Here is a 56,868-nt window from a genome sequence, read left to right as displayed (position 1 = left end):
GCGGCGACGGGGCTGCGAGAACGAGGCGACGTCGCGCCGATCGGGGCTGGGTCGCTGGCGCTCGTGTTCCGCCCGTCCGCGGTCGGCCATCGTGCCCCCAGTCGTCGAGGAGCCCTCCAGCTCGGTCGCTTCTCGGCTCTGGGACGAGGCCGATCGAGTTGCGTCGTCGCGACTCGTCGACGCAGAAGGGAGGGCGGCCCTGGCGACGGCTCGCCGGCTGGCGCGGATCGACGCGTCGGGGCTCAGAGAGGCCGTCCGCGCGCTGGAAGGACTCCACGACCAGCTCGACGTGATCGAGGTCACCGAAGGCCTCGTCCGGGAGGCCGGAGGTCTGGCCGAGCAGCTCGGCCTCCGTGGCTACGACGCCGTGCACCGGGCCTCGGTGAGGCTCGTCGCCGACGCCGAGACGGTCCTGGCGACAGGAACCCAACGCCTTCTCGTCGCTGCTCGGGCACGAGGACTCGCTACGGCCGATCTGACCGGGTGAGCCGGCGAGCCCCCCTCCCGCCGTCCTGCTTCTCGTCGTCTTCGTCTTCTTCTCTTCTTCCACGGCAACCTGATCGCTGGCGAGCCGGGCCGGCGAGGACGAGCCGGGATCGAGACGATGATCTCGCCGGTGGCCCGGGCGCGGGCCGCGGGAATGCTGTTCGACCTCGGTGCAGATCCGCGCCTGGTGCTCGGCGCGCACGCACCTCGGCGAGTCCGCCGGTGCTTCCGGTCGCGTCCTCGAGCGCACCGAGACCGCGCCCCGCCAGCGCGAGATCTCGAGGGCCCTCGACATCGCCGGGCCACCGCTCGTGCACGAGATCGACACCGCCTCGAAGCCCCGCAGACGGTCCAAGCGGCCCGCCTGGGCACTCCGCATCTCCGACGCTCGTCACGTCGCGCCTGGTCGACGCCCAGGTCACGCCACCTGCCCAGGAACGGTCGAACTCGGGTGCAGTGCGGCCGGGTCGATGCCCTCGGCGGCCAGCTGGGCGAGCAGGTCGTCGGCGTCGGGGTTCGGGTCGAGTCGGGGCACGGGGGTGTGGCGGCGGCCGACGCCCGCGCTCGGCGCGAGGCAGCCGGGCGCACGCCACGCCTGGCGGCGCGCCTCGGCCACCGCCGGGCCATCGGTGGCGCCTCCCTCGGCCCGGTCCGCCCCGGCCGCCGCTCTGGACCGAGAGCCGCCTCGGCGTGGGCGAGGGGGGAGTTGAACCCCCACGTCCTTGCGGACACAGGAACCTGAATCCTGCGCGTCTGCCTATTCCGCCACTCGCCCGGCGCAGGCCGACACGTTAGCCCACGTCGGGTGCCCTGCCCTTCGCCCAGGTAGTGTGGATACACCATGGGACTCCAGCAGTTCGAGCAGCGGCTCGAGCGACTGGTCGAGGGGGCCTTCGCGAAGGCTTTCCGGGGCGAGCTGCAGCCCGTCGAGCTCGGTCGGCGCCTCACACGCGAGATGGACCTGCTCCGGGCCGTCTCGATCAGGGGTCTCATCGCGCCGAACGTGTTCCGGATCGAGCTGTCACGGGAGGACTACGAGCGCTTCGGCGGCTTCGTCGACGTACTCGAGCGGGAGCTCGCCGATGCCGCCCGCGACCACGCCCGCTCCGAGGGCTACCTCTTCCTCGGCCAGGTCTCGGTGGAGATCACACCCAGCGACGAGGTCGCCAAGAGCACCTTCGTGATCAGCGGCGAGGTCGTCGAGACCGAGGACGACACCGTGGGCTGGATGGTCCTGCCCGATGGCCGCCGCGTCGCCGTGACCGGCGAACCGCTGCTCATCGGGCGCCTCCCCGAGTGCGGGGTCGCCCTCGCCGACCCGAACGTCTCCCGGCGCCACGCCCAGGTCCAGCGCGAGGGGGACGCGGTCGTCCTGACAGATCTCGGCTCGACGAACGGGACACGGGTCAACGGAGCGCCGACGCGCCGCCACCGCCTGGCGGACGGGGACGTCATCACGGTCGGGGTGACGAGCCTGCGCTTCGAGGCGAACTAGCTGGCCGCCTTGCCATGTCTCACGGCCTGCTCGAGATCCTGCGCTACTTCTTCCTCGCCCTGGTCTGGCTCTTCTTCATCTACGCGGCACGCATGGTGGTCGTCGAGGTCCGGCGCGGACGCGACCAGGCCCCGGCCGAGTCGCTCCCCGGTCGCGACCGCCCGCGCGCCGAGCGCCACGGGGGCCTCAAGCTTCGCGTCGTGCAGCCCCGCAGGTGGCGTGGCCGCACCTTCGAGCTCGACGGGGAGGTCACCCTCGGCCGCTCGCCCGGCTGCGTCGTCGCCCTCGAGGAGGACACCTTCGTCTCGGCGGTGCACGCGCGCGTCTACGCCGCCGACGGCGAGTGCTACATCGAGGACCTCGGGTCGACGAACGGCACCTTCCACAACGGCGAGCCGGTGCACGGCCCGACGCCACTGCGACGGGGCGACCGGGTGACGGTGGGCCGGACCGTGCTCGAGGTCACCCGATGACGCCGGGGCCCCCGTGACCACGCTCGTCGCAGCCTGGGAGAGCGACGTCGGGCGGGTCCGCTCGACGAACCAGGACTGCGCCCTGGTCGACGGCAACCTCCTCGCCGTGGCCGACGGCATGGGCGGCCACGCCGCCGGGGAGGTCGCTGCCCGGGTCGCCGTCGACGCCCTGCGCGCCGCCTTCGACGGCCGACGCGGCCTCGCCGGACTCGTCGCGGCGACCGAGCAGGCGAACCGCGAGATCCTCGAACGGAGCGCGGCGGTAGCGAACCTGCGGGGGATGGGCACGACGCTCACGGCGGCGGCGATCGTCCCGAGCCCGCACGGCGACCGGATCGCCGTCGTCAACGTGGGCGACTCACGCGCGTACCTGTTCGAGCACGGCAGGCTGAGGCGCCTGACCGAGGACCACAGCGTCGTCGAGGAGATGCTGCGCCAGGGCGAGCTCACCCCTGCCCAGGCGGCGGCGCACCCGCACCGCCACATCCTCACCCGAGCGCTCGGTATCGATCCCGACGTCGAGGTCGACTCCTGGCTCGTCGACGCGAGGCCTCCGTCCCGTCTCCTGCTGTGCAGCGACGGCCTCACGAACGAGTGCAGCGAGGACGAGATCGCCCAGGTCCTGGCGACGACGCGTGACCCCGCGGCGACGGCCCACGAGCTCGTCCGCCGGGCCCTCGAGCACGGCGGCAGCGACAACGTGACGGTCGTCGTCGCCGACGTCGTCGCGGACGGCGGCCCGGGCCGTGACCCCGCGAGGACCGCCACCCGACGGCCGCCCGCGGCGGGTGCGAGCGCCCCCGAGCTGCCCGGCTCGCCGGCCGGGGTGGGCCCGACCGGCCCCGTGCCGGAGCTGCGCGGCGCCCGGCGGGCCGGTGGCCGCCGCAGGAGCGCGGGCGAGCGACTGGTCACCGCCCGCGTCGTGCTCTTCCTCCTCCTCCTGGCCGGGGTGCTCGGCGGCGCGGCCGGCTTCGTCGTCTGGTTCGACCGCGCGACCTACTTCGTCGGACTGCGGGGGGACCGCGTCGCCATCTTCGAGGGCCGCCCGGGCGGCCTCCTGTGGATGCGCCCGACCGTCGTCGAGGAGACGTCGCTCACGGCCGCGCAGGTGTTCCCGCCGACGCTGCCGCTGCTGCGCGCGGGCATCCTCGAGTCCTCCTTCGGCACGGCCCGCCAGGTCGTCGCCAACCTCGCCGCCCGCCGCTTCCTCGCGCCGGCGCCGGGATCGGCGACGGCCACGCCCGCGTCGGCGGCGCCGACGAGCGCCGGGGGCAGCACCGTGGGGAGGACCCGGTAGTGGACCGGCGCATCAAGCTCCTCGCCGCCGTCTTGGTGGCCTGCTTCGGGCTCCTCTTCCTCCAGCTCAACAACCTCCAGGTGCGCCAGGCGAGCGCGCTGCGCTCCTCGCCGTACGCGCCGAGGGAGCCCGGCAACAGCGACCCGTTCACCCAGCCGCGCGGCGACATCCTGAGCGCGGACGGCGTCGTTCTCGCCTACTCGACGCCGACGAAGGACGGCTACGGGGAGCTGCGCCGATACCCCGAGGGGCCCCTCTTCGCCGACATCACCGGCCGCTACGACGTCGTCGACTCGGCCGCCACCGGCCTCGAGGCCTACTACGACCGCTACCTCCGCCCGCACCCGAGCCCGTCGGGCAGCCTGAGCCAGCTGCTCACCGAGCACGTCGGGACGGACTCCATCATCCTCACGGTCTCGTCGACGCTGCAGCACGTCGCCGAGCAGGCCCTCGCCCCCTACCCCCAGGGCGCCGTCGTGGCGATCGACCCGCGCACCGGCGCCATCCTCGCCCTCTACGGCAAGCCGACCTACGACCCGAACCGCTTCGCCTCGCACGACCCGAAGGCGGTCCACCGCTACTACGAGTCGCTGAACCCGACGAGCGGGACCTCGCCGCTCATCGACTTCCCCGTCGCCCAGACGATCGCGCCCGGCTCGACCTTCAAGGTCGTGACGACCTCGGCGCTGTTCGACCACGCGCGCCGGTACCTCACGCAGGTCTTCCCCCAGCAGTCCGCGCTCAGCCTCCCGGAGACGAACCTGCAGCTGCACAACTACGCCGGCGAGGTCTGCGGCGGGGATCTGGCAGAGGTCCTGGCGGTCTCCTGCGACACGGCCTACGCGCGCCTCGGGCTCGAGATCGGGGCCGAGAACCTCGCACGCGAGGCGCAGGCCTTCGGCTTCAACCAGGTCCCGCCGATCGACCTGCCGGCGGGGGAGGTCGCCCCCTCCTACTTCCCGCCCGCCTCGAGCTTCGCCCAGAACCTGCCGGGCGTCGCCTACTCGGCCATCGGCCAGGAGAACGTGCGCGAGACCGCCCTCGAGGACGCGCTCGTCGTGGCAGCGATCGGCGACGGCGGGGTGATCATGGCCCCGCACCTGCTCTCGAAGGTGATCGACGACCAGGGCCACGTCGTCGCCAGCTACCACCCCCACCCGTGGCGGCGGGCCACCTCGGCGGCGACGGCCGACGCGGTGCGCCGCCTGATGCTCGGCGTGACCGCTCCGGGGGGCACGGCGGCGGGGGTCTTCCCGCCGGGCCTCGCCGTCGCGGCGAAGACCGGCACCGCCGAGACCGGCTCCTACGGGTGCTCGTCCACCTGGCTCGTCGCCACGGCGCCTGCCGGCGCCGGGGAGACGCCGCGGGTCGCGGTCGCCGCCGTCGTCCCCTCGACCGCCGGGATCGGCTGCAGCGAGACCGGCGCGCAGGTCGCCGGTCCGATCGTCGCCAAGGTGCTCACCGCGGCGCTGGCGCTGCCGTGAGCGGGCCCGCCGGCGGCAACGGCCCGACGGGCCCGGCGCGCACGAATAGGCTCGGGCGCACATGACCTCGCCCCCCCTCCCCCTCTACGGCAGCCGCTACGCGCTGGGAGAGCAGATCGCGCGGGGGGGCACCGCCCAGGTCTTCGCGGCTCGCGACCAGCTGCTCGACCGGCCGGTCGCGGTGAAGGTCCTCTTCCCGGAGCTGTCCTCGGACCACTCCTTCGTCGAGCGCTTCCGCCGCGAGGCGCAGGCGGCGGCGAACTTGTCGCACCAGAACATCGTCCCCGTCTTCGACTGGGGCGAGGCGGACTCCACCTACTACATCGTGATGGAGCTCGTCGACGGCGAGCCGCTGTCGTCCATCATCCGCTCCCAGGGGCCCCTCGACCCCGTCCAGGCCGCCTCCATCGCGTCGGACATCGCCCGCGCCCTCGCCTACGCCCACCGCCACGGCGTCGTCCACCGCGACGTCAAGCCGGGCAACGTCCTCATCACCGCGGACGGCCAGGTCAAGGTGACCGACTTCGGGATCGCCCGGGCGATGGGCTCGGACGAGCAGGTCACCCAGACCGGCCTCGTCATGGGCACGGCCACGTACTTCTCCCCCGAGCAGGCCCAGGGCCTCGAGGTGGACGGCCGCAGCGACGTCTACTCCCTCGGCGTCGTCCTCTACGAGATGGTCACCGGCCGACCGCCCTTCACCGGCGAGAACCCCGTCGCCATCGCCTACCAGCACGTGCGCGAGGAGCCGCCCGCGCCCCGCTCGCTCAACCCGGCCGTCCCCGTCGCCCTCGACGCCATCATCCGCCAGGCGATGGCGAAGCTCCCCGCCGAGCGCTACCGCTCCGCCGACGAGCTGCGCGCCGACCTCGATCGCTTCGTGCGCGGCCAGACGGTGCTCGCCGCCCCTCCCGACGCGCCCGCCACGGTTGCGATCCCCCGCCAGGTGCCGGCGGCGAGGGGCACCGTCGACCGGTACGACACCGATCGCGGCCGCTCGACGACGCCGTGGTGGGTCGCGGCGGGTGCCGCCCTCACGCTCGCGATCGCCGCCGTCGTCTACTTCGGCGGGCGCTCGCTCGGCTGGTTCGGCGCCGCGGCCTACGTGCGGGTGCCCCACGTCGTCGGGATGGCGCGCGCCAGCGCCGAGGCGACGCTGCGCGCCAGCGGCTTGCGCTACCGGGTCGACGTCGTCGCCGGCAGCGCCACGGACGCCGGTCGGGTCCTGCGCCAGCGGCCCGACGCCCCCGCGACCGCGCGGCAGGGCTCGCAGGTGCTCCTCGAGGTCGCCGGGCCGGCGCCGGTGCGCCCGCTGCCCCCCCTCGTCGGCCTCACCGTCGCCCAGGCCGAGGTCCAGCTGCGCGCCGCCGGCTTCACGGCGGCCCCGAAGGTCGTCTACGTCCCCGCGACGAGCGCCGACCAGCGCCAGCTGACCGTGATCAGCCAGAGCCCGGCGAGCGGCTCGACGGCACGGGTCGACACGGTCATCACCCTCGACGTCGTGAAGGGCACGAAGCTCGTCACCGTGCCGAACCTCACCGGCGACAGCCCGGCGCAGGCCGGCGCCGCGCTCGCGACCGCCGGGCTGAACGTTGCCGCGCAGCTGAACCCGGTCTTCTCCCCGACCGTCCCCGCCGGCGAGGTCGTGAGCACGAGCCCGCCGGCCGGGGCGTCGGTCGCCTCGGGGACGACGGTGACCCTCAACGTGTCGAACGCCGTCACCGTCCCCAACGTCGTCTCCCTCAGCCTCCAGGAGGCGGAGTCGCAGCTCTCGGCGGCGGGCCTCAACTACCGGGTGGCCGAGGTCCCGGCGCCCGCCACCGACCAGGTCGGCCTCGTCACGAACCAGTCGCCGCTGCCGGGCAAGGTCGTCCGCCCCCTCGCCACGGTGACGATCTTCGTCGGGGTCGCGAGCTCGACCGGCACGAGCCCGGGCACCGGCAGCACCGGCCCGCCCCCGCCGGGTAACAGCGGCGGCGCCCCCGGCCAGGGCTGAGCGCGGCCGGTCAGGCCGCTCGCCGGAGGAAGTTCTCGAGCAGGTGGCGCCCGCCGGTGGTGAGGATCGACTCGGGGTGGAACTGGACCCCCTCGACCGGTAGCTCCCGGTGGCGCAGCGCCATCACCGTGCCGTCGTCCGCGCGCGCCGTCACCTCGAGGCAGGGCGGCAGGCTGCGCTCGTCGACGACGAGCGAGTGGTAGCGGGTGGCCTCGAACGGGCTCGGCAGGCCTTCCAGGACGCCGGCGCCGTCGTGGTGGATGCGGGAGGTCTTGCCGTGCATCAGCGTCGGCGCGGCGACGACCGTGCCGCCGAAGACCTCGCCGATGCACTGGTGGCCGAGGCAGACGCCGAGCACGGGCAGGCCGGCGCCGCCGAGCGCGGCGATCGCCGCCTTCGAGATCCCCGCCTCGGCGGGCCGCCCCGGCCCGGGCGACACGAGGAGGGCGTTCGGCGCGAGGGCGGCGATGCCGGCCACGTCGAGGGCGTCGTTGCGCACGACCACCGGGACCGCCCCGAGCTCCCCGAGGTACTGGACGAGGTTGTAGACGAAGCTGTCGTAGTTGTCGACGACGACGACGCGCGGGCCCATCCCGGCCCCACGCTACCGGCCGGGCAGGCGAGCCGAGCCCGCAGGGCGCCGGTAATGTGCAGCCGTGGCCCAGCCGACCAGACCGCGGCGCGAGGGCCGACCCCGGCCGGGGCGCGCCGCGGGCGGGCGACGCCGGCCGGCCGCTGGCCGCTACACGCCGCCGACGCCGATCCGGGTGCGGCGAAGCCCCCGCTGGTACCCGTGGTTCCTGCTCGCGCTCCTCGCGCTCGGGGTCCTCGTCGTCATCTTGAACTACATCGAGGCGCTGCCGGCGAGCCCGACGAACTGGTACACGCTCGGGGGACTCCTCGCCGTGCTCGCCGCGGCCCTCCTCGCCACCCGCTACCGCTAGGCCCCCGACCTCCTCCGGGACTTGCACCCGGGAGGACAATGTGGACGACGCGGCGCGCACGAAGGAGGCGCGATGTACACGAAGGCGAACCTGTTCGGACACCCCATCCACCCGATGCTCGTGGCCTTCCCGGTCGCGAGCTACGTCGGGACGCTCGTCGGCTTCGCCGTCTACGCGGCGAACGGCCACCAGTTCTGGCTCAACCTCGCGATCGGCCTCGCCGTCGTCGGGGTCTGCTCGGCGGTGCTCGCCGCCCTCTTCGGCGCCGTCGACCTCGCACTCGGCGTGGCGCGCGGCTCGGCGGCACGCGCGACCGGGATCGCGCACGCCTCGGTGAACGTCGCCGCCCTCGGCCTGTTCCTCGCCGTGGTCGCCTCCTACGAGAGCCACTGGAACGGCCCGGCGACGAGCGCCACGCTCGGCCTCGCGCTGTCCGCCGCCGGCGCCGCGCTCACCGTGGCAGCGGGGGCGCTGGGCTGGCGCCTCGTCCAGACCTTCCACGTCGGCGTGCGCCTCACCCCCTCCCAGGCGCGCGACGACGCCGCCGTCCAGTCGACGGGGCGGATCCTCCACCTCAGGCGCCGCTCGGCCTGAGCGCCGCCTCAGGCGCTCGTGGCCGCCTCCTCGAAGCGGGCGGCCACCGAGCGCGCGAGGGCGCTCGCCACCTCGTCGAGCCCGAGGTCGGCGAGCGCGCCGAGCACGAGCCGCTCCCCGCCCGCCCGTCCGACGACGGCCGCCGGCACGCCGTGCGCCGCGGCGCGGGCGAGCACCTCGTCCGGGCGCGCCGCCGCGACGAGCGCCCGCCCCGGCGACTCGCCGAACAGGGCACGGTGGTCGCCGACCTCGACCGTGCAGCCGACGCCGGCTCGGGCCGCGCACTCGGCGAGGGCGACCCCGAGCCCCCCGTCGGCCAGGTGGTGCGCCCCGGTGACGAGCTCGGGGCCGCCGCGGGCCTGGGCGCCCACGAGCTCGCGCACGAGGCCGCACAGCCGGGCGTGGGCGCCGAGGTCGAGGGCCGGGAGCGACCCGCCCCGGTGGCCGCGCAGCGTGCGGGCCCAGCGCGAGCCGGCGAGGCTCGGCGTCCCCGCGCCGAGCACGACGAGGGCGTCACCCGCGCGCCAGCCGATGCCGACCGGCCGCCTCGCGAGCCCCTCGAGGAGGCCGACCACCGTGACGACGGGGGTGGGGACGATGTCGACGCCGCCCGCCTCGTTGTACAGGGAGACGTTGCCGCCGACGACCGGCAGCGAGAGCGCGAGGCAGGCCTCGCGCAGGCCCTCGACCACCTCGACGAGCTGCCACATCACCTCCGGGTGCTCGGGGTTGCCGAGGTTCAGGCAGTCGACGAGGGCGCGCGGCTCCCCGCCGGCGAGCGAGACGTTGAGGGCGGACTCGGCGACCGTCGCCGCGGTGCCGAGGCGGGGGTCGACGTCGCACCAGCCGGGGTTCGCGTCGGTGCTGAGGGCGAGGCCTCGGCCCGTGGCGGCGACGCCGGGCGCCGCGAGGCGCAGGACGGTCGCGTGCGCCTCGCCGGGGCCGAGCACGGTGTTCAAGAACAGCTGGTGGTCGTACTGGCGGTAGACGAAGGAGGGGTCGACCAGGAGGGCGAGCAGGTCGGCCCCCGTGTCGTCGGGCGCCGACAGGAGCGCCGGGTCCGCCGCCCGGCGCTCGGCCAGGTCCGCCGGCGGGGCGGCGGGGCGGTCGTAGCGGGGGGCGCCGTCCGCGAGCGAGCGCGCCGGAACCTCGGCCACGACCGGGCCACCGGCGCCCGACCGGACGCGCAGCCGACCCACGCCGTCGGGGTCCGGCGCGGTCACCCGACCGACCACGCGGGCCTCCACCTCCCACCGGCGGCAGACCTCCTCGAGCGCTCCGAGCGAGCCGGGCGCCACGATGGCGAGCATCCGCTCCTGGCTCTCGCTCGTCAGCACCTCGGCCGGTGCCATCGGCGCCTCCCGCAGGGCCACGGCCGAGACGTCGAGGTCCATGCCGAGCCCGGCGCGCGCCGCCGTCTCGCTCGCCGCGCAGGCGAGGCCCGCCCCGCCGAGGTCCTGGATCCCCACGACGAGGCCGGCGTCGATGAGCTCGAGGCACGCCTCGATGAGCCGCTTCTCCTCGTAGGGGTCCCCCACCTGCACGCTCGGGCGCTTCGAGGCCTCGCCGGCGGCGGCGACGCCGAAGCCGGACGAGGCGAGCAGGCTGACGCCGCCGATGCCGTCGCGCCCCGTCCTGCTGCCGAGCAGCACCGCGAGGTTGCCGACGCCGGACGCCCGGCCGAGCACGAGGCGGTCGGCGGGTACGAGGCCGAGGCAGAAGACGTTGACGAGCGGGTTGCGCGCGTAGCTCGGGTCGAAGGTCAGCTGCCCCCCGACCGTGGGGACGCCGACGGCGTTCCCGTAGCCGGCGATACCGCGCACGACGCCGTCGCAGATATAGCGGCTGTGCGGGTCCTCCAGCGGCCCGAAGAACAGCGCGTCCATGAGCGCAATGGGGCGCGCCCCCACCGCGAAGATGTCCCGCAGGATCCCCCCGACTCCCGTCGCCGCTCCCTGGTAGGGCTCGACGAATGACGGGTGGTTGTGGCTCTCGATGCGCAGCGCGACCGCGAGGCCACCGCCGACGTCGATGACGCCCGCGTTCTCGCCGGGACCGACGAGGACGTGGCGCGCCTCGGTGGGCAGGCGAGCGAGGTGGCGACGAGAGGACTTGTACGAGCAGTGCTCGCTCCACATGACCGCGTACATGGCGAGCTCCGCCTCGCTCGGGGAGCGCCCGAGCACCTCGACGATCGCCTCGAGCTCGTCGTCGGTGAGGCCGAGCGCCCGGTGCGCCGGCTGGCCGCCGCCTGGACCCTCACTCATTGGACGTCTTCCCCCACCTGCCACGTCTGCAAATCGCCACCTGCCACGCCCCTCATTTCCGTTTTGCAACGCGGCCCGACATGCGTCATAGTGGTCGCATGCCACCCACCAGGAAGCGCACCTCGATGACGTCCGAGCACAAGGCGGCGCTCGCCGCCGGTCGTGCCCAGGGCCTCGCCGTGCGCCGCTACCTCGAGGCGCTCGAGCGCACCCGCCCTCGGCGGGGCCGGCGCCCGAGCACCGAGCAGCTCGAGCGCCAGCTCGAGGAGATCGAGGCGCGCCTGCACGAGGCCGACCCGCTCCAGCGCCTCCACCTCATCCAGCAGCGCAAGACCCTGAAGGCGCGCCTCACCGAGAGCGGGGACTCGGAGGACATCTCGGCGCTCGAGGCCGCCTTCGTCGAGGCCGCCGCCGCCTACGGGGCGCGCAAGGGCATCGACTACTCGACCTGGCGCGAGGCGGGGGTGCCGGCCGAGGTGCTGCGCCGGGCGGGGATCCACCGCAGCGCCTAGCGGGCGGCCGAGGCCGACGGCTGCCCGAGCCGGCGGGGCGACGGCGCGCACGCGCCGAGGAAGGCGCCGAGGAGCACGAGCCCGTCCTCGGAGCCGAGCAGCGCCGAGCTCGCTCGCTCGGGGTGCGGCATGCACCCGACGACGTTGCCCGCCTCGTTCGCCACGCCGGCGATCGAGGCAGTCGACCCGTTCGGGTTCTTCACGTAGCGCAGCACGACCTGCCCGTTCGCCTCGAGGCGGGCGAGGGTCGCCGCGTCGCAGGTGTAGTTGCCCTCGTAGTGGTTGATGGGCAGACGAAGGCGCGTCCCGACCGGGACGCCGGCGGTGAGCACCGACGCCTGCGAGGCGACCTCGCAGGTCACCGTGTCGCAGATGAAGCGCAGGCCGGCGTTGCGCCGGAGCGCGCCCGGCAGCAGACCGGCCTCGGTGAGCACCTGGAAGCCGTTGCAGATCCCGAGCACCGGTCCGCCCTCCGCGGCGAAGCGGGCGATCGCCCCCGTCACCGGCGAGAAGCGGGCGATCGCGCCGGGTCGCAGGTAGTCGCCGTGGGCGAAGCCGCCGGGGAGGACGACGGCGTCGAGGCCACGGAGGTCGTCGCTCGCGTGCCACACGAGGCGGGCGCTCGCGCCGAGGAGCTCGAGCGCCGCGGCGACGTCGTGCTCGCAGTTGGAGCCGGGGAAGGTGACCACGCCGACGGTCGCGCTCATGGCGCCGGCGCGATGGTGATCGAGGCGCGCTCGATGACCGGGTTGGCGAGCAGGCGCGCGCACATCTCCTCGACCTCGCGCCGCGCACCCTCCTCGTCGCTGGCCTCGAGCGCGAAGCGCACCAGCTTGCCGACCCGCACGTTGCGCACGCCGGCGAAGCCGAGGGCGGGCAGCGCCCGCTCGATCGTCTGGCCCTCGGGGTCGGCGATGCCCTCCAGCCCCCGGACCTCGACGGCGACCTCGAAGTTCACGGCGCGCAGGGCGCGACGCCCCACCAGTCGGCGAAGCGGCGCTCGGAGATCTTCTCGTAGGCGGCGACGTAGCGGTCGCGCGTCGCGGCGACGACCTCGGCGGGCAGCGGCGGCGGCGGCGACTCCTTGTCCCAGCCGGTCGACTCCGCCCAGTCCCGCACCGGCTGCTTGTCGAACGAGGGCGGTGCCGACCCCGGCGACCACGCGTCCGCCGGCCAGAAGCGCGAGGAGTCGGGCGTCAGGATCTCGTCGCAGATGGCGAGCTCCCCGTCGATGAGACCGAGCTCGAACTTCGTGTCGGCGATGACGATCCCCCGCTCGAGGGCGCGCCGCGCCCCCGCCGCGTAGGCGCGCAGCGAGATCTCCCGGGCGCGCGCCGCGAGCCGCGCGCCGACGAGCTCCACCGCCTCCTCGAAGGAGATGTTGACGTCGTGGCCCTCGGTCGCCTTCGTCGAGGGCGTGAAGACCGGCTCGGGGAGCCGGTCGGACTCCCGCAGGCCCGCGGGCAGCGGCGTGCCGTGCATCGTCTGGGTGGCGCGGTACTCCTTCCAGGCCGAGCCGGCGAGGTAGCCGCGCACGATGCACTCGATCGGGAGCATCTCGGCCCGGCGCACGAGCATCGCCCGTCCCGCGACGTCGCCGATGTCGGCCGCCTCGGGCGGGAACGCGCCCGGGTCGGTCGTGATGAGGTGGGTCGGGGCGATCCCGGCGAGCTCCTCGCTCCAGAAGGCGGTCATCGCCGTGAGCACCCGCCCCTTGTCGGGGATGGGCTCGGCGAAGACGCGGTCGAACGCCGAGATGCGGTCGGAGGCCACCATGAGCAGCCTCCCGTCCCCGACGTCGTAGATGTCACGGACCTTGCCAGAGTACGCGGGCGCGATGGCCATCACTCGACCCCCTCCAGTGCGTCGATGGTGCGGTGGACGTGCCGGAGCGCCCGCTCGAGGTCGAACGCCTCGTCGAGCGTCGCGGCGAGGCCGCGCCCGGCGAGGAGCTCGGCGACCTCGGGGTCCTCCTCGAGCACGGCGCGAAAGGGCCGGCGCGACTCGGCGGCGAGGCGGGCGTCGCGCTGCACGATGCGGTAGGCGGCGTCGCGGCTCGCGCCGCAGGCCACGAGCGCGAGGAGCACCGGCTGGGAGAAGACGAGGCCGAGCGAGCCGACGAGCAGGTTCTCGCGCATGCGCCCGGCGTTGACGACCAGGCCGGCGACGAGCCGCTCCATGCGCCGCAGGCCGTAGTAGCAGGCGAGGCTCGCGTCGGGCAGCACGATGCGCTCGACCGAGCTGTGGGAGATGTCGCGCTCGTGCCAGAGCGCGACGTCCTCGAGGCCGGCGACGAGGTAGCCGCGCAGCACGCGCGAGAGCCCGACGATGCGCTCGGCCGTGATCGGGTTGCGCTTGTGCGGCATCGCGGAGGAGCCCTTCTGGCCCGCCCCGAAGGGCTCCTCGGTCTCGGCCACCTCGCTGCGCTGGAGGTGGCGCAGCTCGGTCGCGAGCGCCTCGAGGGTCGTGCCGGTCGAGGCGAGGGCGTAGAGGTACTCGGCGTGGCGGTCCCGGGCGATCACCTGGGTGGCCGGCACCGGCTCGAGCCCGAGCGCCTCGCAGACGTAGGCCTCGACCGCCGGGTCGACGTTCGAGTACGTCCCCACCGCTCCCGACAGCTTGCCCACCGCCACCGCCCGGCGCGCGCGCCGGAGGCGCTCGCGGTCGCGCGCCACCTGCAGGCAGAAGAGGGCGAGCTTCGCGCCGAAGGTCGTCGGCTCGGCGTGCATGCCGTGGGTGCGCCCGACCATGGCCACGTCCGCGAGCTCGACGGCCCGGCGCTTCAGCGTCGCGACGAGCGCGCTCGAGGCCTCGAGGAGCAGGTCGCTCGCGGCGACGAGCGTGGCGGACAGGGCCGTGTCGACGACGTCGGCCGAGGTGAGGCCGTAGTGGACCCAGGCGCCGGCCGGCAGGCCGATGGCCTCCTGGACGACGTCGACGAAGGCGGCGACGTCGTGGTCGGTGACCTGCTCGCGCTCGGCGACGCGCCGCACGAACGCGGCGTCGACGACCGGGGCGCGACGACGCACCTCGGCCGCGTCGGCCGCTGGGACGACGCCGAGCTTCGCCCACGCCTCGACGGCGAGCACCTCGACCTCGAGCCAGCGCGCGAGGCGCGCCTCGTCGCCGAAGAGGGCGGCCATCTCCGGCAGCGCGTAGCGGCCGATCACCGTGACGCCGCCTCGCTCGGTGCGTCGGCCCCGATGTCGCGCCGGAAGGTCGCGCCGGCGAGGCGGATCCGGCCCACCGCCTCGTAGGCCGCGGCGCGCGCCGCGGCGAGGCTCGGGCGCACGGCCGTCACGGCGAGCACGCGCCCCCCGCCGGCGCGCAGCGTGCCGTCGGCGGCGCGCCTCGTCCCCGCGTGGAAGACGGTCACGCCCTCGACCGTAGCGGCTTCGTCGAGGCCGGTGACGGCCCCGCCGAGGCGCGGGGCGAGCGGGTAGCCGGGCGAGGCGACGACGACGCACACGGCGGCGTCGTCGGCGACCTCGCAGGCGTCCGGGAGGCGCCCGGTGGCCGCGCGGTGCAGGAGGCCGGCGACGTCCCCGCGAAGCCGGGGGAGGACCACCTCGGCCTCCGGGTCGCCGAAGCGGACGTTGTACTCGATGAGCACCGGCCCGGCCGCGGTCAGCATGCACCCCGCGTAGAGGACACCCCGGTAGTCGATCCGGCGCCGCCCGAGCTCGGCGAGCGTCGGCTCGACGATGCGAGCCATGACCTCGCCGACGACCTCGGCGTTCGCGTCGGGCACCGGCGAGTACGCCCCCATCCCGCCGGTGTTCGGGCCGGCGTCCCCGTCGAGCGCCCGCTTGAAGTCGCGCGCCGGCGGCAGCGGCAGGGCACGCCGACCGTCGCAGAGCACGAGGAGGGAGAGCTCCGGCCCCTCGAGGCCCTCCTCGACGACGATGCGTCGCCCGGCGTCGCCGAAGGCCGCGCCCGAGAGCTTCGCCCGGGCGTCGGCGCGCGCCTCGGCGAGGTCGGCCGTGACGAGGACGCCCTTGCCCGCGGCGAGGCCGTCCGTCTTCACGACGTAGGGACCCGGCAGCGACGCGAGGAAGGCCTCGGCCTCGTCGAGGCGATCGAACACCCCGAAGCGGGCCGTCGGCACCCCGGCTGCGGCAGCGAGCCGCTTCATGAAGGCCTTCGAGCCCTCGAGGGCGGCCCCGGCCGCCCCGGGGCCGACCACCGCCGCCCCCCGTGCCCGAAGGCGGTCCGCCAGGCCGGCGACGAGCGGCGCCTCGGGGCCCACGACGAAGAGGTCGGCGTCGACCTCCTCGGGCGGGGCCGGCGTCGACACGAGGCGGTGCCCCTCGGCGGAGACACCGTCGATCCCGGGGTTGCCCGGGGTGGCGACGACGTCGGCGCTGCGCGCCAGCACGTGCGCGAGGGCGTGCTCGCGCGCTCCGGAGCCGACGACGCAGACGCGCATCGCGCGCCGCTCACGCGGCGAAGGCGACGTACTGCTCCCGGGCCGGGCCGACGCCGACGAGCGTGACCGGCACGCCCGCGTGCTCGGCGATGACCGCCACGTAGTCGCGCGCCGCCCGCGGCAGGTCGGCGGCCGACGTCGCCCCCGACAGGTCCTCCTGCCAGCCGGGCAGCTCCTCGTAGACGGGGGTGACGCGGTGCAGGAGCGACTGGTGGTAGGGGACGCGCTCGAGCCGGCGCCCGTCGGCCTCGTAGCCGACGCAGACCTTGAGCCTCGGCAGGGCCGAGAGGACGTCGAGCTTCGTGAGGGCGATCTCCGTGACGGAGTTGAGCCGCACCGCCTGGCGCAGCATGACGAGGTCGAGCCACCCGGGCCGGCGGCGCCGGCCCGTGTTCGTCCCGTACTCCTGGCCGCGCTCGACGAGGAGGTCCGCGAGCTCACCGTCGACCTCGGTCGGGAAGGGTCCCGCGCCGACGCGCGTCACGTAGGCCTTGGCGATGCCAACGACCCGGTTGACGTCGAGGGGGCCGATGCCCGAGCCGACGCAGGCCCCACCGGCGGTCGGGTTCGACGACGTGACGTACGGGTAGGTGCCGTGGTCGAGGTCGAGGAAGGTCGCCTGGGCCCCCTCGAGCATGACGTTCTCGCCGGCCTCGAGCGCCTCGTGGACGAGGCTCACCGTGTCGCCGATCATCGGCGCGAGCCGCGGCGCCAGCTCGTCGAGGTAGCGGTGCGCGATCTCCTCGAAGTCGAGCGAGAGCCGGTTGTACACCTTGGCGAGCACGGCGTTCTTCTCGCGCAGCGCGACCTCCAGCTTCTGGCGGAAGATCTTCTCGTCGAGCAGGTCCTGGACCCTGATCCCGACGCGCGCCGCCTTGTCGGCGTAGGCGGGGCCGATGCCGCGCCTCGTCGTCCCGAGCTTCGAGCGGCCGAGCGAGCGCTCCGCGGCCCGGTCGATCTCGTAGTGGTAGGGCATAATGAGGTGCGCGTTCCCCGAGACGACGAGGCGGCTCGTGTCGATGCCGCGGGCCTCGAGGGCGTCGCACTCGGCGACGAGCACGGCGGGGTCGACGACGACGCCGTTGCCGATCACCGGGATCGTGTGCGGGTAGAGCACCCCGCTCGGGACGAGCTGGAGGGCGAAGGTCTCGCCGTCCACGACGATCGTGTGGCCCGCGTTGTGCCCGCCCTGGTAGCGGACGACGAGCCGCATCTCCTTGGCGAGCAGGTCGGTGAGCTTCCCCTTGCCCTCGTCGCCCCACTGGGTTCCGACCACCACGGTCGCGGGCACGCAGCACCTCCGGATCGACCGGTCGGAGTGTAGCCGGGGGCCTGTCGGGCCGAGACGGGCGCTCAGCTCAGCACGAAGGCGCCGTTCTCCACGCCGACGTGCACCGTCGCGCCCTCCGGGTAGCGGCCCTCGAGCAGCGCGAGGGCGAGCGGGTCGCCGAGCTCGCGCTGGATGACGCGCCGCAGCGGGCGGGCGCCGAAGACCGGGTCGTAGCCGCGCTGCGCGAGCAGCTCGCGCGCCTCGGGCGAGACGTCGAGCTCGAGCCGCCGCTCGGCGACGCGCTCGGCGAGGCGCTGGAGCTGGATGTCGACGATCGCCGCGAGGTCCTCGCGCCCGAGCGGACGGAAGCGCACGATCTCGTCGATGCGGTTGACGAACTCCGGCTTGAAGTGGTCGAGCGGGTCGCCGGCGAGGTTCGAGGTCATGATGAGCACGACGTTCGTGAAGTCCACCGTCCGGCCCTGGCCGTCGGTGAGGCGGCCGTCGTCGAGCACCTGGAGCAGCACGTTGTAGACGTCCGGGTGCGCCTTCTCGATCTCGTCGAGGAGCACCACCGCGTACGGCCGGCGCCGCACCGCCTCCGTGAGCTGGCCGCCCTCCTCGTAGCCGACGTAGCCGGGCGGGGCGCCGACGAGGCGCGCCACGGTGTGGCGCTCCTGGTACTCGCCCATGTCGATGCGGACCATCGCCCGCTCGTCGTCGAAGAGGAAGGCCGCGAGCGAGCGCGCGAGCTCGGTCTTGCCGACTCCCGTCGGGCCGAGGAAGAGGAAGGAGCCGATCGGCCGGTGCGGGTCGGCGAGGCCGGCCCGGCTGCGCCGGATGGCGTTCGCCACGACGCGCACCGCCTCGTCCTGGCCGACGACGCGCCGGCGCAGGGCGTCCTCCATGTGGACGAGCTTCTGCACCTCGCTCTCGAGCAGGTTCGTCACCGGCACGCCGGTCCAGCGCGAGACGACCTCGGCGATGTCCTCGGCGTCGACCTCCTCCTTCAGCATCTTCTGGTGCGACTGCAGCTCGGCGAGGCGGTCGGTCGCCTCGGCGATCCGGCGCTCGAGCGCGGGCAGCTCGCCGTAGCGAATCTCCGCCGCGGCCTGGAGGTTGCCGTCGCGCTCGTGGCGCTCCGCGTCCGAGCGCAGCGACTCGAGACGCCCCTTCAGCTCGCGAATCGTCGTGATCGCCTCGCGCTCGGCCTGCCAGTGGGCGGTCATCGCGGACTCCTGCTCGCGCAGGTTCGCGAGCTCTTCGTCGAGCTTGGCGAGGCGCTCGCGCGACGCCGGGTCGCTCTCCTTGGCGAGGGCGACCCGCTCGATCTCGAGCTGGCGGATGCGCCGGGTCACGACGTCGATCTCGGTCGGCATCGAGTCGATCTCGATGCGCAGGCGGCTCGCCGCCTCGTCGACGAGGTCGATCGCCTTGTCGGGCAGGAAGCGGCCGCTCACGTAGCGGTCGGAGAGCACCGCCGCGGCGACGAGCGCGGAGTCCTGGATGCGGACCCCGTGGTGGACCTCGTAGCGCTCCTTCAGGCCGCGCAGGATGGCGATCGTGTCCGCGACCGAGGGCGGCCCGACGTAGATCGGCTGGAAGCGCCGCTCGAGCGCGGCGTCCTTCTCGATGTGCTTGCGGTACTCGTCGAGCGTCGTCGCGCCGATCATCCGCAGCTCGCCGCGCGCCAGCATCGGCTTGATCATGTTGCCGGCATCCATCGCCCCCTCGGCGGCCCCGGCCCCGACGATCGTGTGGAGCTCATCGATGAAGGTGACGACCTCGCCCTCGGACTCGGTGATCTCGCGCAGGACGGCGCGCAGGCGCTCCTCGAACTCGCCCCGGTACTTGGCGCCCGCCACCATCCCCGCGAGGTCGAGGGCGATCACCCGCTTGCGCCGCAGGCTGTCGGGGACGTCCCCCTCGACGATGCGGTTGGCGAGGCCCTCGACGATCGCCGTCTTGCCGACGCCCGGTTCGCCGATCAGCACCGGGTTGTTCTTCGTGCGGCGCGACAGCACCTGGATGACCCGGCGGATCTCCTCGTCGCGCCCGATGACCGGGTCGAGCTTGCCCTGGCGGGCGAGCTCGGTGAGGTCCCGCCCGTACTTCTCGAGCGCCTGGTAGCTCTCCTCGGGGTTCGGCGAGGTGACGCGCTGGGCCCCGCGCACGGACCGGAGCGCGGCGAGGAGCCGCTCGCGGTCGACCCCGAGCTCGCCCGCCAGGGCGAGCAGCACGTGCTCGACCGAGAGGTACTCGTCCCCCATCTCCTTCTGGAAGCGCTGCCCCTCCTCGAGCGCCTCCACGAGCCGGCGCGAGAGCTGCGGGCCCTGGCCCCCGTAGGCGCGAGGCAGCTTCGCCACCTCCTCGCTCAGGCGGTTGCGCAGCGCGAGCGGCGCGACCCCGAGCCGGTCGAGGATCGGGACGGCGATGCCGCCCTCCTGGCCGAGCGCGGCGAGGAGGAAGTGCGCCGGGGTCACCTCCGCGTTCCGGCCGGCCTCGGCGAGGCGGGTGGCCTCCTGGAGGGCCTCCTGCGTCTTCAGCGTGAAGCGGCTCGCGTCAAGCGCCATCTCGTCTCCTCGCTACGAGCGTCCTCGGTTCGCGCCGATCGCCGTCGAGCCCGGCGGCACCCGGCCGCCGAGGCGCGCCGGCAGCCGCTCGGCGCGCAGCGGCACGAGGTCCCTGCGGTACTGGCGGTGGGCTGCCTCGACCGCGGCGCGCGCCTCGCGCCGGGCGGCCTCGAGCTCGCGCCGCAGGCGGGCCACCTCCGCCTCGAGGGCGAGGACCCGGCGCACCCCCTCGAGGCTCACGCGCTCGGCCGTCAGCTCCTGGATCCTGCGCAGCCTGGCGATGTCGGCATCGGAGTAGCGCCTGCTGCCCCCGCCGGTGCGCGCCGGGTCGAGCAGCCCCTTGCGCTCGTAGGTGCGCAGCGTCTGGGGGTGCACGCCGGCGAGCTCGGCGGCCACCGAGATCACGTAGAGCGCCCGGCGCGCCTCGCCGCTCACTGGTCCACCCCGAGGTGCGCCCGCGGCGAGGTCGACGTCGCGCGCGCGAGCGCCTCGAGCGCCTTGCGCTGGGCCTCGTTCAGCTCGGTCGGCACGACGACCTCGACGGTGACGAGGAGGTCGCCCGGGGGGCCGCCCTTTGTCAGGCCCCGGCCCCGCACCCGGAAGGTCTTGCCCGTCCTCGTGCCCGGGGGCAGCTTCAGGCGCACCGGGCCGTCGAGGGAGGGCACCGTGATCGTGGCCCCGAGCGCGGCCTCCGGGAAGGTCACCGGGACGTTGAGCGTGAGGTCGCGGCCGCGCCGCCCGAACAGCGGGTGGGGCGCGACGTGGACGACGACGTAGAGGTCGCCGGGCGGGCCGCCGGCACGCCCGGGCTGGCCGCGCCCTTTCACCCGGATCCGCTGCCCGTCGCTCACCCCCGGGGGGATCCGCACCTTGACGCGACGCTCGCGCCGCTCCACCCCCGTGCCGAAGCACGTCGGGCAGGGGTCGACCACCTTCGTGCCCCGCCCGCCGCACTCCGGGCAGGGCGAGGACAGCGAGAAGAACCCCTGGTTGTCGTTCACGACGCCGCTCCCGCCGCAGCGCGGGCAGACGACCGGCGCCGTGCCCGGGCGCGAGCCCGAGCCGCCGCACGTCGAGCACACGGCCCCGCTCGTGACGTTCACCGTCGTCACCACGCCCTCGACCGCCTCGTCGAAGGAGAGGTGGAGCTGCGCCTCGAGGTCGGCGCCCCGCTGGGGCGCGGCGCCGGACCTCCGGCGCGACATCCCCCCGCCGCCACGGAACAGCCCCCCGAAGAGGTCGCTCAGGTCGTCGATGCGGAAGTTGAAGCCCCCGGCGCCGCCGAAGCCACCGCCGGCGCCGAGGCGGCGCACCTCGTCGTACTCCTTGCGGCGCTCGGGGTCGCCGAGCACGTCGTAGGCCGCGGTGATCTCCTTGAAGCGCTCCTCGGAGCCGGGGTTGGCGTCCGGGTGGTACTGCTTCGCGAGCTTGCGGTAGGCGCGGGTGATCTCCTTGTCCGTCGCGTCGGGCGAGACGCCGAGCACGGCGTAGTAGTCGGTCTCGAACCACTCCCGCTGGGGCGCCATCGACCGCCTTCCTCAGCCTCGCACCTTCACCATCGCGGGGCGCAGCACGCGGCCCTTCAGCGCGTAGCCGGGGCGCAGCACCTCCACGACGACCGCCCCCGGGCCGCCCTCGCCGTCTGCCCCGCCCTCGTGCGCCACGGCGTCGTGGACGTGCGGGTCGAAGGCCACCGAGGCGGCGTCGATCCGCTCGAGCCCCTCCTTGGCGAGGATGTCCCAGAAGAGCGACTCGACCTGCTCGAGCGACTCGATGGCGACCCGGCCGCTCTCGTCCTCCCTCGCGTGGGCGATCGCGAGCCCGAGCGCGTCGAGGGCGGGGAGCAGCCGCTCGAGCAGCTGCTCGGCGGCGCGCTCGAGGAGCGCCGTCTGCTGGCGGATCGTCCGCTTGCGGTAGTTGTCGAACTCCGCCTGCAGCCGGCGCAGGGTGTCGAGGTACTCGTCGCGCTCCGCGGCGAGCTGCGCGAGGTCCGCCGGCTCGGGCGACGGCGGCGGCGCGCCGTCGACGGCGCCCGCCTCGGGCGCGACGGCTTCCACCGGTGCCTCGCGGACCCCGTTCTCGGGCTGGCCCGCCTGGCGGTCCCCGTTCTCGGGCGCCTCGGACCCGGGCGCGGCCTCGCCCTGGGGCGCGAGGTCCGCCGCCCGCGCGTCGAGGCCCTCCGGGTTCGCCTCGCCGCTACTCATGCCCCTGCCGCGCCGGGCTCGTCGACGATCTCGGCGTCGACGACCTCCTCGTCGCTCGCCTGCTGGCCCTGCGCGGCGCTCGTCGAGGCCGCGGACGAGGCAGCCGACGCCTGCTCGTACAGCCGCTGGGCGAAGGCCTGCGAGGCGCGCACGAGCTCGTCGGTGGCCGTCCGGATCGCGCCGACGTCGCTGCCCGACACCGCCTCCTTCAGCCTGCGCAGCGCCGACTCCACCTTGTCCTTCTCGTCGCCGCTGAACTTGTCGCCCTCGTCGCGCAGCAGCTTCTCGGTCCGGTAGATGAGGGTGTCGGCGTTGTTGCGCGTCTCGGCCTCCTCGCGCCGGCGGCGGTCCTCCTCGGCGTGCTGCTCCGCGTCGCGGATCATGCGCTCGATGTCCTCGCGCGGGAGGGAGGACTGCCCGGTGATCGTCATCGACTGCTCCTTGCCCGTCGCCCGGTCCTTGGCGGAGACGTGCACGATGCCGTTCGCGTCGATGTCGAAGGTGACTTCGATCTGGGGCACGCCCTGGGGGGCGGGCGGCAGGTCCACGAGCTGGAACTTGCCGAGCGTCTTGTTGTAGGCGGCCATCTCGCGCTCGCCCTGGAGGACGTGGATCTCGACGGAGGGCTGGTTGTCCTCGGCCGTCGTGAACACCTCGGAGCGCTTCGTCGGGATCGTCGTGTTCCGCTCGATGAGGCGGTGCATGATCCCGCCCTTCGTCTCGATGCCGAGGCTGAGCGGCGTCACGTCGAGCAGCAGGACGTCCTTCACCTCGCCCTTCAGGACGCCCGCCTGGATGGCGGCGCCGACCGCGACGACCTCGTCGGGGTTGACGCCCTTGTGCGGCTCCTTGCCGGTCAGGCTCTGGACGAGCTCCTGGATGGCCGGCATCCGGGTCGACCCGCCGACGAGGATGACGTGGTCGATCCGGTCCTTGGTGAGCGAGGCGTCCTTGATCGCCTGCTCGAACGGCCCGCGGCAGGCGTCGACGAGGTCAGCCGTGAGCTCCTGGAACTTCGAGCGCGTCAGCTTCATGTCGAGGTGCTTGGGGCCCTCGGCCGTGGCCGTGATGAACGGCAGGTTGATCGACGTCTCCTGGACGCTCGACAGCTCGATCTTCGCCTTCTCCGCGGCCTCCTTCAGGCGCTGCATCGCCATCTTGTCGTTCGAGAGGTCGACGCCCTCGGTGTCCTTGAACGACTTCACGAGCCAGTCGATGATCCGCTGGTCCCAGTCGTCGCCGCCGAGGTGGGTGTTGCCGGAGGTCGCCTTCACCTCGAAGACGCCCTCGCCGATCTCGAGGATCGACACGTCGAAGGTGCCGCCGCCGAGGTCGAAGACGAGGACCGTCTGGTCCGCGCCCTCCTTGTCGAGGCCGTAGGCGAGCGCCGCGGCGGTCGGCTCGTTGATGATCCGCAGCACCTCGAGCCCCGCGATGGTGCCGGCCTCCTTCGTCGCGGTGCGCTGCGCGTCGTCGAAGTAGGCGGGCACCGTGATGACCGCCTGGGTGACCGTGTCCCCCAGGTACGCCTCGGCGTCGCGCTTCAGCTTCTGCAAGATGCGCGCCGAGATCTCCTGCGCCGTGTAGGCCTTGCCGTCGATGTCGATCTTCCAGTTCGTGCCCATGTGGCGCTTCACCGAGCGGATCGTGCGCTCCGGGTTCGTGATCGCCTGCCGCTTGGCGACCTCGCCGACGAGCACCTCGCCCGTCTTCGAGAAGGCCACGACGGAGGGTGTCGTGCGGCTCCCCTCCGCGTTCGGGATGACCGTGGGCTCGCCGCCCTCGAGGGTGGAGACGACGGAGTTCGTCGTCCCGAGGTCGATGCCGACCGCCTTAGGCATGCCGCTGCCTCCGATCCTTCGTACCCGCGCCCTCGACAACCTCGCGTCCGGCGCGCTCCGTTCCTGACAGCAGTCAGTGTAACGAAGTTGAGCGTCTCCGTGTCAACCTTGTGGCGCGCCCCGCCAGAACGGAGGGTGCCCGTCAGGAGAAGCGGGTGGGGTGGACGCGCATGCCCTCGACGACGACGAGGTGGTGCCAGTGCTGCCCGGCGATGCGCGCCAGGGCCGCGAGCTGCCGGCGCTCGCGGTCCCGGTAGGGGCGGCCGCTGCGACCGGCGAGGAGGACCAGGCCGGTCCCCTCGAGGCGTGCCCACGCGACGTCGCGCACCGACGCCCCCGGCGCGTCGTGCGGCCCCGCGCCGGCGCTCGTGCCCGCGACGAAGGCCTCGAGCCACGGCGCCGGCGGCGGGCTGCCGGCGGCGCTGAGCACCGCCGGCTCGTCGGGGTCGAGGACCGCCACCCACTCCGCAGCCGAGGCTGACGCGACCCCGCCGGCGAGCGCGGCGAGCAGGTCGGCCACCGAGCGCGCGCCGAGGAGGTCGGCTGCCACCTCGAGCGGCTCGGCGAGCGGGCGGCCGGCGCCCTCGATCGCCCGGACGTCCTCGACGTCGACGGCGTCGAGCTCGGCGAGCTTGGCGAGCATGAGCGAGACGCGGTCCTCGCTCGGGAGCTCGAGCAGGAGCTCGTCGATGACGCGGCCGGCGCCTCGCTCGAGGATCTCGATCCCGACGACGTCGCCGCCGACCGCGCCGATGCGGCTCGCCACGGCGCCGAGGGCTCCCGGCCGGTCGGCGAGCCAGACGCGCAGGACGTAGGCGGGCATCGCCCCCACACTAGGCAGGCCTGCCGGCCGGGCGACGAGGGGTCGGCCGGCTCGGCTAGCGTCGCCGCCGTGGCCCGGCTCGTCCTCCTCCGCCACGGCGAGAGCGCCTGGAACGCCGAGAACCTGTTCACGGGATGGGTCGACGTCGACCTCAGCCCGAACGGCGAGCGGGAGGCAGCCGAGGCAGGCCGCCTCCTCGCCGCCGAGGCCGACCTGCGCATCGCGGTCGTCTTCACCTCGGTGCTCACCCGGGCCGTGCGCACGGCGAACATCGCCCTCGACGCCGCCGGCCTCTCCTACCTCCCCGTGGAGCGGCACTGGCGACTGAACGAGCGCCACTACGGGGCGCTCCAGGGGCTCGACAAGAAGGAGACGGCACGCCGGCACGGCGCCGAGCAGGTCAGGATCTGGCGCCGGAGCTACCGGACGCCGCCGCCGCCCGTCGAGGAGGACTCGCCGTACCACCCGCGCAACGACCCCCGCTACGCCGCGGTGCCCCGGCGCGCGCTCCCGGCGAGCGAGTGCCTCGCCGACGTCGTGGCGCGCGCCGTGCCCTACTACGTGGACGCCATCGCGCCGGTGCTCGCCCACGGCCACGACGCCCTCGTCGTCGCCCACGGCAACTCGATCCGGGCGCTGTGCAAGTACCTCGAGGAGATCTCCGACGACGACATCGTCGGCCTCGAGATCCCGACCGGCATCCCCCGCGTCTACGACCTCGACGCCTCCCTCGAGGTCCGCGCCGTCCGCTACCTCGGCGACCCCGAGGCGGCGCGGGCCGCGGCCGAGGCGGTCGCCCGCCAGGCCGGCTGACGCTCGCTTCACGCGCCGTTCACGCGGCGCTAACACGCCGTTCAAGGCGGTGGCACGGGAGCGAAACGCGCCGTGCGTAGGTTCTCGGCCGGGCCGCGCCCGCGGCTCGGCCGAGAAGGAGGAGCGGGTGTACTTTCCGTACCCGAGCTGGCTCAACGCGGGGGACAACGCCTGGCAGCTCACGGCGGCGACGCTCGTCGGCCTGATGAGCCTGCCCGGGGTCGCCGTCCTCTACGGCGGCCTCGTGAAGAAGAAGTGGGCCGTGAACACGACGCTCATGGCCTTCTCCGCCTTCGCCGCCGTCCTCGTCGTGTGGGTCTTCTGGGGCTACAAGATGGGCTTCGGCGACTCGTTCCACCTCGGGGGCGGGGGCACGCGCGCGGCCCCCATCGCCAACATCCTGGACGGCTTCCTCGGCCACCCCGGCTCGGTCGCCGGCACCGGCGCGCTCGAGCAGCGCGCCGTGATCCCCAACCTCGCCGCCTCCTCGCCGGCGCTGCACCTGCCGGGCGCGACGATGGTCTACTTCCAGTTCGTCTTCGCCGCCATCACGCCGCTGCTCTTCCTCGGCAGCGTCCTCGGCCGGATGAACTTCAAGGCCTGGCTGATCTTCGTCCCGGCGTGGACGACGTGCGTGTACACCGTGAACGCCATGCTCATCTGGGGCGGCGGCTACTGGGCCTCGAAGGGCGCGCTCGACTACTCCGGCGGCTACGTCATCCACCTCGCCGCCGGCGTGACCGGCTTCGTCGCCGCGTGGGTGATCGGCCCGCGCCTCGCTCGCGACCGCCAGTCGTTCCCGCCGACGAACCTCCTCCTCGTCGCCGTGGGCGCCGGGCTGCTCTGGCTCGGCTGGAACGGCTTCAACGGCGGCGACCCCTTCTTCGCCGGGCCGGATGCCGCCGCCGCGGTGCTGAACACGAACCTGTGCACCGCCACGGCCCTCCTCACGTGGGTGGTCTGCGACACCTTCGTCGCGCCGGCGCGCAAGCCGACGCTGCTCGGAGCCGTGAACGGCATGATCGTCGGGCTGGTCTGCATCACGCCAGCAGCCGGCTTCGTCAACGCCAACGGCGCCGCGATCATGGGCGTCGTCGCCTCCCTCCTCGTCTTCCTCGCCTGGACCTACCTCCCGCGGGTGCGACCGTTCTCGCGGGTGGACGACGCGCTCGGGGTCGTCTACACGCACGGCCTGGCCGGCCTGATCGGCGGCGTGTGCACCGGCTTCTTCGCCGATCCGCACATGGTCGAGTACGCCTTCGGCCGGTCGAACACCGCCGCCATCTGGCGCGAGGCGCAGGGCGTCGCCGGTCTCTTCTACGGCAACGCCGATCGCGTCCTCGTGCAGCTGGGAGCGGCCGGCACCATCATCGGCTGGGACGCCCTCGTCACCGCGGCGCTGCTCCTCCTCATCCGCTACGTGCTGCGCGTCCCGCTGCGCTTCCCGCTGGCCGAGCTCGAGGAGGGGGACGCGGCGATCCACGACGAGGAGGTCGAGCCGCCGCAGCTCGCCACGCGCTCGGGCGCGGTCGAGCGCCTCGGCGCGCGCACACAGGAGGTGGTGCTGCAGTGAAGCTCGTCGTGGCCGTCATCAAGCCCTTCAAGCTCGACGAGGTGAAGGAGTCGCTGAAGGCGCTCGGCGTCCAGGGCCTCACCCTCACGGAGGTGCAGGGCTTCGGCCGCCAGGGCGGCCACACCGAGACCTACCGGGGCGCCGAGTACACGATCGACCTCGTGCCGAAGGTCCGCCTCGAGATCCTCGTCGAGGACCGCGACGCGCTGGACGTCGTCGAGTCGATCGTCGACACGGCGCGCACCGGCCGGATCGGCGACGGCAAGGTCTGGGTGCTCCCGGTCGAGGAGGTGGTGCGCATCCGGACCGGCGAGCGCGGGAGCGACGCCCTGTGAGGACGCTCGCCCCGGGCGCGGCGCCGACGCGTCGCCAGCGGGCCGCGGCGGCGCGCGCGAGCCGGGCGCGCTCGGTGCTCAGCGCTCCCAGTACGGCTGGCGGAGCCGGTACTTCTGGAGCTTGCCGGTCGCCGTGCGCAGCAGCGAGTCCCTGAACTCGACGCTCGTCGGCGCCTTGTAGTGCGCCATGCGCGCCCGGCAGTGCTCGATCAGCTCGCGCTCGTCGGCGTGCGCCCCCTCGCGCAGGACGACGAGCGCCTTCACCGTCTCGCCCCACCGCTCGTGCGGCACCCCGATCACCGCCACTTCGGCGACCGCCGGGTGCTGGTACAGGCAGTCCTCGACCTCGATCGAGGACACGTTCTCGCCGCCGGTGATGATGACGTCCTTCTTGCGGTCGGAGATCACCGTGTACGCGCCCTCGAGGTACCCGCCGTCGCCGGTGCGGAACCACCCGTCGACGAGGCACGCTGCGCTCTCCTCGGGCTGGTTCCAGTAGCCGCTGAAGACGTGGTTGGAGCGGGCGAGCACCTCGCCGGTCTCGTCGATGCGCAGCGCGACGCCGACGCCCGGCGGACCGGCCCGGCTGAGGCGCCGTGCGCGCTCGGCGGCGTCGAGCCCGTCCCACTCCAGGGGGGCGCGGTTCAGCGTGAGCAGCGGCGCCGTCTCGGTGAGGCCGTAGAGCTGGATGAACTCCCAGCCGAGCTCCGTCTCGACTCGCTCGATCGTGCGCGACGGCGGCGGCGCCCCGGCGACGACGATCCGGGTCCTCCCCCGCCCCGGCACCTCCTCGCCGCGCTCGCGCCGGCAGGCGGCGGCATCCAGGATCATCGCCACGACGGCCGGCGCCCCGCACAGCAGCGTGACACCCTCGGCCGCGACGCGCGCGAGGACCGTCTCGCCGTCGACCTTGCGCTGCACGACGTGGCGGCCGCCCATCGCCGTCACGGCGTAGGGCATCCCCCAGCCGTTGCAGTGGAACATGGGCAGCGTGTGCAGGTAGACGTCGCGGTCGACCACGGTCGTGTGCCAGCCGAAGGTCACCGCGTTGAGCCAGCAGTTGCGGTGCGTGAGCTGCACCCCCTTCGGACGCGCCGTCGTACCCGAGGTGTAGTTGATCGAGCAGACGGCGTCCTCGTCGACCTCGACCGGCTCGGGGGCCCGTCCGTCGGGAGCCGGCGCGAACAGCTCCGCGTCGGCGACGCCGTCGAGGGCGATCTTGTGCTTCGCGGCCACGCCGGCCACCGCCTCGGCCACCTCGGGGTCGTAGAGCAGGACCGACGAACCCGAGTGCTCGACGATGTAGGCGATCTCGTCGGCGATCAGCCGGTAGTTGATGGGGACGAGGACGCGACCGAAGGCCGAGACGCCGAAGAACGAGAGGAGGAACCTCGCCGAGTTCGGGCTGACGATGGCGACCCGGTCCCCGGGCCCGACCCCCATCTCCTGCAGGGTGAGCGCCACCTGGCGCGAGCGCGCCTCGAACTCGCCGTAGGAGAGGGCGCCGAGGCTGCCGGGCGCGCCCGGCTCGTCGACGACCGCCGTCCGCTCCGGGAAGACGAGCGCGGCGCGCCCGAGGAAGTCACCGATCGTGAGCGGTACTCGCATGTCCCCCTCCTCACCGGCCCGCCGCCGGGCGGACCGGCGGCCGTGCCCCTCGCTGGATCCTCACCCCCCGCCGGTCCCAGCACCTCCCGCGGGGGCCTCGTAGCGGTAGAAGCCCTGGCCGGCCTTCCTGCCGAGCCGGCCCACCTCGACCATGCGCCGGAGCAGGGCGCTCGGGGCGAGGCTCGGCTCGCCGTACTCCGCGTGGAGCGTCTCGGCGATGGCGAGGAGCGTGTCGAGACCGATGAAGTCGGCGAGGCGCAGCGGGCCCATCGGGTGCGCGCAGCCGAGCTCCATCCCGCGGTCGATGTCCTCGGCGCTCGCCGCGCCCGTCTCGAGCATGCGGATCGCACCGAGCAGGTAGGGGACGAGCAGACCGTTGACGATGAAGCCAGCCTGGTCACGGGCACGGATGACCTGCTTGCCGAGCCGACCGAGGACGAAGTGCTCGGCGGCGGCGGCCACGGCGTCGGCGGTGAGCAGCGACTTCGTCAGCTCGACGAGGGGCATGACGGGCACGGGGTTGAAGAAGTGGAGGCCGACGACGCGCTCGGGTCGGGTCGTCGCCGCGGCGAGCGAGGCGATCGGGATCGAGGACGTGTTCGAGGCGAGCACGGCGTCGGGGGCCACGAGCCGGTCGAGGGCGGCGAACAGCTCCCGCTTCAGCGCCGCGTCCTCGGCGACCGCCTCGACGACGAGGTCGCAGCCGGCGAAGGAGGCGAGCTCGGTCGTGAACGCGAGCCGCTCGAGCACGCCGGCGCGCTCGTCCTCCCCGAGCTTGCCGGCGCGCGCCGCGCGCTCGAGGGAGCGCTCGATGCGGGACCGCCCGGCGCGCAGCGCGTCGCCGTCTACCTCGCCGACGAGCACCTCGAGGCCCGCGCGCGCACACACCTCGGCGATCCCCGACCCCATCTGGCCGCAGCCGAGGACGCCGACGCGCCCGATCGCGCCGTCCCCGCCGTCACCGAGGCGATCACTGGCCGGCAAAGCGGACCTCCCCTCGGCGCCGCTCGAGGAACGCCGCCATGCCTCTCGCCGCGTCCTGGGTTGCGAGCACCTCGTCCATCGCCGCCCGCTCGATGTCCAGGCCCTCGGCGATCGGCCGGCCGAGGCCGGCGTCGACGGCCCGCTTGGCGAGCGACTGGGCGAGCACGGCGCCCGTGGCGAGCCTGCCGGTGAAGGAGAGCGCCTCCTCGAGCAGGGCGCCGTCGTCGACCACCCGGTCGACGAGCCCCATGGCGAGGGCCTCGGCAGCGGGGACGTGGCGGCCGGTGAAGATGAGCTCCTTCGCGCGCGCGGGCCCGACGAGGCGCGCCAGGCGCTGGGTGCCGCCGGCCCCGGGGATGATCCCGAGCGTCACCTCGGGCAGCCCGAGACGGGCGCCGGCCGCGGCGAAGCGCAGGTCACAGGCGAGCGCGAGCTCGAGGCCGCCGCCGAGGGCGTAGCCGGCGACCGCCGCGAGCGTCGGCCGCGGGAAGCCGGCGAGGCCATCGCAGGCGCGGCGGAAGGCGTCGAGGAGGCCGGGGGCGCGCGCGGGGTCCGCCAGCTCGGCCACCTCCGCACCGGCAGCGAAGTGCGCTGCGCCGCCCCAGAGGACGAGCGCGCGCGGCGGGTCGGCACCGAGCGAGGCGACGAGGCCCGAGAGCTCGTCGAGCAGCGCCCTCGACAGCACGTTCAGCCGCCCCCCGTCGAGGCGGACCACCCCGACGTGCCCCTGCGGCTCGTAGCGGACCGGCACGGCCGCGCTCACCGCCTCACCGCCGCCGCCCGCCCTGGGGCGCCGCTCGGCGCGAGCGCCCCGAGGCCGGCGCGCCCTCGGGCGCGGGATCGATGTCCCCCGAGGCGACGCGCAGGCGCCGGAGGATGGCGAAGAGGTCGCGCAGGTCCCCCTCGTCGAGGCCGGGGGCCTCGAAGACCTCCTCGTTCAGGGCAGCGGTCGCCTTCTCGGCGACGTCCCGCCCCGCGGGGAGGATGGCGGCGAGCGTCGTCCGGCGGTCCGTCGGGTGCGGGAGCCGCTCGACGAGGCGCTGGCGCTCCAGCCGGTCGACGAGGTTCGTGACGCTCGTCGGGTGGACCTGGAGGCGGGCGCCGACGCGGCTCAACGGCATCGCCCCGGTGCGGCTGAAGGAGAGCAGCATGAGCAGCTCGTAGCGGGCGAACGTGAGGCCGAAGGGCCGCAGCACGGCCTCGACCCGAGCGAGGTAGAGCTGCTGGGCCCGCATGATCGAGGTCACGGCGGCCATCCCCGGTGCCGCGGCCGGCCAGCCGTGCGCCACCCACTGCTCGCGCGCGAGCTCGATCGGATCGAACGCCAGGGGTCTGCGACGGACCACGGTACGACTCCTTGCGGCCGGGATCGTGTCGGCGTCGTCCGCACGTTACCGGACCGGGCACGGCAGCTGGCACGGACCTCATATAGTTGGATGTACGACTATCGTCAATCCTATGAAGCGCGCAGCCACGCCAGCGGGCCTCCACCGTCCGGTGCACCCGGTGCGCATCGTCACGGCGGCGAGCCTGTTCGACGGGCACGACGCGGCGATCAACCTGATCCGCCGCCTCCTGCAGGCACAGGGAGCGGAGGTGATCCACCTCGGCCACAACCGCTCCGTCGCCGAGGTCGTCGCCGCCGCGGTGGCCGAGGACGTGCAGGGCGTCGCCGTCAGCTCCTACCAGGGGGGGCACGTCGAGTACTTCAAGTACCTCGTCGACTGCCTGCGCGACGCGGGGCGCGGCGACGTCCTCGTCTACGGGGGCGGCGGCGGCGTCATCGTCCCCGCCGAGATCGCCGAGCTCGAGGCCTACGGCGTGCGCAAGATCTTCTCCCCCGACGACGGCCAGCGCCTCGGCCTCGCCCGGATGGTGAACCTGCTCGTCGAGGAGTGCGACCGGGACCTCGCGTCGAGCCCGCCCCGCCTCGCCGACCTGTACCTCGGCGACCAGCTCGCGCTGGCCCGGACGATCACCGCCCTCGAGCAGGGGAGGCTCGACGAGGCGGCCCGAGCCGAGATCGCCGCGGCAGCTCGGCGGCGCCACGTCCCCGTCCTCGGCGTCACCGGCACGGGGGGCTCGGGCAAGTCGTCGCTCACCGACGAGCTCCTCCGGCGTTTCCGGCTCGACCTCGGCGACAAGCTGCGCATCGCGCTGCTCGCGATCGACCCGACTCGCCGACGCGGTGGCGGCGCGCTGCTCGGCGACCGCATCCGCATGAACGCCATCGACACCCCGCTCGTCTTCTTCCGCTCGATGGCGACGCGCACCTCGGTCGCCGAGGTGCCCGAGCACGTGCCGGCCGTCGTCGACGCCTTCCGGGCCGCCGGCTACGACCTCGTCATCGTCGAGACCCCCGGCATCGGCCAGCGGGACGCGGCGATCGTCGATGTCGCCGACGTCTCGCTCTACGTCATGACCCCCGAGTACGGCGCCGCCTCCCAGCTCGAGAAGATCGAGATGCTCGCGCTCGCGGACGTCGTGGCGATCAACAAGTTCGACCGGCAGGGCGCGCGCGACGCCCTGCGCGACGTGCGCCGCCACTGGGCGCGCGAGCACCTCGGCACCTCGAGCGCGAACGAGGAGGCGCCCGTGTTCGGCACGGTCGCCTCGCACTTCAACGACGACGGGGTGACCGCCCTCTACCAGCACCTTCGCGACCGGCTCGTGCCCGGCGCGCTGGCCGCGGCCGGCGGCGGGGCGCTCGCTCCGGTCGCCACGGCCGCCTCGAGCCGCGCCGCGAGCCTCGTCCCCGCCGAGCGCTCCCGCTACCTCGCCGAGATCGCGGCCACCGTGCGCGCCTACCACGAGACGACGGCCGAGCAGGCCCGGGCGCTGCGCCGGCGCCAGCAGCTCGCCGAGGTCGCCGCCCTCGCCGAGGCCGAGCACGTCGGCCTCGGGGAGATCGCGGCGCTGCGCGACGCCGCCGAGGCAGCGGTGCACGCCGAGACCGACGCCCTGCTCGAGTCGTTCCGGGAGGCAGCCGCCGCCTACGCCGGCGAGGAGCTCGAGCTCGACGGAGCGGGCGGCGTGCGCACCGTCCGCCTCGCCCGCTACTCCCTCGCGGGCACGAGGGTGCCGCGCGTCGCGCTGCCGACGAGCGCGGACGACGGCGAGCTCTACCGGTGGCTGCGCGCCGAGAACCTCCCGGGCCGCTTCCCCTTCACCGCCGGGGTCTTCCCCTTCAAGCGCGAGGGCGAGGAGCCGACGCGCATGTTCGCCGGCGAGGGCGACCCGCTGCGCACGAACCGCCGGTTCCACCTCCTCGCCGACGGCCAGCCCGCCGCCCGACTCTCGACGGCCTTCGACCCGGTCACCCTGTACGGCTTCGACCCCGACGAGCGCCCCGACGTCTACGGCAAGATCGGCACGTCCGGCGTCTCGGTCGCCACCCTCGAGGACATGGAGGCCCTCTACGAGGGCTTCGACCTGTGCGCGCCGACGACCTCCGTCTCGCTCACGATCAACGGGCCGGCACCGGCGATCCTCGCCATGTTCCTCAACGCGGCGATCGACCAGCAGCTCGAGCGCTTCCGCGCCGAGCACGGCCGCCCGCCGAGCGCGCAGGAGGCCGAGCTCGTGCGAGCCCGTGCGCTGCGACAGGTGCGCGGCACGGTCCAGGCCGACATCTTGAAGGAGGACCAGGGCCAGAACACCTGCATCTTCTCGACCGAGTTCTCCCTCAAGGTGATGGCCGACATCCAGGAGTACTTCATCGCCCACGAGATGGAGAACTTCTACTCGGTGTCCGTCTCCGGCTACCACATCGCCGAGGCCGGCGCGAACCCCATCACCCAGCTCGCCTTCACCCTCGCCAACGGCTTCACCTACGTCGAGGCCTACCTCGCGCGGGGCATGCGCGTCGACGACTTCGCGCCGAACCTCTCCTTCTTCTTCTCCAACGGCATGGACCCCGAGTACACGGTGATCGGCCGGGTCGCCCGGCGCATCTGGGCGATCGCGATGCGCGACCGCTACGGCGCCAACGAGCGCTCGCAGCGCCTCAAGTACCACATCCAGACCTCGGGGCGGTCCCTGCACGCGCAGGAGATCGCCTTCAACGACATCCGCACGACGCTCCAGGCGCTGTGCGCCGTCTACGACAACGCCAACAGCCTCCACACGAACGCCTTCGACGAGGCGATCACGACGCCGACCGAGGAGTCGGTGCGGCGAGCCCTCGCCATCCAGCTCATCATCAACCGGGAGTGGGGCCTCGCCTACAACGAGAACCCCCTCCAGGGGAGCTTCGTCGTCGAGGAGCTGACCGACCTCGTCGAGGCGGCGGTCCTCGAGGAGCTCGAGCGCCTCTCCGAGCGCGGCGGCGTCCTCGGCGCCATGGAGGCCGGCTACCAGCGCGGCCGGATCCAGGACGACTCCGCCCGCTACGAGCAGGCCAAGCACGACGGCAGCCTGCCGATCGTCGGCGTCAACGTCTTCACGCGACCCGACGGCGAGAAGCCGGAGGGCCTCGAGCTCGCCCGATCGACCGACGAGGAGAAGCGGCGCCAGCTCGCCCGCCTCGCCGACTTCCACGCCCGCCACGCCGAGGACGCGCCCGGCGCGCTCGCCCGGCTGCGCGAGGTCGCGCTCGCTGGCGGCAACGTCTTCGCCGAGCTCATGGAGACCGTCCGGCACGCCTCGCTCGGCCAGATCTCGGCGACGCTCTTCGAGGTGGGCGGCTCCTACCGGAGAGCGCTGTGAGCCGCGGGGACAAGGCGCCGCCCGGCGCCTACCGGCCACCGGTCGACGACCTCCTCCTCGCGCTCGAGGTCGTCGGGCTCGGCGAGCTGCTCCGGCTCGAGCGCTTCGCCCACGTCGAGCGGGACGTCGTCGAGGCGGCCCTCGCCGAGTTCGGCCGCCTCGCGGCCGAGGTGCTCGCGCCGCTCGACGCGCCGGGCGACCGCGCCGGCGCGACGTTCGACGCCGCGACCGGGCAGGTGCGCACGCCCGCGGGCTTCGCGGCCGCCTACGCCCGCTACGTCGAGGCCGGCTGGGGCGCGCTCCAGTTCCCCCGATCGGTGGGCGGCGGCGGCTTCCCCGCCGTCGTGGCGCTCGCCCTCCAGGAGATCTTCGCCGCGGCGAACCTCTCGCTCTCGCTCGCCCCGGTGCTCACCCAGGGGGCGATCGAGCTCCTCCTCGCCTGGGGCAGCGAGGAGCAGCGGCGCACCTACCTGCCGCACCTGCTCACGGGCGAGTGGACCGGGACGATGGAGCTCACCGAGGCCGAGGCCGGCTCGGACCTCGCGCCGGTGCGCACGGAGGCCCGGCGAGGCGCGGATGGGACCTGGCGGGTGACCGGCACGAAGATCTTCATCACCTGGGGCGAGCACGACCTCGCCGAGAACATCGTCCACCTCGTGCTGGCGCGGACCCCCGGCGCGCCGCCCGGGACCCGGGGACTGTCGGTCTTCCTCGTTCCCAAGCTCCTCCCCACCCCCGCCGGCCTCGGCGGTCGCAACGCGGTGGCCTGCCAGGGCGTCGAGCGCAAGCTCGGGCTCCACGCGAGCCCGACGTGCGTGATGCGCTACGAGGGGGCGGCCGCCGAGCTCGTCGGCGCGCTGCAGGGCGGGATGCGGACCATGTTCACGATGATGAACGCGGCGCGCCTGTCGATCGGGCTCGAGGGCCCGGCGATCGGCGAGCGCGCCTACCAGCAGGCCCTCGGCTACGCCCGCACCCGGCTGCAGGGGCGCGTGCCCGGGCTCCGCCCGCCGCAGCGCTCGGCGATCGTGGAGCACGCCGACGTGCGCCGCATGCTCCTCCTGATGCGCACCGGCGTACAGGCCGCCCGCCTGCTCGTCCTGTACGCCGCGAGCCGCCGCGACCTCGCTCACCAGGCCGACGCGCCGGCAGCGGCCGCGGCGCGGTCCGAGCTCGACCTGCTGACGCCGATCGCGAAGGCCTGGGCGAGCGACCTGGGCGTCGCGATCGCCTCGCTCGCCGTGCAGGTCTTCGGCGGCGCCGGCTACCTCGAGGAGACGGGCGTCGCCCAGCGCCTGCGCGACGCGAGGATCGTGCCGATCTACGAGGGGACGAACGGGATCCAGGCGATCGACCTCGTGACCCGCAAGCTCCCGGGCGAGGGCGGTGCCGCGATGCGACGCCTGCTCGGCGCCGTCGGCGCGACCGCCACCCGGCTCGAGGCGCGCGGCGGGATCCTCGGCGTCTCGGGTCGGGCGCTCGCCGCGGCGGGCGCCGCGCTCGAGGCGGCGACCGACTGGCTCCTCGCCCGCGGCCGCGGCGAGGACGCGCTCGCCGGCGCGACCGCCTACCTCGAGCTCGCGGGCCTCACCCTCGGTGGGTGGCTCATGGCGAGGCGGGCCCTCGTCGCGACCGGCGACCAGGCGACCCTCGCCGAGGCGGAGTGCCACTTCTACGCCGTCGAGTACCTGAGCCGGGCGCCGGGCCTGCTCCAGCCGGTCACCGCCGGCGCGACGCGCCTCTCGCGTCTCGCGGGCGAGCGCGAGGGCTAGCCACGCGGGCGCGAGCGGAGGTCAGCGGAAGTTCTCGAAGTAGCGGCTCGGCGTCGGGCCGCGCTGGTGCTGGTACTTCGAGCGCAGGCCGGAGGAGCCGTAGGGGTGGTCGGCCGGGGTCGTCATGCGCAGGAAGCTGATCTGGCCGATCTTCATGCCCGGGTACACGGTGATCGGCAGGTTGGCGACGTTCGAGAGCTCGAGCGTGAGGTAGCCGTCGAAGCCGGGGTCCACGAAGCCGGCGGTCGAGTGGATGAGCAGGCCGAGACGCCCGAGGCTCGACTTGCCCTCCAGCCGGCCGACCAGGTCGTCGGGGAGGCGGACGCGCTCGAGCGTCGAGCCGAGGACGAACTCGCCGGGGTGGAGGATGAGCGCCTCGCCCTCCACGATGCTGACGAGCTCGGAGAGCTCCTCCTGGTCCTCCTTCACGTCGATCACCCGCTGGGTGTGGTTCCGGAACACCCGGAAGAAGCGGTCGGTGTGCAGGTCGACCGAGGAGGGCTGGATGCAGCCCTCGCCGAGGGGATCGATCGTGATCCGTCCGGCCTCGAGCTCCTCACGGATGGATCGGTCAGAGAGGATCATCGTGGTCCCGCACGATACAGTGACCGAGTCCGCGGGTGCGGCTCGAGCACCGGCGGGCGCCGCGGGCGTAGTTCAGAGGCAGAACATCAGCTTCCCAAGCTGAGAACGCGGGTTCGATTCCCGTCGCCCGCTCCCGAGCGACGTCCGCTCGCGCCTCCCCAGGCCCCGCACATCGGGGATGCCGGAAGGTACGAGGGCGCCCGCTCGTCGGGCGCCAGCGGGCGTCTCCTGCTGCATCGTCTCGCCGGGCGACGCCAGGCGCGTCCACCTCGAAGGGGCCGCCGCTCGGGTCCGTCGCGCTCGCCGCCACGAGGTCAGCCACGCGCGACGGTGACCCCACGACGAACGAGCTCGCGCCACCCCGTAGCACCCGCACCCGCGCGGCTCGCGGCGCCCCGCGCGGCGGTGGCGAGGCGTGCGCAGGTCTCGTTCCTAGCGGCCGACCGGGCCCTCCAGCTCGAAGCGGTAGGTCCCCGTGCTGCCGTGGCCGGCCGAGGCGACCCCCGAGCCGCGGGTCCCCACCAGCCCACCGGTGCCCGAACCCTCGATCACCTCGAAGTCGGTGCGCGCCACCGCCCCGTCGTAGGTGCCGGTGGCTCGCAGCACGAAGCTCCCCGAGCGATCGCCCACGCTGCCCACGACACGGTGGTGCCCGACGAACTCGGCGGTGCCGTCGGACCGGTAGGTCATCACCATGTCGGCGATGGTCTCGGCCTCGATCCCGCCGGTGAAGCGCTGCCCGATGCGAGCCGTCGTCACCCTGACCGTACCCTCCAGGCCGGTCGCCGGCTCCTCGCTCCACGACGTCACCTCGAAGCCGCCCTCGACCAGGTCGCCCACCGCTGCACCCCCGATGCGCCCGATTGCGTCGTGCATACTCTGCCCGTCCGCCGCGCCGGCCGCACGGCGTCCTCGCGCGCAGGGCTGCACCTCGCGGACCGAAGGTCCGGCGCGTCAGGTCGCGCCACCCTCAGAGTGCGACCGGCACCTCGGGCGACCGCGTCGCTCCCTGTCGTCCCGGAGACGCAGCGGCAGACCCCGCGCGCCGCGGCCGCGCTCGTGGCTGGACGACGCAGCCGGCGGAGGCGGTCGACGACCCCGGTGAACGCCCGTCCGCTGGAGGCCGCGCGCTGCCCGAGATCGCGGACCGTCTCGTCGCCCGGCGGCGTCGAGACGCCTCGCTCGCCGCGACGACGGCGAGGACGACGTCACGGGGCGGCCCGCTCGCCCTCGCGCTCGAGGCGCTCAATGGCCGCGGCCCGCTCGTGGCGCTCGTCGACCGCAGCCACCTCCGCTGCGTCGGTCTCGGCGGGTCCTCGGGCGACGAGCGCCACCTGCGATCGGCGAGCACCGCCTCGCCTCGGCCGACCTCGCCTCCCACGCGTCGCGGCGGTCGAGGCGACTCGGCGCCCGAAGGGAGGCGCGCTGCGTCCTCGACGGCGCGCCGGGCGTTCGGCCAACGCGTGTCGCCGCTCTCGCCGGGCCGAGCCCTCCCGAGCCTCGGCGGCGACGCGTGCGTGCCTCGCAGCCGACGCGCGTGCGGGTCACGCGGTCGCCGCCGCGGCCGCCGGGCGCGACGGGCGCGACGCGTTCGGCCGCCCACGCCCGGTCTCGCGCCAGCGACGCGGGCTGAACGCCTGGCGGCGCGCCGTGTGCCCGCGCAGAGAGGATCGCCGCCCAAGACGGTTGCTCTGTGCAATGATCGCAGCATGCAGACATCTTCGCGACCGGCGGCTCCCCGGACCGAGGCCGCAGGCGTGGTCGACGCGGTGGTCGCGGCGAGCAGAGCGCTCGTCGGCGTGGCGGCGAGATCGCTCGCCGGTCTCGAGGAGGAGGTCACGCTCGGCCAGTACCGGGCGCTCGTCGTGCTGTGCGCGCGCGGGCCCCTGGGGGTGGCGCAGCTCGCGGAGCAGCTCGCGGTGAATCCCTCGACCGTCACCCGGCTCCTCGACCGTCTCGTGGCGAAGGGCCTGGCACGGCGCCAGCGGACGAGCCGGGACCGCCGCTGCGTGCGGGTGCGGGCCAGCGCCGCGGGCGCAGCGCTGGTGCGCGAGGTGACGGCGCGCCGGCGTGCCGAGATCGGCCGCATCGTCGCGGCGATGCCGGCCCGCTCGCACGCCGGCCTCGTCGACGCCCTCACGCAGTTCGCCCGGGCCGCCGGCGAGGTGCCCGACCAGCACTGGGCCTGGGGGTGGCAGTGACGGCACGCGCCGAGCGCGGCGGTCGGCTCCCGCTCGTGCTCGTCGGCCGGCTCGCCTCGCAGGCGGCTGCGCAAGCCGCCCACGCCGCTCGGGCGCGGCTCGCGCCGGTCGCCGCCTGGATCCGGCGCTCCCCCTACCTGCGCAAGTGGCTCGTCCTCGGCGCCGCCATCGGGGTGATCGCCGGGCTCGGAGCCGTCGCGTTCTACAGCGCCCTCGGTGCCGCGACCCACCTGCTCCTCGGCGACCTGGTCGGCTACCGGGTCCCCACCCCCTTCGGGGAGGGCAACGGGGCGGGGAGCGCGTCGTTCGCGCGTCCGTGGGCCCTGCCGCTCGTGCTCGCTTTCGGTGGGCTGGCCTCCGGCGTGCTCGTGTCCTTCCTCGCGCCGGAAGCCGAGGGGCACGGCACCGACGCCGCGATCGAGGCGGTCCACCGCAACCCCCGCATGATCCGGGCACGCGTCGTGCTCGTGAAGATCATCGCCTCGGCGCTCACCATCGGCTCGGGTGGCTCGGGAGGGCGCGAGGGCCCGACCGCCCAGATCTCCGCCGGCTTCGGCTCCCTGCTCGCGCGGGCCCTCGACCTGTCGCCCGAGGACGGCAGGGTCGCCGTCTCGATCGGCATCGGCTCGGGGATCGGCGCGATCTTCGGAGCGCCGCTCGGGGGAGCGGTGCTCGCCGCGGACATCGTCTACCGCGACGACTTCGAGGTCCAGGCGCTCATCCCGGGGCTCATCGCCTCGATCATCGCCTACGCCGTCTTCGGGCTCATCGAGACCTTCTCCCCGCTGTTCGGCTACGTCGCCGCGACCTACCAGTTCCACGAGCCGCTCCAGCTCGGCTGGTTCGCGCTCATCGGCCTCGCGGCCGGGCCGATGGGCCTGGCCTACGCCCGGAGCTTCTACGGGACCGCGGCGCTCTTCCGACGGCTACCGGGCAGCCGCGCGCTCAAGCCGGCCCTCGGCGGCCTCCTCGTCGGCCTGATCGGCCTCGGCCTGCCCCAGGTGCTCGGCACCGGCTACGGCTGGGTCCAGCGCGCGCTCGGCGCGTCCCTCGCCTCCCTGCCGCTGTGGGTCGTGCTCGTCCTCCCCCTCGCGCGCGTCGCCGCCACCTCCCTCTCCATCGGCTCGGGGGGCTCGGGGGGAATCTTCGGCCCCGGGATGGTGATCGGCGCCTTCACCGGTGCAGCGCTGTGGCGGCTGCTCGAGCCGATCGCGCCCGGCGTACCGACGAGCCCCGCCCCCTTCGTCGTCGTGGGCATGATGGCGTGCTTCGGCGCGATCGCGCGCGCACCGCTCGCGGTCATGCTCATGGTGGCCGAGATGACCGGCTCGCTCACGCTCCTCGCGCCGGCGATGGTGGCGGTCGGCCTCGCCTACCTGATCGTGTCCCGGACCGACCAGACCATCTACCGCAGCCAGCCGAGGAACCGCGCGGACACGCCGGCCCAGCGCCTCCAGCTCGGCCTGCCCATGCTCGCCACGCTGTCGGTCGCCGACGCCCTCGTGCCGCCACGGATCTCCCTCGAGGCGGGCGAACCGGCGCGCGAGGCCCTCGCCCGCCTGTCCCGAGCGCAGGTCGCCGGGGCTCCCGTGTCCGACGCGCACGGCCGCTACGTCGGCACGGTGAGCTGCGAGCGCCTGCGAGCCGAGGCGAGCGAGCGCCCCGAAACGAGCGTCGGCCGGCTCGCCGACGGCACGGCCCCGACGCTGCAGGCGACCGACTCGCTCGAGACGGCGCTCGAGGCGCTCGCCGGAGGACCCGGCTGGGTGCCGGTGCTCGCCCCGGACCGGTCGCTCGTCGGCGTGCTCGGCGCGAGCGACGTCCTGCGCGCCTACGGCAGGGCGATCCGGACGAGGCTCGGGACGCTGCGCGGCGTGTCGCGCACGGCAGCCGCGATCGACGTCCAGGTCGGCGAGAACTCCCCCCTGGCGGGCCGGGCGCTGCGCGCCTCGGGCCTGCCGGACGGCTGCATCGTCGTCACCGTCCAGCGCGGCGGCGCGCTGCTGTTCCCGGACGGCGCGACCGTCCTGCAGCCCGGCGACGTCGCGAGCGTGCTCGTGCGACCCCAGGCGGCCGAGGTCGTCGCGCGCCTGTTCGCCGGCCGTGGCACGGAGGAGCGCGCCGCGGCGCCCGCCTAGCTGCCACCCGACGGCCGAGGCGAGCGAGCGCCGAGCGCCCCGAGGCGGCGCAGCCCTGCCGTGGGGCCCGCGGCGCTCGCGCCTCGCCGAACGGCACGTCGGCCGGCTGGCAGACTGGGCCGATGGGCGCCTCGTCGCGAGCGACCTGAGCCGGTGGGCGGCCTCCTCGAGGTGGAGGGGCTGACCCGCCGGTTCGGCGCGGTGACCGCCCTGGACGGCCTCAGCTTCGCCGTGCCCGCGGGCGAGGTCGTGGGGTTCCTCGGACCCAACGGCGCCGGCAAGACGACGACGATGCGCGCCGTCTTCGGGCTCGCGGAGCTCGACGGCGGCACCGTGCGCTGGAACGGCGCGCCCATCGGGGCGCGCGAGCGGCGGCGCTTCGGCTACATGCCCGAGGAGCGCGGCCTGTACCCCGGCATGGCGGTGCGCGACCACCTCGAGTACCTGGCGCGCCTCCACGGCGCGAGCCGCGAGGATGCTGCTCGCGGCACCCGGGCGTGGCTCGAGCGACTGGGGATCGCGGCCCGCGCCGAGGACCGCGTCGACTCCCTCTCGCACGGGAACCAGCAGCGGGTGCAGCTCGCCGCGGCCCTCGTCCACGACCCGGACCTCCTCGTCCTCGACGAGCCGCTCGCCGGCCTCGACCCCGCCGGCATCGAGGCCGTCTCGGCGGTCCTCCTCGACGAGGCCCGGCGCGGCCGCTGCGTCCTCTTCTCGAGCCACCAGCTCGACCTCGTCGAGGACCTGTGCGAGCGAGTCGTCATCATCGACCACGGCCGGCTGGTCGCGAGCGGCCGGGTCGACGACCTCGCGACCGCCGGCGAACGCCGCCTCGTCGTGCGGGTCGAGGGCGACCGGCAGGCGGCCTGGGTCCGCGGCCTACCGGGCGTGACGCTCTCGGAGGTCGAGGCGGGGGCCGCGCGCCTCGTGCTCGACCCGGCGGTGGACAGCGACACCGTGCTGCGCGCCGCCATGGCCGCCGGTCGCGTCACGGAGTTCGCGCTCGAGCGACGCCGGCTGTCGGAGGTGTTCCGGGAGGCGCTCGGGTGAGGCCGGCGGTCGTCGTCGCCGCGGCCGTGGTGGTCCTCGCGACAGCCCGCCTCTGGCGCAGGCACCGGGCCGGATCGGCGCGCGTCCGCACCCGGCGGCTGCGCAGCGCACGGCCGAGCAGCCAGACGCGCCTCGTCGCGGCCCGCGAGATCCGGGAGCGGGTCCGGGCGCGAGCGTTCCACGTCGTCACGGCGATCGTCCTCGCGGCCGTCGCCGCCGCCATCGTGATCCCGGCCCTCACCCGGGGGACCTCCCGGCCCGAGCGCGTCGGGGTCGTCGGATCCCTCTCGGGTGCCCAGCGGCGAGCCATGACCCTCGCCGCGAGCAGCACCGGCGCTCGCCTCGAGCTCGCGCCCGAGGCGAGCCTCGAGGCCGCGGTCGCGGCGCTGCGACGCGGCCGGATCGACCTCGCGCTCCGAGGGGGTCGCGAGGTGCTCGTCGACCGGGCGCCCGCTGCGACCGACGCGTCGACCCCGGCTCGGTTCGTGCACGCCCTCGCCGCCGACCTCGGCCTCGAGGAGGCGGTCGCCGCCGCGCACCTCACCCCCGACCAGGCCGCCCGCATCGCCGGGGCGAGGCCGCTCCCGATCCGCGGCCTCGCCGGGGCGCCGCCCCCGGCGACGGGGTCCCGGGGGCCGTCGCTCGTCGGCGTCGTCATCGTCTTCGTCATGCTGAGCCAGTACGAGACGTGGACGCTCATCGGCGTCATGGAGGAGAAGTCCAGCCGGGTCGCCAAGGTGCTGCTCGCCACCGTGCGCCCGGCGCAGCTGCTCGGCGGCAAGGTGCTCGGCATCGGCGTCGTCGCCCTCGCCCAGGCGAGCGCGATCCTGGCCTTCGCCTTCGTCCTCGCCGAGGCGGTCGGCTCCGACCTGCTGCGCGGGACGGCGCCGACGATGCTCGCCGCGGCGCTCCTGTGGCTCGTCGTCGGCTACGCCTTCTACTGCTGGGTGTACGCCGCGGCGGGATCGCTCGCCGAACGCCAGGACCAGATCCAGACCCTCGCCCTGCCGCTCAGCCTGCCGATGGTCTTCGGCTACGTCATGGCGCTGACGGGAGCGGCCTCCGGGCACGCGTCGGTGCTCCTCGAGGTGCTCGCCTACCTGCCCCCGACGGCGCCGTTCGCGATGCCCGTGCTCGTCGCGCTCAAGGCGGTGAGCTGGTGGGGCTTCGTCGGGGCCGTCGCGTGCAGCGTCGTCGCCACGGTCTGGGTCGCGCGCCTCGCCGCCACCGTCTACCGACGTGCCGTGCTGCGAACCGGGCGGCGCGTCCGCCTCGGCGAGGTCCTCGGGACGCGCCGAGGGCGCTGATCGCGTCGCCAGCCCGTCGCGGACGCGAAGCGGCTGCGAGCCGCTCGGGCGACGTGCCGGCCCCGGCGCAGGAGGGCCCTTCGGCCCTCCCGCGCCCGGGACGAGAGCGGCCAGGGTGGTCCGCGTCACCCGGAGCGCACGACGGTCGATCGGCAGCGGCGGCTCGCGGCGCGCAGCTGCTCGCCGACCCGCTCACGAACAAGGACGCCGCCTTCACCGAGGCCGAGCGCGACGCCTTCGGGCTGCGCGGCCTGCTGCCGAGCCGCGTGCTCGACATCGACGAGCAGGTCGCGATGGAGCTCGAGCACCTGCGCCGCAAGGGTGACGACCTCGAGCGCTACATCGGGCTCGCCGCCCTCCAGGACCGCAACGAGACCCTCTTCTACCGCCTCCTCGTCGAGCACCTCGAGGAGCTCGCCCCGATCGTCTACACCCCGACGGTCGGCCAGGCCTGCCGGCAGTTCAGCCACATCATGCGCCGACCCCGGGGCGTGTGGGTGACGCCGGAGGACCTCGAGCGCATCCCGACGCTGCTGCGCAACGCCGGCCGCGAGGACGTCCGCCTCATCGTGGTGACGGACAACGAGCGCATCCTCGGCCTCGGCGACCTCGGCGCCGGGGGCATCGGCATCCCCGTCGGCAAGCTCGCCCTCTACACGGCGGGTGCCGGCATCCACCCACGCCGGACGCTCGCCGTGTCGCTCGACTGCGGTACCGACAACGCCGAGCTCCTCGCCGATCCCCACTACCTCGGCTACCGCAGGCCGCGACTTCGCGGCGCCGCCTACGACGAGCTCGTGGAGGCCTTCGTGGAGGCGGTCGCCGAGGTCTACCCGCGGGCCCTCGTGCAGTGGGAGGACTTCAAGCAGCACAACGCCCTCCGCCTCCTCGACCGCTACCGGCACCGGATCCTGAGCTTCAACGACGACGTCCAGGGCACCGCCGCCGTCGTCGCCGCCGGGATGCTCTCGGCGCTCCACGTGACGGGCGAGGCCCTCGCCGAGCAGCGCGTCGTCGTGGTCGGGGCGGGAGCGGCGGGGATCGGGACCGCGCGCCTGCTCGCCGCCCTCCTCGCGCAGGCGGGCGTCGACGAGCGCGAGCTGCGCCGATCGGTCGTCCTGCTCGACTCGCGCGGCCTGCTCTACGAGGGCAGGGAGGGCATCGACGAGCTCAAGCGGCCGCACGCGCTGTCGCGCGCCGACCTCGGGCACCTCGGCCTCGACGCCGCCGGAGCGGCGGACCTGGCCACCGTCGTGCGCCGGGTCGCCCCGACCGTCCTCGTCGGGGCGACCGGGGTGCGCGGCGCCTTCTCGCCCGAGGCGGTGCGCGCCATGGCGGCACGGGTGCGCACCCCGGTCGTGCTCCCGCTGTCGAACCCGACGCAGTCCGCGGAAGCGACGCCTGCAGAGATCCTCGAGTGGAGCGGTGGCCGGGCCCTCGTCGCCGCCGGCAGCCCCTTCCCGCCGGTTCGCCGTGGGCGCGCGCACCGCCTCGTCGGCCAGGCGAACAACGTCTTCGTCTTCCCGGGCGTCGGCCTCGGCGCGATCGCGTCGGACGCTCGCGAGGTCACCGACAGCATGTTCCTCGTCGCCGCGAGGGCCCTCGCCGACCAGGTCGACCCCGAGCGCCTGGCCGCCGGCGCCCTCTACCCACCGCTCGGCGACCTGCGCCGCGTCTCCCGAGCCCTCGCCGTCGCGGTCGCGCGCGAGGCACGCGACACCGGCGTCGGGCGCGCGATCGCCGGGGGCGAGCTCGAGGCGGCCGTCGACGCCGCGATCTGGGACCCCGACTACCCGGCCGGACCCTGAGCCGCACCGGACCGGCCCGCTCGCCGCGGCGCCGGCCGACGGCGCTCGGCCACGCGCGGGTCCGACGCGGCCTCGCGCTCGGCGAGGAGGGCGGGCGAGTCGTTGCGGACGTCCCCGACGCGCCGGTCGACGGGCCGGCGGACGAGCGTGCCTCCTCGCGGCGACCGCAGCAGCGCCTCCAGCTCCTCGAGGTCCGCGAGGGGGTCCAGCCACGCGTCGAGCGCCCCCGCCTCGAGGAGCGCCGGCATGCGGTCGTGCACCGGCGCCACGTCCTCGTTCGCGGCCGTCGTCACGATCGTGCACGACCGGACCGAGGCGCCCGGGTCGTCCGGGCGGCCCGGGTCCCGCCAGGACTCCCACAGACCCGCGAAGGCCAGGGGAGCGCCGTCCGGGCGGGAGAGGAAGAAGGGCTGGCGCCGACCAGCGGGCTCCCGGCGCCACTCGTAGAAGCCGTCCGCCACCACGGCGAGGCGGCGGCGCGCGAAGGCCGCGCGGAAGGCGGGCTTCCTGGCGAGCGTCTCGGCGCGGGCGTTGAAGAGCCTCGTCCCGATGGACGCGTCGCGCGCCCAGGAGGGGACGAGGCCCCAGCGGTAGGCGTCGAGCACGCGCTCGCCGTCGGCGCCGGCGGCGACGCCGAGCACGGTGCGGGTCGGCGCGACGTTGTAGCTCGGGACGAAGCGCTCCTCGACCCCGGGAGCGAGGCGGGCGCCGAAGCGGCTGGCGAGCACCGGAGGCGGCGTCACGAGGACGTAGCGGCCGCACACCCGACCAACGCTACGTCCCGCCCGGCCTCAGCGTGCCGGGCGCCCGAGGCCGTCGGGCACCGCGCGCACGTGCGACCAGCCGGTGGTGACGAGGTGGCCCACGGCCCCCGCGCACAGCCCGCCGGCGAGCGAGGCGGCGACGAGGGCGCGCCGGGCGCGGGCGCGCCCGGACGAGGGCCGCGACCCTCGTGCCTCCCTCGCGTCGCGCGCCGCGAGGCGCGCCGCGCGCAGCACGTGGGCGAGGACGTGGACGCCGAGGGCGAGGAACCAGACGACGAAGCTGAGCTTGTGCACCTCGACGAGGCCGGGGTGGCGCGGTCCTGCCAGCCAGGAGGCGATCCCCGAGGCGAGGAGGGCGACCGTCGAGACGACGACGAGCGGTCCGAGGGCGCGAAGCAGCGGGTGCGGCGGGCCCGCCAGCCGGTAGCGAGCGTCGCCGAGGTAGTAGCGGGCGAAGCGCCACGAGGTCGAGGCGAGCTTCAAGAGCACGGGCGGGACGAGGGCGAGGCCGATCGCCACGTGCCACGAGAGCAGGGGCGCGACGAACGGGACCGTCAGGCCCTCGAGGAACAGGAGGACGACGAGGAGGAGCCCCGTCGCCGCCGTCAGCCGGGCGTTCGCCTCGACCGTCGGGTGCCGCCGAGCCGGGTCCTCCTCCAGGCCGACGACGTCCACGAGCAAGCCCCGCAGGCGCGCCGGACCGCCGGCCCTCGCGCCGTCGCGAGGGGGGGAGCCCGCCGCCCGCTCGCCTCCGGGCCCGGCCGGCCACGAGTCGGTCACCCGGCCTCCCGTGCGCCACGTCGCCGGGGTCCGCGAGCGGGAACGCAGGGCTCGCCAGCACGGTGCCGTCGTAGCCGATGGCGAGCGCCTCGTAGCCGTCGAGCGCGGCGACGAAGGCGAAGCCCTCCCGCCCCGCCACCGCGAGCGCCGTCGCCGCCGCGTCCGCGAGGCCGAGGTCCGGACCGGTCACCGTCGCGGAGGCGAACCGGGCCTCGTGCCGTCCCGTCCGCGGGTTGACGAGGTGCGCGCCCCGCTCGTAGGTGCCGGAGGTGGCGATCGCGCCGCGCACCTCGGCGACGGCCGCGACCCGGCCCGGCGAGGCCGGGTCGCGAATGCCGATGCGCCAGGGCTCGCCGCCACCGGGGCTGCCCGCGGCGGCGATGTCGCCGCCGGCGTTGACCAGGCAGTCGCCGAAGCCGGCCCGACAGAGCACCTCGAGCGCCCGGGCGGCGGCCCAGCCCTTCACGAGCCCCGTGGGGTCGAAGCCGCCAGGCAGCTCGGCGTCGAACCACCCCGCCGTCGCGAGGCGCGCCCGCTCGCAGGCCGCTGCCACGGCGGCAACCTCCGCCGGCGCGTCCTCGAGGCGGAGCTCCCCCCGGCGCAGCCGGCTCGCCGGGCTCTCGGGCCGCCACAGGGAGAAGACGGCGTCGAGGCGGCGCAAGAGCGCGCCGGCTCGCGCGAGCGCGACGGCGAGGTCGGCGCGGCGCGCCTCGTCGGCGAGGCGGACGTCGAAGGTCACGACGGTGCCCATCACCTGCTCGGTCCGCCGCACCCACCGTCCGGGCGCCACGTCCGTCGCTCGCAGGCCCGGCACCTAGAGGCCCAGCTTCCGGAGGGCCGACTGGAGCGACTGGGCGAAGCCGGCGCTCGTGTAGGTCGCCCCCGAGACGCCCTGGATGTTGGCGCTCTGGGCCTGGAGCGCCTGCTGCTCGAGGATGGGGATCGCCTGCTCGTCGATGAACTGGGAGCGGAAGTTCCCGCCGTCGTCGAGGGACGCGATCCGCACGTTCGTGATCCGCCGGCCCGTGACGGTGACCGCGACGGAGAGCACGCCGTAGGAGTAGTCGACGGCCGCGCCGGTGGCGTGGCGGACGGCCTGCGGCGCGACGGTCGAGCTCGTCGGCGGGGTCGTCGAGGCCGGGGTCCCGGCCGGGGCACCGGTGCCGCGCGGCGCCGGGCCCGACCCGCCCCGGCGCGGCGGCGCGCCCGAGGCGACCGGTGAGGACGAGGACGAGGACGGCGAGGACGGTGCCGCCCCGAGCGCGCCCGGCACGGTGAGAGCCGCCGGCCTCGTGTGGAAGGCGAGCACCGCCGCGAGGCCGGCGGCGGTGGCGGCGAGGACGAGGGGCGCGCGCCTCACGGCCGCCTCCCGGCCTCGCAGCGGGCGGGCGCGCCCGGCTGCTCAGAAGGCGAAGCGCTCACGGTGGACCCGGTCCTCGCGCACGCCGAGACGGTGCAGCGCCTTCTCCAGCCGCCCCACGAGTGGCTCCGGACCGCACAGGTAGACGTCGCGCTGGACGACGTCGGGCACGAGGCGGCGGATCTCGCGCGCGTCGAGGCGGACCGCCTGGCGCGGCCCGATCACCTCGTGGAGGGCACCCCGACGCGCCTCGACGAGGCGCGAGAGCTCCTCGTGGAGCGGGAGGTCCTCGCGCCGCGTCGCCCGCAGCAGGACCACGACGTCGACCGTCGGGGGCAGGTCCTCGAGGATGGCCCGCAGCGGCGTCACCCCGACGCCCGCCCCGACGAGCAGCACCCGCTCGCCGACGCGCCGCTCGCCGGTGAACACGCCGTAGGGGCCCTCGATGGCGACGGGCGTGCCGGGTGCCAAGGTCGCGAGCGAGCGGGAGTGGTCGCCGAGCGCGCGCACGGTGACGCGCAGGTACGGCGGCCGCGGGAGCGCCGAGAGCGAGTAGGGGTGCGCCTGCCACCACAGGCCTCTCGCGAGGAAGCGCCAGAGGAAGAACTGGCCGCCCTCGACCTTCAGGCGCTCGAGGTGCCTGCCGGCGCAGACGATCGAGACGACGCCAGGCGCCTCGGCCTGCACGCCGACGACGCGCAGGCGGTGGTAGAGGCTGCGCCACAGCGGCAGGCCGACGCGGTAGGCGAGGGCGACGCCCGCCGTCGCCGCCCACGCGAGCGACCAGACCCAGCGGGCGAGGGGGTGGCCGACGAAGGGGGCGCCGGTCGCGAGCTGGTGCGCGAAGGCGAGGGCGAGCGCGAGGTACACGTAGAGGTGCACGACCCACCACGTCTCGTAGCGCAGCCGCCGGCGCACGAAGCGCACCGACGCGACGCCGACGAGGACGAGGAGGCCGAAGGCGACCGTCGCGGCGAGCACGTCGGGGTACGAGGTGAGGAAGGTCCAGACTTGGGACCAGAAGCCGGTGCGCGCCGCCTGCGCGTAGCCGAGGGTGATGCACAGCGCGTGCACGGTGATGAGCGCGAGCGGCCAGAGCCCGACGCGACGGTGCCAACGCGCCAGGCGGTCCTGGCCGACCGCCCGTTCGATGGCCGGGATCCGGGCCATCAGCAGGACCATCACGAGCAGGAGGTAGGCGCCTGCCAGACCGGCGAGGCGGCCGACGGCCGTGAGCAGCCCTCCGGGCGCGGCGATGGACCCCGGGGTCTCGGCCGTCACGGCGAGGCCGAGCGTCGCCCCGAACCCGAGGCCGACGAGGGCCGCACCGGCGTCCACGACGCGCTCGTGCAGCTGGCGCCGCTGCAGCCTCGCCCAGGTGCCTGCCGGAGCGCCGTCGAGAGGCGGTGCCACGGTCCGATCTTGTCGCGTCATCCTGGGACTTCGCTGGGATCTCCCTGAGCGCCAGGTCGGGAGCCGGCGCCGCCATGCTACGAGCCGGCTCGTGCCCACCGGTCGCGGCTGCGAAGGGCCCTTCGTCCCTGACCGCCTGCGAGCCGCCCGCGTAGCCTCACCTCGGAGGTGGTCGCAATGGCCCTCGACACGATCCTCGCAGCGGCGATCCGGTCCTCGGCTCGCCGGGTGGCGCCCGGCGAGGCCGGAGCGCTCGAGCGGGCGCTGGCCCTCGCGCAGCGCGACCTGGCCGGCGGCGCCACGACGGCGCAGGCCTACGAGCACGCCCAGGCGTTCCTCGCCGCCTGGCGCGACCACCCGTCGCACGCCCGGCCCCGCCTCGCGCCCACCCGGCGCGCGTCGTGAACTCCGCCGCTTCGGGAACGAGGGTCTGAGGCCGGAGGGCGACCACGGCGTCGCGCGCCGCTCGCGCCGCGCGAGCGCTCGTCGAGGACCTCGGGGGGCGTTTCTCGCGCGAGCTCGGGATCGACCTCGACGACGGCGAGAGCGAGGTCGAGCGGTGGCTCCTCGCCGCCGCGCTCTTCGGGACCCGCATCCCGGCGACGACCGCAGAGCGCACCTACGCCGTCCTTCGCGACGCGGGCATCGCCACGGTCGCCGACGTCGAGGCGCGCCCGACCGGCGAGCTCGTCGAGCTCCTCGACCGCGGCGGCTACGCGCGCTACGACTTCCGCACGGCCGCGCGCCTCGCCGCGCTGGCACGTGCGCTGTCCGACCGCTACGAGGGGCGGATCGGGATCCTCGGCGAGCGCTGCTTCGACCCCCAGGCGCTCGAGGCCGAGCTCGACGAGCTCCCCGGCTTCGGGCCGGTGACCGTCCGCGTCTTCCTGCGAGAGCTGCGCGGCCGGTGGCCCGGTGCCGATCCCCCCCTCGACGAGCGCGCCGCGTGGGCGGCCTCGCACCTCGGGATCCTCGGCGACCGGCCGAGCCTGCGCGCGCTGCGCACCCTCGCCGGATCGGCCGGCGTCGACGTGCGCGACCTCGAGGCCGCGCTCGTGCGCGCCGCCCTCGCCCACCGGCGGGCCGCCACGTGCCCCGGCGGCGACGCCTGCTTCCTGCGAAGGGCGAGGCGCACGCCCGCGGCGAGCCCTGCTCGCCGGTGACGGCGCCGGGCGCTCGGCCCGAGCCTCCCGTGGCGGCGCGCGACGCCCCCCTACGATCGAAGCCGATGGCCGAGACCGTCGCTCGCCACGTCGTCGTCGCGGGTCGGGTCCAGGGGGTCTGGTTCCGTCACAGCCTGCGGCGCGAGGCCGAGCGCCGCTCGGTCACCGGGTGGGTGCGCAACCTCGCCGACGGACGCGTCGAGGCGCTGCTCGAGGGCAGTCCGAGCGACGTGGAGGCGCTCGTCGCCTGGTGCGCGCGCGGGCCGCGCGGCGCTCGCGTGGCGGGCGTGACGAGCGAGGCGGTCCCGCCGACCGGCGTCACGGGCTTCGAGGTCCGCTGACCGCCGTTCGCGCCGGCGGCGCCCGCCGAGCGCCGGGGTGCGGTCGCGCCACCTCGCGCCGGGCGGCGTCGCCTACCCTGGGCGCTCGTGCCCGACGTACGAGACCCTTCGAGCGCGCAGCTCGGCCTTCCCGGACCGCCCGGCGCGCCCGGCGCGGGCGAGCCGGCGCCGACAGCACCGAGGCCCTCCTGGCGCACGAGGCGTCGCGCCGCCAAGGCGCGCCGCTCGAAGCTCCGGCGCCGCCTGACTCGGGGGGCGATCGCGCTCGTCCTGCTCGTCGTGGCGATCGCGGGGAGCGCAGCCGGCTTCGTCATCTACCAGCTCCACCAGATCCACCGCGTCGAGGTGCGCGGCCTCACCCCCTCCGGGCGGGGTGGGACGGAGAACATCCTCCTCGTCGGTTCGACCTCGAGGTGCGCGGTCCCGGCGAACGCCAAGCACCTCCAGAACTTCGTCCAGCAGTGCCGAGAGGGCGTCAACGGCGTCAACAGCGACGTCGTCATGATCCTGCGCCTCGAACCGGCGACCCACCGCGTCGCGCTGCTCTCGATCCCCCGGGACACCTTCGTCCCCAACGCACGCCAGGGCGGCCTCTACAACAAGATCGACGCCGCGCTCGCCGACGGGCCGAGCCAGCTCGTCGCGGCGATCCAGCAGGACTTCGGGATCCCGATCACCCACTACGTCGTGCTGAACTTCGCCACCTTCGCCGGCATCGTGACGGCCCTCGGCGGCATCGACATGTACTTCCCGACGACGGTGTACGACGCGCAGTCCGGCCTCTACGTCAACCGCACCGGCTGCGTGCACATCAGCGGCCTCGAGGCGCTCGCCCTGGTCCGGGCGCGCCACATGTACTACGACTACGACCCGCGGACGCACACCTGGCGCGGCTACGACGGCTCGGGCGACCTCGGCCGGATCATCCGGGACCACATCTTCCTGAAGGTCCTCGCGAGCGAGGTGGCCCGGCGGGGCCTCGGCAGCGTCTCGACGGACAGCTCCCTGCTGTCGGCGATCGCGCCGGACCTCACGGTCGAGTCGACCTTCAGCTACCACGAGATGCTCCACCTGCTGCTCGCCTTCCACTCGGCGAACATCTCGAAGGTCCCGGAGCTCACGCTGCCGGTCATGATCGACCCCAACACCTACTACTACAAGGGCTACGACTACGGCGACGTCGTCTTCCCGGCCGAGCCGCAGGACCGCCAGACGATCGCCGCCTTCCTCGGCGCCCCGCTCCCCGGCTCGCGCCTGAAGCCGTCCTCGATCTCGGTCTCGGTCGTCGACGGAACCGGCTCGCCGGCCGCCGCCGCCGCCACGACGCGCGCCCTCGACGCCCTCGGGTTCCGGGCGACGGTCGCGGGTTCCCAGGCCCCGGTCGGGCCCATCTCGGAGACGACCGTCCGCTACCGCTCCCCGTCGGACCTCCCGAAGGCCGAGCGCGTCCTCGCCTCGCTGTCGGGCCCGGCCGTGCTCGCCCTGGGACCCACGGCGAACGGCGCGCCGGTGACGGTGATCACCGGGAGCGACCTCGGCGTGCTGCCCGGACCGGGGGCCAGGCAGGCCGCGGCGCGCGGCGGTGCGGTGACCGCCCGGCTCGCGTCCGAGCAGGCGGCGACGTCGAGCCTCGACCCGCCGACGTCGGCCGCCACGCCCATCCCGCCGTACGACCCGCGCGCCTGCCCGCCCGGGAGCCACGGCTAGGCCGGGCGCACCGGCCCGGGCGCGCCCGGCGAGCCGCGGCGTCGGCCTGCCGGCGACTGCGCGGCCTCGCGAGTGGGTAGTGGCGCGCGGGAGGGCTCCATGCCACGGGCGATCTGGACCGGCTACCTGAGCTTCGGCCTCGTCAGCGTGCCGGTCGCCCTCCATCCGGCGACCGAGGACCGCGCCGTCCGCTTCAACCAGCTCCAGCGCGGCACCTCGGACCGTATCCGCTACCGCAAGGTCAACGAGCGGACCGGCGAGGCGGTCGACGCCGCCGACATCGTGCGCGGCTACGACCTCGGCGGCGGGGAGTACGTCCTCGTCACCCCCGAGGAGCTGCGGGCCGTCGCGCCGGGGCGGTCCGAGACGATCGACATCGCCGACTTCGTCGACCTCGGCGAGATCGACCCGGTCTACTTCGTCCGCCCCTACTACCTCGCGCCGCGCCACCAGGTAGCGGCGCACGCCTACGCGCTCTTGCGCGAGGCGATCGCGCGATCGCACAAGGCGGCCGTCGGCACCTTCGTCCTGCGCGAACGGCAGTACCTCGTGGCGATCCGCTCCGTCGGCGCGGCCCTCGCCCTCGAGACGCTGCGCTTCGCCGACGAGGTGCGCGACCCGGCCGAGCTCGACCTGCCCGAGGCGGACGGCCTCGCCGAACGCGAGCTCGAGGCGGCCCTGCGCCTCATCGAGTCGCTCACCCGCGAGTGGTCGCCCGAGCGCTACGAGGACACCTACCGACGACGCGTCGAGGAGCTCGTCGAGCGGAAGCGGGAGGGCCGTGCGGTCGTGACGGCGGAGCCGCCGCCGGCGGCGAACGTCGTCAACCTCATGGACGCGCTCGAGGCGAGCCTGGCGCGCGTGCGCGCCGGCGCGCCCGCGGCGCGGGAGCGGCCTCGGGCCGAGCGAGCGACCGAGGGGCTCGCCGCCCTGCGCAAGGCGGACCTCGCGGCGCGCGCCGCCGAGCTCGGCATCGAGGGCCGCTCGAGGATGACGAAGGAGCAGCTCGTCGAGGCGGTGGCGAGCGCCACCGCCAGCCGCCGGCGCGCGAGGAAGGTCTCGTGAGCCGGCGCGCCGAGCCGGCCGGGAGCCGCGCTCAGCGCGTCGGCGGTGCCGCCGGCGCCGGCCGTGCGGGCGCGCCGCTCGCGGGCACGAGCAGCGGGAGCTCCACGACGACCCTCGTCCCGCGGCCCGGCGCGGTGTCGAGGCGGGCGCTGCCGCCGTGCGCCTCGGCGATCGAGGCGACGATGGCGAGCCCGAGCCCGGCCCCGCCGCTGTCTCGAGCCCGCGAGCGATCGGCTCGGTAGAAGCGCTCGAAGGCGCGCGCCGCATCCTCCGGCGCCATGCCGGGGCCCTCGTCGGCGACGACGAGGACGGCGCGCCCGTCCGCCCGCTCCACCCGCACCTCGACGGGCGTGCCGGCGGGGGTGTGGCGCAGCGCGTTCTGGAGGAGGTTGCCGACGAGCTGTCGCAGCCGCTGCTCGTCGCCTTCGACGACGACGAGGCCGTCGACCGAGACGGTGACGGGGCGGGCGGGCTCGAGCACCTGGGCGTCGGCCGCCGCGTCGGTGGCGACGAGGCCGAGGTCGACGGGCGTGCGCTCGAGCGGCCGCCCCTGGTCGAGGCGGGCGAGGAGGAGGAGGTCGTCCACGAGCCCGCCCATGCGTGCCGCCTCCTCCTCGATCCGGCGCATCGCCCGCCCGAGGTCCTCCGGCCGGCTCGCCGCGCCCCGGCGGAACAGCTCGGCGTAGCCGCGGATCGAGGTGACGGGCGTCCGCAGCTCGTGGGAGGCGTCGGCCAGGAACTGCCGCAGGCGGCGCTCGGACGCCTGCTGCTCGGCGAAGGCGTGCTCGAGGCGCCCGAGCATGGCGTTGAAGGTGCGCCCGAGCCGACCGACCTCGGTGCGCGCGTCGTCGTGCGGGACTCGCCGGGACAGGTCGCCAGCCTCGATCGCGGCGGCCGTCCGCTCGATCTCGGCGAGCGGGCGCATCCCGACGCGCACGACGAGGTAGCCGAGGGCTGCCAGCGCGGCGAGCACGGCCGCCGACACCGCGAGGTCGACGTCGACGAGGCGGCCGAGCGTGCCGTTGATCGAGCTGAGCGGGATGGCGACGAGGACGAAGGCCGAACCGGGGTAGGCGAAGGCGAGCCGCGCGGGCGCGAGGAACACGACCGCCCGGTAGGCGGCGCCGCCGGCGAACGCGGTGAAGATCTGGCTGTCCGTCTCGGCGAAGATCCCCGGGGGGCCGGCGCGTGCGAGCGCGGCGGCCGGGACGGTGAGCTTCGCCGCCGACGGGTTGCTCGACGCGACGACCTGGCCCGACTGCGACAGGGTGGCGACGTAGGTGCCCACGGGCAGGTGCGAGAGGTCGACGGGCTCGCCGAAGGCGACGCTGGAGGCGATGCGGGGCGCGGCGATGTGCAGCTGCTGGTCGATCTGGGCCGCGAGGTACGAGCGGATCTGGCTGTAGACGACGACGTCGGCGACGACGAGGCCGAGCGCGGCGACGACGACGAGGCCGAGGAGCAGGCGCGCCCGCAGCGAGGCGCCGGCGAGGCGCCGCCTCACCGAGGACGCGAGCGAGCTCACCTCGAGCCGTGGCCGACCGGCAGCCGCAGGCTGTAGCCGGCGCCCCGCAGCGTGTGGATGAGCGGGGGGCCGAGCGTGTCGATCTTCTTGCGCAGGTAGCTGATGTAGGTCTCGACGACGTTGGCGTCCCCGCCGAAGTCGTACTCCCACACGTGGTCGAGGATCTGCGCCTTCGACAGGACCCGGCGCGGGTTCAGCATCAGGTAGCGCAGGAGCTTGAACTCCGTCGGCGTGAGCTCGATCGGGGTGGAGCCGCGGAAGACCTCGCGGGTGTCCTCGTCGAGCTCGAGGTCGGCGAAGGTCAGCCGGGCGGAGGCGGCACCGCCGTCGAGCACCCGGCGGAGCACGGCGCGCGCTCGGGCGAGGAGCTCCTCGAGGCTGAACGGCTTCGTGACGTAGTCGTCGCCGCCGAGCGTGAGGCCGCGCACCTTGTCCTCGGTGGCGTCACGCGCGGTCAGGAAGACGATCGGGACGCGCTGGCCCTCCGAGCGCAGGCGCCGCGCCACCTCGAAGCCGTCGAGGTCCGGCAGCATGACGTCGAGCACGACGAGGTGCGGGCGGAAGCTCGCGACGCGCTCGAGCGCCTTGCGGCCGGTGCCGGCGGTGTCGGTCTCGAAGCCTTCGTAGCGGAAGGCGGTCGCGACGAGATCGGTGATGTTCGCCTCGTCGTCGACGACGAGGACACGCGTCGGTGCCTGCTCCATGCTCCCATCCTGCCCGCTGTTGCTGTGGGCGGGCTGTGGGTTGCCTGTCGGCGGGGTCGGCGAGCGCCTAGGCGCCTCCGCCGGGCGGCGGCCGGTCGCGCCCGGCCCACGTGCTCGGGGCGTCGCTCGCCGGGAACGACTCGCGGCTCTGCTCGTCCACGAGCCAGTCGAGGTGGTCGCGCGCCACCTGGTCGTCGGCCGGGCTGCTCGGGCCGGTCGGGGACCTCGACGCCATGCGCGCCTCCTCCGCGAGAGCCTAGCCCGAGCCGACGTTCCTCGTGTCGGGCCAGGTCGCTGCGCTGGAGGGTCGTCCACGGTGGCCGACGCTCCGGCGACACGGCGATCCTCGGCTCGCTCGCACCGAGACGTTCGCCACCCGGCGCCGACTGGCCGTCGGGGTAGCGAGGAGGTCGACGGTGACCCGGCCGACGCACCCGCCTGCGTCTCGCGAGCGAGGGCGCCCGCCAGGCTCCCCGG

At 74.8% G+C, this 56,868-nt stretch carries 53 protein-coding genes and 2 tRNA genes (1 of these 55 cut by a window edge); 25 read left to right on the top strand and 30 right to left on the bottom strand.

Translation table 11 applies throughout. The features are described from left to right. Positions 1-487 carry the 3' portion of a type II toxin-antitoxin system VapC family toxin gene (locus VKV23_10350; protein ID HLI16436.1) on the top strand. 272 nt of this gene lie to the left of the window's left edge, so only the last 487 of its 759 coding nucleotides appear in the window; its start codon lies off the left edge, out of view; it ends in the stop codon at positions 485-487. 417 nt (positions 488-904) lie between these two features. On the opposite strand, the gene VKV23_10345 is transcribed toward VKV23_10350, so the two are convergent. Together VKV23_10345 and VKV23_10340 are read right to left on the bottom strand one after the other, a co-directional pair. Beyond that, positions 905-1,102 carry a hypothetical protein gene (locus VKV23_10345; protein HLI16435.1) on the bottom strand — a complete coding sequence of 66 codons (198 nt, stop codon included), beginning with the start codon at positions 1,100-1,102 and terminating at the stop codon, positions 905-907. A 75-nt stretch (positions 1,103-1,177) separates the two neighbouring features. Beyond that, positions 1,178-1,261 (bottom strand) — tRNA-Leu (locus tag VKV23_10340). Positions 1,262-1,327: 66 nt separating this feature from the next. On the opposite strand from VKV23_10340, the gene VKV23_10335 reads away from it, so the two are divergent. The 5 genes from VKV23_10335 (at position 1,328) to pknB (ending at position 7,231) form a co-directional block, all read left to right on the top strand. Beyond that, positions 1,328-1,981, top strand: coding sequence for a DUF3662 and FHA domain-containing protein (locus tag VKV23_10335; GenBank protein ID HLI16434.1), 654 nt, complete (start codon positions 1,328-1,330; stop codon positions 1,979-1,981). Positions 1,982-1,995: 14 nt separating this feature from the next. Further along, positions 1,996-2,454, top strand: coding sequence for an FHA domain-containing protein (locus tag VKV23_10330; GenBank protein ID HLI16433.1), 459 nt, complete (start codon positions 1,996-1,998; stop codon positions 2,452-2,454). Positions 2,455-2,467: 13 nt separating this feature from the next. Beyond that, positions 2,468-3,751: a Stp1/IreP family PP2C-type Ser/Thr phosphatase gene (locus VKV23_10325; protein ID HLI16432.1), complete on the top strand. Its 1,284-nt coding sequence runs from the start codon at positions 2,468-2,470 to the stop codon at positions 3,749-3,751. Further along, positions 3,751-5,235: a penicillin-binding transpeptidase domain-containing protein gene (locus tag VKV23_10320; protein ID HLI16431.1), complete on the top strand. Its 1,485-nt coding sequence runs from the start codon at positions 3,751-3,753 to the stop codon at positions 5,233-5,235. Before VKV23_10325 ends, VKV23_10320 begins: the two co-directional genes overlap by 1 nt. Positions 5,236-5,296: 61 nt before the next feature. Continuing rightward, the gene (gene pknB, locus VKV23_10315; GenBank protein HLI16430.1) at positions 5,297-7,231 is read left to right on the top strand and encodes a Stk1 family PASTA domain-containing Ser/Thr kinase; all 1,935 of its coding nucleotides are present in this window, start codon (positions 5,297-5,299) and stop codon (positions 7,229-7,231) included. A 10-nt stretch (positions 7,232-7,241) separates the two neighbouring features. Here the strand turns inward: pknB and VKV23_10310 are convergent, their stop codons facing one another. Continuing rightward, positions 7,242-7,823 (bottom strand): aminodeoxychorismate/anthranilate synthase component II, encoded by a 582-nt coding sequence (locus VKV23_10310; protein HLI16429.1) that lies wholly within the window; start codon positions 7,821-7,823, stop codon positions 7,242-7,244. 64 nt (positions 7,824-7,887) lie between these two features. Between VKV23_10310 and VKV23_10305 the strand changes: the two genes are divergently transcribed. Next, the gene (locus VKV23_10305; GenBank protein HLI16428.1) at positions 7,888-8,175 is read left to right on the top strand and encodes a cell division protein CrgA; all 288 of its coding nucleotides are present in this window, start codon (positions 7,888-7,890) and stop codon (positions 8,173-8,175) included. 72 nt (positions 8,176-8,247) lie between these two features. After that, on the top strand, positions 8,248-8,769 hold the full coding sequence (locus VKV23_10300) for a DUF2231 domain-containing protein (protein ID HLI16427.1): 522 nt from the start codon (positions 8,248-8,250) through the stop codon (positions 8,767-8,769). 8 nt (positions 8,770-8,777) lie between these two features. Here the strand turns inward: VKV23_10300 and purL are convergent, their stop codons facing one another. Continuing rightward, entirely contained in the window at positions 8,778-11,036 is a 2,259-nt protein-coding gene (purL, locus tag VKV23_10295) for a phosphoribosylformylglycinamidine synthase subunit PurL (GenBank protein HLI16426.1), read from the bottom strand. Positions 11,037-11,134: 98 nt separating this feature from the next. Between purL and VKV23_10290 the strand changes: the two genes are divergently transcribed. Continuing rightward, positions 11,135-11,548 (top strand): hypothetical protein, encoded by a 414-nt coding sequence (locus VKV23_10290; protein HLI16425.1) that lies wholly within the window; start codon positions 11,135-11,137, stop codon positions 11,546-11,548. Here the strand turns inward: VKV23_10290 and purQ are convergent. From purQ to VKV23_10230, 12 genes are all read right to left on the bottom strand, one after another. Continuing rightward, positions 11,545-12,255 (bottom strand): phosphoribosylformylglycinamidine synthase subunit PurQ, encoded by a 711-nt coding sequence (gene purQ / locus VKV23_10285; GenBank protein ID HLI16424.1) that lies wholly within the window; start codon positions 12,253-12,255, stop codon positions 11,545-11,547. The two genes, VKV23_10290 and purQ, sit on opposite strands and share 4 nt — an antisense overlap. After that, complete coding sequence (purS, locus tag VKV23_10280; protein ID HLI16423.1) at positions 12,252-12,530, bottom strand: phosphoribosylformylglycinamidine synthase subunit PurS; 279 nt, start codon at positions 12,528-12,530, stop codon at positions 12,252-12,254. Before purS ends, purQ begins: the two co-directional genes overlap by 4 nt. After that, positions 12,503-13,393, bottom strand: a complete 891-nt coding sequence (locus VKV23_10275) for a phosphoribosylaminoimidazolesuccinocarboxamide synthase (protein HLI16422.1) — start codon at positions 13,391-13,393, stop codon at positions 12,503-12,505. Before VKV23_10275 ends, purS begins: the two co-directional genes overlap by 28 nt. After that, complete coding sequence (purB, locus tag VKV23_10270; GenBank protein HLI16421.1) at positions 13,393-14,718, bottom strand: adenylosuccinate lyase; 1,326 nt, start codon at positions 14,716-14,718, stop codon at positions 13,393-13,395. The genes VKV23_10275 and purB overlap by 1 nt, the downstream gene beginning before the upstream one ends. After that, positions 14,715-15,977 carry a phosphoribosylamine--glycine ligase gene (purD, locus tag VKV23_10265; GenBank protein ID HLI16420.1) on the bottom strand — a complete coding sequence of 421 codons (1,263 nt, stop codon included), beginning with the start codon at positions 15,975-15,977 and terminating at the stop codon, positions 14,715-14,717. The genes purB and purD overlap by 4 nt, the downstream gene beginning before the upstream one ends. A 10-nt stretch (positions 15,978-15,987) precedes the next feature. Continuing rightward, the gene (locus tag VKV23_10260; protein ID HLI16419.1) at positions 15,988-17,268 is read right to left on the bottom strand and encodes an adenylosuccinate synthase; all 1,281 of its coding nucleotides are present in this window, start codon (positions 17,266-17,268) and stop codon (positions 15,988-15,990) included. Positions 17,269-17,330: 62 nt separating this feature from the next. Continuing rightward, positions 17,331-19,820 (bottom strand): ATP-dependent chaperone ClpB, encoded by a 2,490-nt coding sequence (gene clpB / locus VKV23_10255; GenBank protein ID HLI16418.1) that lies wholly within the window; start codon positions 19,818-19,820, stop codon positions 17,331-17,333. 12 nt (positions 19,821-19,832) lie between these two features. Continuing rightward, complete coding sequence (locus VKV23_10250) at positions 19,833-20,255, bottom strand: MerR family transcriptional regulator (GenBank protein HLI16417.1); 423 nt, start codon at positions 20,253-20,255, stop codon at positions 19,833-19,835. Beyond that, on the bottom strand, positions 20,252-21,346 hold the full coding sequence (dnaJ, locus tag VKV23_10245; GenBank protein ID HLI16416.1) for a molecular chaperone DnaJ: 1,095 nt from the start codon (positions 21,344-21,346) through the stop codon (positions 20,252-20,254). The genes VKV23_10250 and dnaJ overlap by 4 nt, the downstream gene beginning before the upstream one ends. Before the next feature lie 12 nt (positions 21,347-21,358). Continuing rightward, positions 21,359-22,024: a nucleotide exchange factor GrpE gene (gene grpE / locus VKV23_10240; protein HLI16415.1), complete on the bottom strand. Its 666-nt coding sequence runs from the start codon at positions 22,022-22,024 to the stop codon at positions 21,359-21,361. Then, entirely contained in the window at positions 22,021-23,865 is a 1,845-nt protein-coding gene (dnaK, locus tag VKV23_10235; protein ID HLI16414.1) for a molecular chaperone DnaK, read from the bottom strand. The genes grpE and dnaK overlap by 4 nt, the downstream gene beginning before the upstream one ends. A 142-nt stretch (positions 23,866-24,007) precedes the next feature. After that, positions 24,008-24,688, bottom strand: coding sequence for a hypothetical protein (locus tag VKV23_10230; protein ID HLI16413.1), 681 nt, complete (start codon positions 24,686-24,688; stop codon positions 24,008-24,010). 69 nt (positions 24,689-24,757) lie between these two features. On the opposite strand from VKV23_10230, the gene gpmA reads away from it, so the two are divergent. The 3 genes from gpmA (at position 24,758) to VKV23_10215 (ending at position 27,409) form a co-directional block, all read left to right on the top strand. Beyond that, on the top strand, positions 24,758-25,501 hold the full coding sequence (gpmA, locus tag VKV23_10225; protein ID HLI16412.1) for a 2,3-diphosphoglycerate-dependent phosphoglycerate mutase: 744 nt from the start codon (positions 24,758-24,760) through the stop codon (positions 25,499-25,501). 127 nt (positions 25,502-25,628) lie between these two features. After that, a complete protein-coding gene (locus VKV23_10220; GenBank protein ID HLI16411.1) occupies positions 25,629-27,074 on the top strand; it encodes an ammonium transporter in 1,446 nt (481 codons plus the stop codon). Beyond that, positions 27,071-27,409 carry a P-II family nitrogen regulator gene (locus VKV23_10215; protein HLI16410.1) on the top strand — a complete coding sequence of 113 codons (339 nt, stop codon included), beginning with the start codon at positions 27,071-27,073 and terminating at the stop codon, positions 27,407-27,409. The genes VKV23_10220 and VKV23_10215 overlap by 4 nt, the downstream gene beginning before the upstream one ends. Before the next feature lie 78 nt (positions 27,410-27,487). On the opposite strand, the gene VKV23_10210 is transcribed toward VKV23_10215, so the two are convergent. Genes VKV23_10210 through VKV23_10195 form a run of 4 tightly spaced genes read right to left on the bottom strand, consistent with a single transcriptional unit; the run spans position 27,488 to position 31,347 of the window. Then, positions 27,488-29,017: an AMP-binding protein gene (locus tag VKV23_10210; protein ID HLI16409.1), complete on the bottom strand. Its 1,530-nt coding sequence runs from the start codon at positions 29,015-29,017 to the stop codon at positions 27,488-27,490. A gap of 60 nt (positions 29,018-29,077) precedes the next feature. Continuing rightward, positions 29,078-30,001 (bottom strand): 3-hydroxybutyryl-CoA dehydrogenase, encoded by a 924-nt coding sequence (locus tag VKV23_10205; GenBank protein ID HLI16408.1) that lies wholly within the window; start codon positions 29,999-30,001, stop codon positions 29,078-29,080. Next, the gene (locus VKV23_10200; protein HLI16407.1) at positions 29,988-30,764 is read right to left on the bottom strand and encodes an enoyl-CoA hydratase-related protein; all 777 of its coding nucleotides are present in this window, start codon (positions 30,762-30,764) and stop codon (positions 29,988-29,990) included. Before VKV23_10200 ends, VKV23_10205 begins: the two co-directional genes overlap by 14 nt. A 4-nt stretch (positions 30,765-30,768) precedes the next feature. Next, positions 30,769-31,347 (bottom strand): MarR family transcriptional regulator, encoded by a 579-nt coding sequence (locus VKV23_10195; protein ID HLI16406.1) that lies wholly within the window; start codon positions 31,345-31,347, stop codon positions 30,769-30,771. A 112-nt stretch (positions 31,348-31,459) separates the two neighbouring features. Between VKV23_10195 and icmF the strand changes: the two genes are divergently transcribed. Both icmF and VKV23_10185 read left to right on the top strand, forming a co-directional pair. Continuing rightward, positions 31,460-34,708 (top strand): fused isobutyryl-CoA mutase/GTPase IcmF, encoded by a 3,249-nt coding sequence (gene icmF / locus VKV23_10190; protein ID HLI16405.1) that lies wholly within the window; start codon positions 31,460-31,462, stop codon positions 34,706-34,708. After that, entirely contained in the window at positions 34,705-36,480 is a 1,776-nt protein-coding gene (locus tag VKV23_10185; protein HLI16404.1) for an acyl-CoA dehydrogenase, read from the top strand. Before icmF ends, VKV23_10185 begins: the two co-directional genes overlap by 4 nt. Before the next feature lie 21 nt (positions 36,481-36,501). Here the strand turns inward: VKV23_10185 and dcd are convergent, their stop codons facing one another. Continuing rightward, a complete protein-coding gene (gene dcd, locus VKV23_10180; GenBank protein ID HLI16403.1) occupies positions 36,502-37,065 on the bottom strand; it encodes a dCTP deaminase in 564 nt (187 codons plus the stop codon). Between the two features lie 61 nt (positions 37,066-37,126). Between dcd and VKV23_10175 the strand changes: the two genes are divergently transcribed. Further along, positions 37,127-37,197 (top strand) — tRNA-Gly (locus VKV23_10175). A 300-nt stretch (positions 37,198-37,497) separates the two neighbouring features. Here the strand turns inward: VKV23_10175 and VKV23_10170 are convergent. Continuing rightward, entirely contained in the window at positions 37,498-37,941 is a 444-nt protein-coding gene (locus VKV23_10170; GenBank protein HLI16402.1) for a DUF3224 domain-containing protein, read from the bottom strand. Between the two features lie 332 nt (positions 37,942-38,273). Continuing rightward, positions 38,274-38,399 carry a hypothetical protein gene (locus VKV23_10165; protein ID HLI16401.1) on the bottom strand — a complete coding sequence of 42 codons (126 nt, stop codon included), beginning with the start codon at positions 38,397-38,399 and terminating at the stop codon, positions 38,274-38,276. Between the two features lie 423 nt (positions 38,400-38,822). Here VKV23_10165 and VKV23_10160 point away from each other — a divergent pair, with 423 nt between their 5' ends. From VKV23_10160 to VKV23_10140, 5 genes are all read left to right on the top strand, one after another. Then, entirely contained in the window at positions 38,823-39,266 is a 444-nt protein-coding gene (locus tag VKV23_10160; protein HLI16400.1) for a MarR family transcriptional regulator, read from the top strand. Next, positions 39,257-41,404, top strand: a complete 2,148-nt coding sequence (locus VKV23_10155) for a chloride channel protein (GenBank protein ID HLI16399.1) — start codon at positions 39,257-39,259, stop codon at positions 41,402-41,404. Before VKV23_10160 ends, VKV23_10155 begins: the two co-directional genes overlap by 10 nt. A gap of 153 nt (positions 41,405-41,557) precedes the next feature. Continuing rightward, positions 41,558-42,454 (top strand): ATP-binding cassette domain-containing protein, encoded by an 897-nt coding sequence (locus tag VKV23_10150; protein ID HLI16398.1) that lies wholly within the window; start codon positions 41,558-41,560, stop codon positions 42,452-42,454. Beyond that, the gene (locus VKV23_10145) at positions 42,451-43,761 is read left to right on the top strand and encodes an ABC transporter permease (protein ID HLI16397.1); all 1,311 of its coding nucleotides are present in this window, start codon (positions 42,451-42,453) and stop codon (positions 43,759-43,761) included. The genes VKV23_10150 and VKV23_10145 overlap by 4 nt, the downstream gene beginning before the upstream one ends. A gap of 53 nt (positions 43,762-43,814) precedes the next feature. After that, positions 43,815-45,569, top strand: coding sequence for an NAD-dependent malic enzyme (locus tag VKV23_10140; protein HLI16396.1), 1,755 nt, complete (start codon positions 43,815-43,817; stop codon positions 45,567-45,569). Here VKV23_10140 and VKV23_10135 read toward each other — a convergent pair. The 4 genes from VKV23_10135 to VKV23_10120 form a co-directional block, all read right to left on the bottom strand. Continuing rightward, positions 45,551-46,333, bottom strand: a complete 783-nt coding sequence (locus tag VKV23_10135; protein HLI16395.1) for an SOS response-associated peptidase — start codon at positions 46,331-46,333, stop codon at positions 45,551-45,553. The two genes, VKV23_10140 and VKV23_10135, sit on opposite strands and share 19 nt — an antisense overlap. A 27-nt stretch (positions 46,334-46,360) precedes the next feature. Then, positions 46,361-47,014, bottom strand: a complete 654-nt coding sequence (locus VKV23_10130) for a hypothetical protein (protein HLI16394.1) — start codon at positions 47,012-47,014, stop codon at positions 46,361-46,363. A gap of 913 nt (positions 47,015-47,927) precedes the next feature. Next, positions 47,928-48,473, bottom strand: coding sequence for an FMN-binding protein (locus VKV23_10125; GenBank protein ID HLI16393.1), 546 nt, complete (start codon positions 48,471-48,473; stop codon positions 47,928-47,930). A 42-nt stretch (positions 48,474-48,515) separates the two neighbouring features. After that, positions 48,516-49,886, bottom strand: coding sequence for a ferredoxin reductase family protein (locus tag VKV23_10120; protein HLI16392.1), 1,371 nt, complete (start codon positions 49,884-49,886; stop codon positions 48,516-48,518). A 168-nt stretch (positions 49,887-50,054) separates the two neighbouring features. On the opposite strand from VKV23_10120, the gene VKV23_10115 reads away from it, so the two are divergent. The 5 genes from VKV23_10115 to VKV23_10095 all read left to right on the top strand — a co-directional run bounded on the left by VKV23_10115 (position 50,055) and on the right by VKV23_10095 (position 54,162). Further along, positions 50,055-50,291, top strand: coding sequence for a hypothetical protein (locus VKV23_10115; GenBank protein ID HLI16391.1), 237 nt, complete (start codon positions 50,055-50,057; stop codon positions 50,289-50,291). A 464-nt stretch (positions 50,292-50,755) separates the two neighbouring features. Further along, the gene (locus VKV23_10110) at positions 50,756-51,049 is read left to right on the top strand and encodes a hypothetical protein (GenBank protein ID HLI16390.1); all 294 of its coding nucleotides are present in this window, start codon (positions 50,756-50,758) and stop codon (positions 51,047-51,049) included. Between the two features lie 65 nt (positions 51,050-51,114). After that, positions 51,115-51,390: an acylphosphatase gene (locus VKV23_10105; protein ID HLI16389.1), complete on the top strand. Its 276-nt coding sequence runs from the start codon at positions 51,115-51,117 to the stop codon at positions 51,388-51,390. Positions 51,391-51,477: 87 nt separating this feature from the next. After that, the gene (locus tag VKV23_10100) at positions 51,478-53,097 is read left to right on the top strand and encodes an LCP family protein (GenBank protein HLI16388.1); all 1,620 of its coding nucleotides are present in this window, start codon (positions 51,478-51,480) and stop codon (positions 53,095-53,097) included. Between the two features lie 99 nt (positions 53,098-53,196). Next, positions 53,197-54,162 (top strand): Ku protein, encoded by a 966-nt coding sequence (locus VKV23_10095; protein ID HLI16387.1) that lies wholly within the window; start codon positions 53,197-53,199, stop codon positions 54,160-54,162. 31 nt (positions 54,163-54,193) lie between these two features. Here the strand turns inward: VKV23_10095 and VKV23_10090 are convergent, their stop codons facing one another. The 3 genes from VKV23_10090 to VKV23_10080 form a co-directional block, all read right to left on the bottom strand. After that, entirely contained in the window at positions 54,194-55,666 is a 1,473-nt protein-coding gene (locus VKV23_10090) for a HAMP domain-containing sensor histidine kinase (protein ID HLI16386.1), read from the bottom strand. Between the two features lie 17 nt (positions 55,667-55,683). Beyond that, positions 55,684-56,391 (bottom strand): response regulator transcription factor, encoded by a 708-nt coding sequence (locus tag VKV23_10085; GenBank protein ID HLI16385.1) that lies wholly within the window; start codon positions 56,389-56,391, stop codon positions 55,684-55,686. A 67-nt stretch (positions 56,392-56,458) separates the two neighbouring features. Continuing rightward, the gene (locus VKV23_10080) at positions 56,459-56,626 is read right to left on the bottom strand and encodes a hypothetical protein (protein HLI16384.1); all 168 of its coding nucleotides are present in this window, start codon (positions 56,624-56,626) and stop codon (positions 56,459-56,461) included. Positions 56,627-56,868: the final 242 nt, after the last annotated feature.

Source organism: Acidimicrobiales bacterium, from assembly GCA_035294085.1.
Taxonomy (GTDB): domain Bacteria; phylum Actinomycetota; class Acidimicrobiia; order Acidimicrobiales; family Bog-793; genus DATGLP01.
This window is presented reverse-complemented; position numbering and strand designations above follow the sequence as displayed.

What these genes read in the sequence shown, in the direction of transcription:
- VKV23_10335 (HLI16434.1), top strand. Translation starts at nt 1,328, where the DNA reads ATGGGACTCCAGCAGTTCGAGCAGCGGCTCGAGCGACTGGTCGAGGGG.
- VKV23_10330 (HLI16433.1), top strand. Translation starts at nt 1,996, where the DNA reads ATGTCTCACGGCCTGCTCGAGATCCTGCGCTACTTCTTCCTCGCCCTG.
- pknB (HLI16430.1), top strand. Translation starts at nt 5,297, where the DNA reads ATGACCTCGCCCCCCCTCCCCCTCTACGGCAGCCGCTACGCGCTGGGA.
- VKV23_10310 (HLI16429.1), bottom strand. Translation starts at nt 7,823, where the DNA reads ATGGGCCCGCGCGTCGTCGTCGTCGACAACTACGACAGCTTCGTCTAC.
- VKV23_10300 (HLI16427.1), top strand. Translation starts at nt 8,248, where the DNA reads ATGTACACGAAGGCGAACCTGTTCGGACACCCCATCCACCCGATGCTC.
- purL (HLI16426.1), bottom strand. Translation starts at nt 11,036, where the DNA reads ATGAGTGAGGGTCCAGGCGGCGGCCAGCCGGCGCACCGGGCGCTCGGC.
- VKV23_10290 (HLI16425.1), top strand. Translation starts at nt 11,135, where the DNA reads ATGCCACCCACCAGGAAGCGCACCTCGATGACGTCCGAGCACAAGGCG.
- purQ (HLI16424.1), bottom strand. Translation starts at nt 12,255, where the DNA reads ATGAGCGCGACCGTCGGCGTGGTCACCTTCCCCGGCTCCAACTGCGAG.
- VKV23_10275 (HLI16422.1), bottom strand. Translation starts at nt 13,393, where the DNA reads ATGGCCATCGCGCCCGCGTACTCTGGCAAGGTCCGTGACATCTACGAC.
- purD (HLI16420.1), bottom strand. Translation starts at nt 15,977, where the DNA reads ATGCGCGTCTGCGTCGTCGGCTCCGGAGCGCGCGAGCACGCCCTCGCG.
- clpB (HLI16418.1), bottom strand. Translation starts at nt 19,820, where the DNA reads ATGGCGCTTGACGCGAGCCGCTTCACGCTGAAGACGCAGGAGGCCCTC.
- dnaJ (HLI16416.1), bottom strand. Translation starts at nt 21,346, where the DNA reads ATGGCGCCCCAGCGGGAGTGGTTCGAGACCGACTACTACGCCGTGCTC.
- grpE (HLI16415.1), bottom strand. Translation starts at nt 22,024, where the DNA reads ATGAGTAGCGGCGAGGCGAACCCGGAGGGCCTCGACGCGCGGGCGGCG.
- dnaK (HLI16414.1), bottom strand. Translation starts at nt 23,865, where the DNA reads ATGCCTAAGGCGGTCGGCATCGACCTCGGGACGACGAACTCCGTCGTC.
- VKV23_10230 (HLI16413.1), bottom strand. Translation starts at nt 24,688, where the DNA reads ATGCCCGCCTACGTCCTGCGCGTCTGGCTCGCCGACCGGCCGGGAGCC.
- VKV23_10210 (HLI16409.1), bottom strand. Translation starts at nt 29,017, where the DNA reads ATGCGAGTACCGCTCACGATCGGTGACTTCCTCGGGCGCGCCGCGCTC.
- icmF (HLI16405.1), top strand. Translation starts at nt 31,460, where the DNA reads ATGAAGCGCGCAGCCACGCCAGCGGGCCTCCACCGTCCGGTGCACCCG.
- dcd (HLI16403.1), bottom strand. Translation starts at nt 37,065, where the DNA reads ATGATCCTCTCTGACCGATCCATCCGTGAGGAGCTCGAGGCCGGACGG.
- VKV23_10170 (HLI16402.1), bottom strand. Translation starts at nt 37,941, where the DNA reads ATGCACGACGCAATCGGGCGCATCGGGGGTGCAGCGGTGGGCGACCTG.
- VKV23_10105 (HLI16389.1), top strand. Translation starts at nt 51,115, where the DNA reads ATGGCCGAGACCGTCGCTCGCCACGTCGTCGTCGCGGGTCGGGTCCAG.
- VKV23_10095 (HLI16387.1), top strand. Translation starts at nt 53,197, where the DNA reads ATGCCACGGGCGATCTGGACCGGCTACCTGAGCTTCGGCCTCGTCAGC.
- VKV23_10085 (HLI16385.1), bottom strand. Translation starts at nt 56,391, where the DNA reads ATGGAGCAGGCACCGACGCGTGTCCTCGTCGTCGACGACGAGGCGAAC.
- VKV23_10080 (HLI16384.1), bottom strand. Translation starts at nt 56,626, where the DNA reads ATGGCGTCGAGGTCCCCGACCGGCCCGAGCAGCCCGGCCGACGACCAG.